The organism is Frankia sp. RB5 (assembly GCF_059816245.1).
Genome location: NZ_JCBATA010000015.1, coordinates 57,672 through 115,342, shown reverse-complemented (window position 1 = coordinate 115,342; position 57,671 = coordinate 57,672). Strand labels below are relative to the sequence as shown.

The 57,671-nt window shown below is 68.7% G+C and carries 44 protein-coding genes (1 of these 44 only partly in view); 15 read left to right on the top strand and 29 right to left on the bottom strand.

Going from position 1 to position 57,671, the window contains the following annotated elements:
• The 11 genes from AC6EXY_RS10365 to AC6EXY_RS10315 all read right to left on the bottom strand — a co-directional run.
• Nucleotides 1-431 carry the 5' end (the start) of an integrase core domain-containing protein gene (locus tag AC6EXY_RS10365; RefSeq protein WP_499817284.1) on the bottom strand. Its footprint begins 637 nt before the window's first position, so the window shows 431 of its 1,068 coding nt (coding positions 1-431); its start codon is at nucleotides 429-431; the stop codon falls past the left edge of the window.
• Between the two features lie 34 nt (nucleotides 432-465).
• Nucleotides 466-1,854 (bottom strand): cytochrome P450, encoded by a 1,389-nt coding sequence (locus tag AC6EXY_RS10360; protein WP_243407042.1) that lies wholly within the window; start codon nucleotides 1,852-1,854, stop codon nucleotides 466-468.
• Nucleotides 1,855-1,927: 73 nt separating this feature from the next.
• Nucleotides 1,928-2,404 carry a cupin domain-containing protein gene (locus AC6EXY_RS10355; RefSeq protein ID WP_101829536.1) on the bottom strand — a complete coding sequence of 159 codons (477 nt, stop codon included), beginning with the start codon at nucleotides 2,402-2,404 and terminating at the stop codon, nucleotides 1,928-1,930.
• A gap of 30 nt (nucleotides 2,405-2,434) precedes the next feature.
• Complete coding sequence (locus AC6EXY_RS10350) at nucleotides 2,435-3,628, bottom strand: cytochrome P450 (RefSeq protein ID WP_165818167.1); 1,194 nt, start codon at nucleotides 3,626-3,628, stop codon at nucleotides 2,435-2,437.
• 64 nt (nucleotides 3,629-3,692) lie between these two features.
• Complete coding sequence (locus AC6EXY_RS10345; RefSeq protein WP_133150521.1) at nucleotides 3,693-4,160, bottom strand: cupin domain-containing protein; 468 nt, start codon at nucleotides 4,158-4,160, stop codon at nucleotides 3,693-3,695.
• Between the two features lie 556 nt (nucleotides 4,161-4,716).
• A complete protein-coding gene (locus AC6EXY_RS10340) occupies nucleotides 4,717-4,911 on the bottom strand; it encodes a hypothetical protein (protein ID WP_133150520.1) in 195 nt (64 codons plus the stop codon).
• A complete protein-coding gene (locus tag AC6EXY_RS10335; RefSeq protein WP_165818166.1) occupies nucleotides 4,911-6,191 on the bottom strand; it encodes an amidohydrolase family protein in 1,281 nt (426 codons plus the stop codon). The genes AC6EXY_RS10340 and AC6EXY_RS10335 overlap by 1 nt, the downstream gene beginning before the upstream one ends.
• A 103-nt stretch (nucleotides 6,192-6,294) precedes the next feature.
• Nucleotides 6,295-6,621 (bottom strand): hypothetical protein, encoded by a 327-nt coding sequence (locus AC6EXY_RS10330; protein ID WP_165818165.1) that lies wholly within the window; start codon nucleotides 6,619-6,621, stop codon nucleotides 6,295-6,297.
• Nucleotides 6,622-6,929: 308 nt separating this feature from the next.
• Complete coding sequence (locus AC6EXY_RS10325; RefSeq protein WP_101829532.1) at nucleotides 6,930-8,042, bottom strand: aldo/keto reductase; 1,113 nt, start codon at nucleotides 8,040-8,042, stop codon at nucleotides 6,930-6,932.
• Between the two features lie 3 nt (nucleotides 8,043-8,045).
• Nucleotides 8,046-10,163 carry a hydantoinase/oxoprolinase family protein gene (locus AC6EXY_RS10320; protein ID WP_101829531.1) on the bottom strand — a complete coding sequence of 706 codons (2,118 nt, stop codon included), beginning with the start codon at nucleotides 10,161-10,163 and terminating at the stop codon, nucleotides 8,046-8,048.
• Nucleotides 10,160-12,433 (bottom strand): hydantoinase B/oxoprolinase family protein, encoded by a 2,274-nt coding sequence (locus AC6EXY_RS10315; protein WP_499817285.1) that lies wholly within the window; start codon nucleotides 12,431-12,433, stop codon nucleotides 10,160-10,162. Before AC6EXY_RS10315 ends, AC6EXY_RS10320 begins: the two co-directional genes overlap by 4 nt.
• A gap of 288 nt (nucleotides 12,434-12,721) precedes the next feature.
• Here AC6EXY_RS10315 and AC6EXY_RS10310 point away from each other — a divergent pair, with 288 nt between their 5' ends.
• On the top strand, nucleotides 12,722-13,942 hold the full coding sequence (locus AC6EXY_RS10310) for a cytochrome P450 (RefSeq protein ID WP_499817286.1): 1,221 nt from the start codon (nucleotides 12,722-12,724) through the stop codon (nucleotides 13,940-13,942).
• Nucleotides 13,943-13,999: 57 nt separating this feature from the next.
• Here the strand turns inward: AC6EXY_RS10310 and AC6EXY_RS10305 are convergent, their stop codons facing one another.
• The 5 genes from AC6EXY_RS10305 to AC6EXY_RS10285 form a co-directional block, all read right to left on the bottom strand.
• Nucleotides 14,000-14,743, bottom strand: coding sequence for an SDR family NAD(P)-dependent oxidoreductase (locus tag AC6EXY_RS10305; protein ID WP_101829528.1), 744 nt, complete (start codon nucleotides 14,741-14,743; stop codon nucleotides 14,000-14,002).
• Nucleotides 14,744-15,019: 276 nt separating this feature from the next.
• Entirely contained in the window at nucleotides 15,020-16,255 is a 1,236-nt protein-coding gene (locus AC6EXY_RS10300) for a cytochrome P450 (RefSeq protein WP_101829527.1), read from the bottom strand.
• A gap of 100 nt (nucleotides 16,256-16,355) precedes the next feature.
• Nucleotides 16,356-16,550: a ferredoxin gene (locus AC6EXY_RS10295; RefSeq protein ID WP_101829526.1), complete on the bottom strand. Its 195-nt coding sequence runs from the start codon at nucleotides 16,548-16,550 to the stop codon at nucleotides 16,356-16,358.
• Between the two features lie 116 nt (nucleotides 16,551-16,666).
• Nucleotides 16,667-18,133, bottom strand: a complete 1,467-nt coding sequence (locus AC6EXY_RS10290; RefSeq protein ID WP_101829525.1) for an aldehyde dehydrogenase — start codon at nucleotides 18,131-18,133, stop codon at nucleotides 16,667-16,669.
• The gene (locus AC6EXY_RS10285) at nucleotides 18,130-19,224 is read right to left on the bottom strand and encodes an NAD(P)-dependent alcohol dehydrogenase (RefSeq protein ID WP_101829524.1); all 1,095 of its coding nucleotides are present in this window, start codon (nucleotides 19,222-19,224) and stop codon (nucleotides 18,130-18,132) included. Before AC6EXY_RS10285 ends, AC6EXY_RS10290 begins: the two co-directional genes overlap by 4 nt.
• Before the next feature lie 111 nt (nucleotides 19,225-19,335).
• Here AC6EXY_RS10285 and AC6EXY_RS10280 point away from each other — a divergent pair, with 111 nt between their 5' ends.
• Entirely contained in the window at nucleotides 19,336-19,935 is a 600-nt protein-coding gene (locus tag AC6EXY_RS10280) for a TetR/AcrR family transcriptional regulator (RefSeq protein WP_133150518.1), read from the top strand.
• A 67-nt stretch (nucleotides 19,936-20,002) separates the two neighbouring features.
• Here the strand turns inward: AC6EXY_RS10280 and AC6EXY_RS10275 are convergent, their stop codons facing one another.
• Complete coding sequence (locus AC6EXY_RS10275) at nucleotides 20,003-20,929, bottom strand: TIGR03619 family F420-dependent LLM class oxidoreductase (protein WP_165818163.1); 927 nt, start codon at nucleotides 20,927-20,929, stop codon at nucleotides 20,003-20,005.
• Between the two features lie 836 nt (nucleotides 20,930-21,765).
• Between AC6EXY_RS10275 and AC6EXY_RS10270 the strand changes: the two genes are divergently transcribed.
• The 5 genes from AC6EXY_RS10270 (at nucleotide 21,766) to AC6EXY_RS10250 (ending at nucleotide 27,652) form a co-directional block, all read left to right on the top strand.
• A complete protein-coding gene (locus tag AC6EXY_RS10270) occupies nucleotides 21,766-22,974 on the top strand; it encodes a cytochrome P450 (RefSeq protein ID WP_165818162.1) in 1,209 nt (402 codons plus the stop codon).
• Between the two features lie 48 nt (nucleotides 22,975-23,022).
• On the top strand, nucleotides 23,023-24,510 hold the full coding sequence (locus AC6EXY_RS10265) for an aldehyde dehydrogenase family protein (RefSeq protein WP_165818161.1): 1,488 nt from the start codon (nucleotides 23,023-23,025) through the stop codon (nucleotides 24,508-24,510).
• A 1-nt stretch (nucleotide 24,511) separates the two neighbouring features.
• The gene (locus AC6EXY_RS10260) at nucleotides 24,512-26,212 is read left to right on the top strand and encodes a GMC family oxidoreductase (RefSeq protein ID WP_101829519.1); all 1,701 of its coding nucleotides are present in this window, start codon (nucleotides 24,512-24,514) and stop codon (nucleotides 26,210-26,212) included.
• 286 nt (nucleotides 26,213-26,498) lie between these two features.
• A complete protein-coding gene (locus AC6EXY_RS10255; protein ID WP_101829518.1) occupies nucleotides 26,499-27,275 on the top strand; it encodes an enoyl-CoA hydratase/isomerase family protein in 777 nt (258 codons plus the stop codon).
• A 23-nt stretch (nucleotides 27,276-27,298) separates the two neighbouring features.
• Nucleotides 27,299-27,652 (top strand): MarR family transcriptional regulator, encoded by a 354-nt coding sequence (locus AC6EXY_RS10250; RefSeq protein ID WP_101829608.1) that lies wholly within the window; start codon nucleotides 27,299-27,301, stop codon nucleotides 27,650-27,652.
• 42 nt (nucleotides 27,653-27,694) lie between these two features.
• Here the strand turns inward: AC6EXY_RS10250 and AC6EXY_RS10245 are convergent, their stop codons facing one another.
• From AC6EXY_RS10245 to AC6EXY_RS10205, 9 genes are all read right to left on the bottom strand, one after another.
• On the bottom strand, nucleotides 27,695-28,252 hold the full coding sequence (locus AC6EXY_RS10245) for a DoxX family protein (RefSeq protein ID WP_101829517.1): 558 nt from the start codon (nucleotides 28,250-28,252) through the stop codon (nucleotides 27,695-27,697).
• 243 nt (nucleotides 28,253-28,495) lie between these two features.
• Nucleotides 28,496-33,412 carry a diguanylate cyclase gene (locus AC6EXY_RS10240; RefSeq protein ID WP_499817287.1) on the bottom strand — a complete coding sequence of 1,639 codons (4,917 nt, stop codon included), beginning with the start codon at nucleotides 33,410-33,412 and terminating at the stop codon, nucleotides 28,496-28,498.
• Between the two features lie 348 nt (nucleotides 33,413-33,760).
• Complete coding sequence (locus AC6EXY_RS10235; RefSeq protein ID WP_499842330.1) at nucleotides 33,761-34,753, bottom strand: aldo/keto reductase; 993 nt, start codon at nucleotides 34,751-34,753, stop codon at nucleotides 33,761-33,763.
• Nucleotides 34,754-35,011: 258 nt separating this feature from the next.
• On the bottom strand, nucleotides 35,012-36,505 hold the full coding sequence (locus AC6EXY_RS10230; protein WP_165818160.1) for an FAD-dependent oxidoreductase: 1,494 nt from the start codon (nucleotides 36,503-36,505) through the stop codon (nucleotides 35,012-35,014).
• A 237-nt stretch (nucleotides 36,506-36,742) separates the two neighbouring features.
• A complete protein-coding gene (locus tag AC6EXY_RS10225) occupies nucleotides 36,743-37,783 on the bottom strand; it encodes an LLM class F420-dependent oxidoreductase (RefSeq protein ID WP_101829512.1) in 1,041 nt (346 codons plus the stop codon).
• Between the two features lie 119 nt (nucleotides 37,784-37,902).
• Nucleotides 37,903-38,727, bottom strand: a complete 825-nt coding sequence (locus AC6EXY_RS10220) for an SDR family oxidoreductase (protein ID WP_101829511.1) — start codon at nucleotides 38,725-38,727, stop codon at nucleotides 37,903-37,905.
• A 115-nt stretch (nucleotides 38,728-38,842) separates the two neighbouring features.
• Entirely contained in the window at nucleotides 38,843-39,994 is a 1,152-nt protein-coding gene (locus AC6EXY_RS10215; protein WP_101829510.1) for a thiolase family protein, read from the bottom strand.
• 150 nt (nucleotides 39,995-40,144) lie between these two features.
• Nucleotides 40,145-41,347: an amidohydrolase family protein gene (locus AC6EXY_RS10210; protein WP_101829509.1), complete on the bottom strand. Its 1,203-nt coding sequence runs from the start codon at nucleotides 41,345-41,347 to the stop codon at nucleotides 40,145-40,147.
• 20 nt (nucleotides 41,348-41,367) lie between these two features.
• On the bottom strand, nucleotides 41,368-42,873 hold the full coding sequence (locus AC6EXY_RS10205; RefSeq protein WP_243407031.1) for an aldehyde dehydrogenase family protein: 1,506 nt from the start codon (nucleotides 42,871-42,873) through the stop codon (nucleotides 41,368-41,370).
• 39 nt (nucleotides 42,874-42,912) lie between these two features.
• Between AC6EXY_RS10205 and AC6EXY_RS10200 the strand changes: the two genes are divergently transcribed.
• The 7 genes from AC6EXY_RS10200 to AC6EXY_RS10170 are packed head-to-tail and all read left to right on the top strand — an operon-like array spanning nucleotide 42,913 to nucleotide 51,592.
• Nucleotides 42,913-44,040 carry a thiolase C-terminal domain-containing protein gene (locus AC6EXY_RS10200; protein ID WP_101829507.1) on the top strand — a complete coding sequence of 376 codons (1,128 nt, stop codon included), beginning with the start codon at nucleotides 42,913-42,915 and terminating at the stop codon, nucleotides 44,038-44,040.
• Entirely contained in the window at nucleotides 44,040-44,471 is a 432-nt protein-coding gene (locus AC6EXY_RS10195; protein WP_165818159.1) for a Zn-ribbon domain-containing OB-fold protein, read from the top strand. Before AC6EXY_RS10200 ends, AC6EXY_RS10195 begins: the two co-directional genes overlap by 1 nt.
• 25 nt (nucleotides 44,472-44,496) lie before the next feature.
• Entirely contained in the window at nucleotides 44,497-47,079 is a 2,583-nt protein-coding gene (locus AC6EXY_RS10190) for a CaiB/BaiF CoA transferase family protein (protein WP_207770084.1), read from the top strand.
• Between the two features lie 52 nt (nucleotides 47,080-47,131).
• Nucleotides 47,132-48,436: an alpha/beta fold hydrolase gene (locus AC6EXY_RS10185; protein ID WP_207770083.1), complete on the top strand. Its 1,305-nt coding sequence runs from the start codon at nucleotides 47,132-47,134 to the stop codon at nucleotides 48,434-48,436.
• 42 nt (nucleotides 48,437-48,478) lie between these two features.
• Nucleotides 48,479-49,684 (top strand): cytochrome P450, encoded by a 1,206-nt coding sequence (locus tag AC6EXY_RS10180; RefSeq protein ID WP_101829504.1) that lies wholly within the window; start codon nucleotides 48,479-48,481, stop codon nucleotides 49,682-49,684.
• Nucleotides 49,685-49,731: 47 nt separating this feature from the next.
• Nucleotides 49,732-50,550, top strand: a complete 819-nt coding sequence (locus AC6EXY_RS10175; protein ID WP_165818158.1) for an SDR family NAD(P)-dependent oxidoreductase — start codon at nucleotides 49,732-49,734, stop codon at nucleotides 50,548-50,550.
• A gap of 16 nt (nucleotides 50,551-50,566) precedes the next feature.
• On the top strand, nucleotides 50,567-51,592 hold the full coding sequence (locus AC6EXY_RS10170) for an LLM class flavin-dependent oxidoreductase (RefSeq protein ID WP_101829502.1): 1,026 nt from the start codon (nucleotides 50,567-50,569) through the stop codon (nucleotides 51,590-51,592).
• Nucleotides 51,593-51,716: 124 nt separating this feature from the next.
• Here the strand turns inward: AC6EXY_RS10170 and AC6EXY_RS10165 are convergent, their stop codons facing one another.
• The 3 genes from AC6EXY_RS10165 to AC6EXY_RS10155 all read right to left on the bottom strand — a co-directional run bounded on the left by AC6EXY_RS10165 (nucleotide 51,717) and on the right by AC6EXY_RS10155 (nucleotide 55,646).
• Nucleotides 51,717-52,718, bottom strand: a complete 1,002-nt coding sequence (locus tag AC6EXY_RS10165; RefSeq protein WP_101829501.1) for an acyl-CoA dehydrogenase family protein — start codon at nucleotides 52,716-52,718, stop codon at nucleotides 51,717-51,719.
• Between the two features lie 10 nt (nucleotides 52,719-52,728).
• Entirely contained in the window at nucleotides 52,729-53,868 is a 1,140-nt protein-coding gene (locus AC6EXY_RS10160) for an acyl-CoA dehydrogenase family protein (RefSeq protein ID WP_101829500.1), read from the bottom strand.
• A gap of 104 nt (nucleotides 53,869-53,972) precedes the next feature.
• Entirely contained in the window at nucleotides 53,973-55,646 is a 1,674-nt protein-coding gene (locus AC6EXY_RS10155; protein WP_101829499.1) for a thiamine pyrophosphate-binding protein, read from the bottom strand.
• A 743-nt stretch (nucleotides 55,647-56,389) separates the two neighbouring features.
• On the opposite strand from AC6EXY_RS10155, the gene AC6EXY_RS10150 reads away from it, so the two are divergent.
• Nucleotides 56,390-57,610 carry an amidohydrolase family protein gene (locus AC6EXY_RS10150; RefSeq protein WP_101829498.1) on the top strand — a complete coding sequence of 407 codons (1,221 nt, stop codon included), beginning with the start codon at nucleotides 56,390-56,392 and terminating at the stop codon, nucleotides 57,608-57,610.
• The last annotated feature ends 61 nt before the right edge of the window (nucleotides 57,611-57,671 follow it).

Here is a 57,671-nt window from a genome sequence, read left to right as displayed (position 1 = left end):
CGGCGGATCGTGGAGGCGCTGACCCGGTGACCGAGCTTGAGGAGCTCGCCCCGGATCCGCGGGTAGCCCCACGTCGTGTTCTCGGTCGCGAGCCGCTCGATGAGGGTCACGATCTCCGTGCCGACCGGTGGCCGACCCATCCGCCGCGAGGAGGTCCATTTCCGTGTGATCAGACGGCGGTGCCACCGCAGGACGGTCCCCGGGGTGACCAGCCGGTGCGCTCGCAGCGCTCTGGGCAGGAGTCGGATCAGTGCGGCGAGCACCGCCCGGTCCGCCCAGTCCCACCGCGGCTTGGGCTGGGTACGGCGCAGCACCGCGACCTCATGCCGCAGCACCAGCAGCTCGATGTCCTTGGACGCCGACGAACGGCCGAGGAGAACCAACCAGCCACACACCCGCACGAAGATCAGATAGAGCAGGCGTACGAACATGACTGACCATCATGCCGGCTGCCGCACCGTCGCATCACCCCAGCTCACGGGCCCAAGCCGACTTCTGACACCCCACAGGTGTTGGCAACGGCGTTGCAGGAGGAGATGACCGAGCACCTCGGGCATGAGAAGGACCGGGCGGCGGCGGAGCGGAATTCGGCGAACGTACTGTCACTCGCAGCTCGCGCAGCTGCCGGTGGTTGGGCGAAGCGAGGTACTCGTGAACGCCGCCGAGTTCGACAAGCTCCAGCCCCGGCAACACCGTGACGAGCTCATGCAGGGCGCACCGCAGCTCCACCCGAGCCAGCGGCGCTCCAATACAGGTGTGCGGCCCGTTGCCGTAGACGAGATGCCGGCGCACGTTCTCTCGCGAGGGCCGGTACTCGTCCGGCTCCTGGAATTTCGCCGGATCGAGGTCGGCGGCACGAGAGACAGCGTGCACTTTTTCGCCCGGGCGCAACAGCACACCGCCGATCCGCACAGGTCTCGTGACGGTGCGGACTGCGGCGAAAGAGACGCCTTCGAGCCGCAGGCACTCCTCGATCGCCGGCTCGACTCCGGTCGGATCGGTCACCAGGTCGGCCCAGGCTCCCGATGTGGACAGTAGTCGCAGCGTAACCGCCGCCACGGCCGAGGCCGTCGTATGCAGGCCGCCCACGATCACGTTCGCGACGATGTCGACGATTTCCCGGTGGCTCAGCTCGTACTGCCCCTCCGTCACGCCACGGAGAACGTCCGAGATCAGGTTGTCGCCGGGTTCGCGTTCGTATCGCTGCACCAGCGCGGTGACATACGAGTCGTAGGCGCGCAGGTTTCGGGCGCAGGCGAGCTGCTCCTCGCGGGTCAACCGGTACCGGTAGAGGCTGAACCAGTCGCCCACCCACTGGGTGACCAGCTCGAGGTCGTCGCCCGGAAGCCCGATCAGCTCTCCCATCACCGGCCCGGCGAGCGGGCTGGCGAAGCTCGTCTTGAGGTCGACCCCGCGCGGCCCGGCGGCGCGTATCGACTCCCTCATTCGGAGTGCCAACGACCGCGCCGAGGCGGTGGCGACTCCTTCGAGTCGGGCGACGGCCCGCGGCGTGAGCCCCCGCGCGACCGCCGAGCGTAGCCGTGTGTGGCGGGGAGCATCCGTGTTCGCCAGGAAGTTTCGGAGGCCCGCTCGATCCTCACCCACCTCCGCGATGACATCGGGCTCCAGCTGCAGGCGCGAGGTCATGCTTCCCACGCTGGTGAAGTTCCGCCGGTCCCGAAGCACCTCGGTCACGTCGGCCGCGCGGCTGACGACCCAGGCACCGAGCGCGTCGCTGAAGTAGACCGGGCTCGCCGTCCTGAGGCTGTGCAGGGCCGGCGCCGGGTCCGCAAGGAAAGCCGGGCAACGGGACTCGAACTGCGTCTTGGCATCGCCAAGCGCTATGCGATCCATGTCCACTCCAGGTCAGCGCCACCAGAAGATCGTCATCCGCTTTCAGGACGCCGAACGCCACGGTCGCGGGACCTCAGTCACCCGGCTCGCCCTCGACGACCGTGGTCGTGGCGAATGCCCGGCGGAAGAGCAGGAACTCGACACCCTCCGGGCCCGCGGACTCCGCGCCGTAGATCGTCCGGGCGTCTGTCCACGCCATTCCACCGGGGCCGACCTTCTGGTCACCGATCGTCATCGATCCCTTGAGCACGACCACGAACTCGCCCTCGCTGTGCCAGTGACAGGGAAATCGATAGCCCGGCGGGAACTTTATGATCACCACCGGCGGCCGGTCCTCATCGGGCTCCGGGAAGATCAGCCACTTGTGCTCGACGCCGGCGGACTGCTTGCGGTGCTCCTCCTCGGTGCCCGTGCTGGTCGGCCGTCGACGGGCAGGTTCAAACGGCGTGTTCGCGACGTCGAACAGATGAAGCCCGCGCTCCGCCATCGACGAGCAGAGCTTGTCGTTGCTGCGTACCAGACCGTCGCCGGTCTCAGCCGCGTCGGCCATGAGCCTTCCTCTCCCTGTCAACCGGACACGTCACGCGGGCGGATCGAACAGCACGGGAAGGCTGTTCACCGCCGCGAGGGAGCCATCGCCGCCGGTGTCCGGACCGGAGGCGGGCCGGACGAACGGACGCGGGGCGGACGGGTCCAGCCGCAGATGGGGCAGCCGGTCGAGGGCGACGTTCAACGCGACCCGCATCTCGGCCCGGGCGAGATGCATGCCCAGGCAGATGTGCGGCCCGTAGCCGAACACCCCGGCCGGCGCCCGCTCTCGGGTCACGTCGTACCGGTCGGGCTCGGCGTAGACCGTCTCGTCCCGGTTATGCGCGGAGACATGGGCGCGGATCAACGTGTTCTCGGGCATCGCCACGCCCTCCACCTCGACCGGGCACAGGGACCGCCGCAGGAACGTCGTCGCCGCGGGGTTCTGCCAGCGCAGCGCCTCGTTCACGGCGCGGTTGACCAGCCCGCGGTCGCGCCGGACAAGCTCGAGCTGTTCCGGATGCAGGAGCAGGCCCGCGAACATGTTGCTCGACCCGGCCACCGTCGTGTCCGCCCCGGCGGGGATGAGCAGCAGCAGATACTCGAGGAAGTCCTCGTCGGTGAGCGGCCGGCCGTCGAGTTCAGAACGGGCGAGCAGGCCGAGCACATCGTCCTTCGGGTTGGCCCGCGCCGCGTGGATCCGTGGGAGGAGAAACTCCTTGATGTGATCTTCCCAGCCCCGGTTCAGCCCGTTCACGGGGAACGCGAGCCCGATGAACTCGTCGTGTTCGGACTCATCGATGCCGATGATCCTGCGGATCACATGAAACGGGTAGTGACTCGTAAAGTCGAGGACGAGGTCAGCCTCCCCGCGGCTGACGAACTTGTCGACCAGGTCGTGGATCAGCGGAACGATGAGCGTCTTCTCAAACCGGGCCACGCCCTGGACGGTGAACGGGTCCGCGACAAGCGCCCGATGGACCCGGTGCTCCTCGCCGTTCATCGACAGCAGGGTGCGTGTGGTCCGCCAGCTGGGCCCCGGCTTCGTGAAGCACCGGTCGTCGCCCATGACCTGCCGCACGCCGGCGTTGCTGTAGACGACATAGGTCTCCGGGCCTGAGCCCTCGGCGGGCGACGTCTTCGCAACGGGGCACCGCCGCCGTTCCTCGGCCCACCGCGCGTAGCGCGGCTCGATGTCCTCTCCCGGCTTCTGAAGATGCTCGACCAGTCGGTCCCGGTTGCTCACGTGTTCCAATCCATGACCTCTCATCGTCCCGATCGGACCGCCGACGCAGGCGCTCCGGTTGGTGTCAGGACCCGTCCCGGGTGGTGGTGTCATGTTCGGAGCCGTCGAGCCACAGTGTCTGGAACGTCAGCGGCGTCGCCCGGAACTCCAGCAGCCGGGCACCCTCCGGCCCGACAGTGATCTTGTACGGCACGTTCGGCGGCGTGTAGTAGCCGCTTCCGGGCCCGAACACCCGGCGCCCCTGCCTGATCTCGCCCTCGAGCACGAGGACGATCTGCGGCACGTCGTGCTTGTGCCGGGCGACCTCCGAGTTGGGCGCGTAGCGCACCCCCAGCAGGCTGAGCCCCTCGCCCCCAGGCGGGTTGACCAGCGCCTGGACGTAGGTGCCGCTGGGCGTGTCATCGAACCGGGACGGCACGTTCGTCTCGGCCGACCCGGCTATGTCGAAGAACGCCATCCGGTCGGGCCTGGTCACGGGTCCGGCGCTCAGCTTCAGGTTGGTGGACCGCTGCTGTTGGGAGGCCCCTTCCATGTCCGGTACCTCGATTCCGATCGTCGTAGCAGGCGTGGTCGGACCGGTCTGCAGGGCCGGGAAGACCCATCGCACCAGATGAGCAGAGGCACGAAATCATCGTTTTCGGCCGATTCGGGCGTACCATTCCGATGCCGCACCAGCGTCCCGGCGTCGTTGCGCCATCTCGGAAGGTGGCAGCATGTCGCGCCCCGTCGTACAAGCCACTCGGCGAGCATGCCCATCACCGATCTTCGGATCACCGGTCCCCAGGAACTCCCACTCCTGGATCATCGGTCACCGAGGACCAACCGGCCCCGTCCAGAATTGGCTCATTCAGAATCCTGGATTCTTGTCGCCGAGAATTCTAAGTCCCCCAGTTGTCGAGGTCAACCGGACCCCCCTGACGGGTCGAGTGCCCCGCGCGGGCGGGGGCCAGGGGGCGCAGCAAGGTCAGTCGAACACGAGGTTGAGCCGGCTCAGCCCGCGTACGGCCGAGTAGTGCGACACCGGTGGGTTCGCGCTGCGCGCGAGCCAGGCCCAGCTCAGGCCGCGTTGCGTGCCTGCGGCCGGTTGATCATGACCTCGAGCACATGCCCGTCACGACGGACGAGAACGTGTTCATAGTCCTCACGTAGCACCGCCGGCCGCCGCGGGACGAAACCGCGGCCGGGAAACAGCTGTACAGGTCGAACGTCGAGATCTGCTCCAGGGCCAGGCCGGCGACGTCGAGCGCGTGCTGGACGGCCGTCACCGCGGCCGGGTTGGCCATCAGCCGATGGGATTCAGCGCGACCGGCGCGTACGTCAGGGAGGACACCGGACGGAAGGCGTCGCGGCGCATCAGGTCGCCAGCTTCCTCCTCGGACGGCGGGGTCATGATGTCGTCGAGCTCGAGGCCGTGCCTCTGCACCACCGGGTCCAGCGCGACCGGGTCGAATCCGAAGATCCGAGAGGCGTTGCCGCCGAGGAACGCGGTCGCCTCCTGGACGGTCATGTCCGAGCGGCCGACACACGTCCTCAGATATCCGAGGGTCGAGCCGTAGGTGCCCTCGGGATGCGGGAAGTCGGCGCCGAACATCATGCGGTCGACACCGATCTGGTTCCGGTTGAACACCTCGCCGGCGGAGAGGATGGAGGAGCCAAGGAAGACCTGACGGTCGGTGTAGTAGCTCGGCGGGTGCGGGACGATGTCGCGGATCGAGCGCTCCATCGTTCCGTGCAGCCAGGAGTGGTCCATCTGCGCCACGGTCGCCACGAGCCAGTCGCTGTGCTGCTCGGTGAAGACCAGTCGCAGGCTGGGGTGCCGCTCCAGGACGCCGCTCCAGACCATGAACCAGAGTGGGCGGTGCGCGAACCAGGGAAACTCGAAGACCGAGACGCGCATGCGCACGCAGTCCGGGACGCCATCCAGCTTGGCGCCGCCGTATGTCGGCTGCCCGATGCCGCCGTGGAAGTTCAGCACCAGGCCGGTCTCGGCGCACGCGGCCCAGAAAGGCTCGTAGCGGTCCGCCCAGAACATGGGCAGGTCGTCGTCCATGCCCGGCATGACAATGCCTTTGAAACCCTGCTCAGCCGCCCAGTACACATCCTTGACGGCCTCACCGATGTCGACCAGCGAGATGATCGCCTGCGCGGCGAACCGCTTCTCGTAGCCGCTGATGTAGTCGACGAGCCAGCGGTTGTACGCCCGGCCGCCCTCAAGCTCCAGGTGGCGTGGGTAGCGCGTACGGGCCGAACCGAGCCCGCCGGCGCCGAACGGCGCGCCGTCCGGGAAGATGACCTCGCCGAGAATACCCTCGTTACTGAGCGACTCCAGCCGGTGCTCGACGTTCCACTTGCCCTCGATGACCCCACTGTCGTACATCATCTTGCGATATGGACCAGCCACCTCGGGGTCCAGAAAATCGAAGAAGTTCACGGTTACGCGCTGCGAAAAAGCCGCAATCAAATCGTCGAGATCGCCGCGGACGGCCGGCGAGAGATACGGACGGTACGCGGCTAGCTCCGGAGCGGCGTGACCGTCTGAACTGAGCACAAGGGCCTTGGGCACAGCTAGCTCCTCAAGGGGTCCGTTCGGCGTGAGGCCATTCAGGAATCCTGGACACAGGATGCAGAGGACGTTACACTCGCCACAGTGTGACGTCAAGCACTCGTCAAACGCTCTCGGTCGCCACAACCGAGGCGTCTGGGGCGAAGATGACCACCTCGTCGAACCAGCCGCGGAAGCGCCCCCGCAGCTCCACGAAAGCCGGCTCGGTGATCGCAGTCGCCCGCTCGCCAAGCGTCTCCGGCTCGTCGAGTTCGAGGTAGTTGAACAGGTAGGTCCGAGCGCCGTCCTCCACGAGGAAGCAATGCTCGACCCATAAGCGGAGCTCGCGATGCGCCGCGATGAGACCTGGGGTTCCGGCGGTCTTGAGCCATGCTCGGACGTCCTCCAGCGCCCCCGGCGCGATCCGCATTCGTTGCATCTGTACTGGCACAGCGTCATCCTTCGATCGAGCTGGAGCCGGCGGTGACCTGGCTGATCAATCGAGCCCATCGAGGCCAAGAAGTACCGCCGACCTGGATGTGACCAGGTCCCGCTCCCGCGATTCGTCTATTCCGCGCCGGACGGCATGAAGACCGTTTACGCGGTGCGTCCGACGCCGACGCCGCGGACCCGACGCGGGAGCCCGCGCTCATCGTCTACCTCCGCTTCATCGTCTAACGCCGCGTCAGGCAACGGCGGCCCGCCAGTCGCGACGCCACGATCCTGACGGCGGGCCGGTGAACGTCGCCGGGAACGGCACTAGGCGGTGACGTTCTTGACGCCCCAGTTGGGTTCCCTGCGCGGGGTGAAACCGACGTAGGCGGAGTCGCTTCCGGCGGCCAGGCCGCGACGGCGCCCGGCGGGCTGCAGCTCCGGCGGGACGAATCCCCGGCTGTCGTTCGGGTGGATGTCGAAACCCGGAGGCACGATGGCGTCGATGCGGTCGAGCGTGTCCTGGCTGAGCACGACGTCCGCGCCCGCCAGGAGGTCACGCAGTTCCGTGAGGTTCTTCGGGCCCATGATCGGGGCGGTCACCGCCGGGTGCTCGCGCACGAACGCCAGCCCCAGATGGACGATCGACAGGCCCGCCTCGTCGGCGAGTTCGATGAGCGCCTCGACGGCGTCCAGCTTCGCCTGGTTGAACCGCCCCTCCGCGGAATACCGGCTGAGCGCGCGGAAGTTGCCGAGGTCCTCGGACGTCGGCATCTGCCCGCCGCGACGGATCATGCCGGTGAGCCAGCCGCCGGCCAGCGGGCTCCAGCACATGATCCCCATGCCCTGCGCCGCGGCGAGCGGCAGCCGGTCCCGCTCCGCGCCACGGACCAGGATCGAGTAGCCAAGCTGCTCACAGCGGAAGCGCTCCCGGCCGCGGGCGTCGGCGGTGTGCCGCGCGTTCAGCATGTCGACCGCGGAGAAGTTCGAGGACCCGAAGGCACGGATCTTGCCGGCACGGACCAGGTCGGAGAGCGCGCCGAGCGTCTCGTCGATATCGGTGTCCCAGTCGGGGCGATGCTGGATGTACAGGTCGATGTAGTCGGTGTTCAAGCGGCGCAGGCTGTCTTCGCAGGCCTGCGTGATCCACCGACGCGACGCTCCCGACCGGTTCTCGCCCTCCCCCATCGGGTTGGCGTACTTGGTGCTGATGACCCACTCGGAGCGGTTGCCGGCGATCGCCTTCCCGATGATCTCTTCGCTCTCGCCGTAGGAGTAGACGTCCGAGGTGTCGATGAAGTTCACACCGGAGTCGCCCGCCTCCTGGATGATGGCGAGGCACTCGTCGTGGTCGGTGTTGCCCCACGAGCCGAACATCATGCCGCCGAGGCACGCGCGGGAGACGGTGATTCCGGTCCTTCCGAGCTTGGTGTACTGCATTTCCTACTCTCCGCGGTCCGGGAAGACATCGATGATAAAGTTGCCGGCGTCGTCGAACCAGCCGTTCTGTGCCGGACGGATCACGATCACCGTGTTCGGGAACTCGACCAGCGCCGGGCCGGCGATCGTCCCGTCCACCCGGGCGCCCGCGCGCTCCTGCATTCTCAGCACCGGGGTGTCGGCGAAGCCCCCGGTCTCCTCCCAGTAGACCGGGCGCGAGGACCAGGTGGGCTCGACCGTCTCGCATCCTCGGCTGCTCGGGCCGGCGTGCCGCGCCCAGACGCCCCGGGCCCGCAGTTGCAGACCGGTGATCTGAACGCCGCTCGCGCGCGACCCGGAGTTGTGCCCGAACCGCTCCTCGTACACCGCCGTGAAGTCCCGGTCGATCTGGTCGACGTCCGCCTCCGACCGGATCGCGCCCTGCACCGGGACCTCGACGTCGAAGATCTGCATGGTGTGCTTCATCCGGACGGCGCGGGCGACCGAGATCTGCTCGGGTGCGAAGCCGTACGCGGCGAGCCTGGCACGCGCCTTGCCCTCGAGCGCCGCGAAGCGCTTCTCCAGCTCGTTCGGCCCTGTGGGGAGCCGCAGCGACACCGGCTCGAAGTACATGTGCACGATGTCGAGGTTCGCCGCGCCACCGGCGGACCAGACCGGCGCGAGCTCCGGGGACGGCACGATCACGCGTCGGACACCCGAGCCACGCGCGTACGCGGCCGCGTGTACCGGGCCGCCGCCGCCGAACGCGAGCAGCGCGAAGGTCCGCGGGTCGTGGCCGCGGAACTCGGTGACGCGCCGGATGAGGTCCGCCATCTTTGCGTCGACGAGGCGGTTGATGCCGGCGGCGGTCGCATACACGTCCATGCAGAGCTTCGAGCCGACCCGCTCGATCGCGGCCTTGGACAGCTCCGGATCGATCGTCACCGTCCCGTGCAGGAACGAGCCTGGGTCGATGAGCCCGAGCGCGACGTCCGCGTCGGTGACGGTGGGCTCGGTCCCGCCCCGGCCGTAGCACGCGGGGCCCGGATCGGCGCCGGCGCTGCGCGGGCCGACGTTGAGACGCCCGGACTCGTCCAGCCAGGCGATCGACCCACCGCCGGCACCGATCGACTCGATGTCGAGCATAGGCATCGCCATCTCGAACCGGTCGAAGACGATGGAGTCACGCATCAGCGGCTCGCCGCGGCGGATGACGCTCACGTCGAGGGTGGTGCCGCCGACGTCGGTGGTGATGATGTTGGACTCGTCGTGGAGCAGACCGAAGCCCGCCGAGTTCATCACGCCGGAGACCGGCCCGGACTGCATCGTGAGCACCGGGGCCACCTTGGCCTCGTCCGCGTTGATCGCGCCGCCGGCCGACTGCGCGAACAGCACCTGCCCCTGGTAGCCGAGCTCCTGGGCGCGGCTGACGATCGCGTCGACATAGCGGACCATGAGCGGGCCGATGTACGCGTTGAAGACGGCGGTGACGGTCCGTTCGAACTCGCCGACCCGCGAGACCAGGTCCGACCCGCACGTCACGAAGACGTCCGGCGCCAGCTCACGCACGATGTCGGCCAGCCGGCGCTCGTGCTCGGGGTTCTTCACCGACCACAGCAGGCTGATGGCGACGGACTCCACGCCCTTGTCCAGCAGCGCCTGGATCTTCCACCGGGCCTTCTCCTCGTCGAGCGGGACGACGACATCACCGTCGCGGTCCATGCGCTGCTCGATCTCGGCCGTGAAGGCGCGCGTGACGAACGGCGCGGGCTTGCGCCGGGTCGCCACCTCGTCCATGACCATGTCGGCGATGACGCCGGTGGTGCGTCCCGCGCCCTTCATCATCAGCATGACGTCGCCGTGGCCGGCCGTCGTCACGAGGCCGACCTTCGCGCCTGTACGCGAGACGACGGCGTTCACGCCGGTCGTGGTGCCGTGCAGGATCCGCGAGGTGCGGCCAAGCAACTCGGACAACGACAGGCCGAGATTCCTGGCCGCGTCCTCGATCGCGCCGAAGAAGCCGATCGACCGGTCGTGCGGCGTGGTCGGCACCTTTCCGGTGACCACCCGCTCCTCGGACACCACGACGCAGTCGGTGAAGGTGCCGCCGATGTCGACGCCGATGGAGAACGTGGCGGTCATGCGGTCACCTCGGCGGGAGCGGACGGACGGATGGTCGGCATCTCGTTGAGCCAGGGGTCACCCTCGGCCGCCGGCTCGATACTGAGCAGCACGCCGCAGCTCGGACAGCACCACTGGCGCAGCACGAACCGGACCGACGGATCGAAGACCGCCTCGGGGTCCGGATACAGCTCGGGACGAACGGCATGCGGGCTGCTCTCGAGGAGGGCCGCGCCCCGGCGGTAGTTCTCGTCCGCCGGCGCGAGCTGCCGCCCGCAGTCCCCGCAGGCCCACAACGGCCCGTCGGCGGTGTCGGCGAGGTCGATCATCCCGGACACGCGGCGGCGCACCTCCCCCGGCTCGACGTGGCCGGGCCGGGGCGCCACCGGGGCGGCCGCGGCGGCGAGCCGTTCCCGCCGCCGGCGTGCCCGCAGGTCGGCGGTGGCCCGCTGATCGATCCGGCCGTCGACGAGGACGACGGCGTAGGAGGCCTCCGCCGCTTCGGCGGTCACGCTGCCCCGCTCGACATCGGTCTCGACGAAGGAGGGGTTGCGGGTCAGCGGGTCGCCGTAGCCGCCCGAGCTCGTCTGGCCGAGCACCAGAATCATGTCGTCGCCGCAGATGAAGTAGTCCTGGGAGGTCAGGCGCTCGAACGGGCCGACCAGCGACTCGAGCTCCCGCCGGCTCGCCGGCAGCCGCCCGTCGGCCAGGGCGGCGAGGATACCGCTGGCGGTCTTGGCTTCCCAGGCGCCCGGGAAACCCGGCAGGCCACCCGCGAGTCCTGGCACGGCGTTGATCGACGGGTCGTTACCGACGGGCTGCGCCATCCAGACCCGCGCCTTGTGGGCGATCTGCGCGACCTCGATACTGTTGCCCCCACGGAAACAGCCGGGCCCGCCGCTGTCGGCCCGCTCGCGGCGGTAGAGGTACAGCATCGGCGCGGAGGCCTCGATCTCCTCCACGTTGCCCCCACCGCTGCTCGGCGAGAACCACGCTCCCGCGACGTCCTCGCCATCGTCGAAGGGCGACGCCCCGGTGCTGCCCATCAGGACGTCCCAGAAGTTCGCGTACGAGGCGGAGCCGTCCAGCCCCTGGCCGGAGGGCACGATCGTCGAGCCCTGTCCCACCGACGCGGCCCGGACACGGGCGCGCAGGTCGTCGGAACCGGTCATCAGGAGCCGCGAGAGCACGTTGCGGCTCAGGTGCATGCCAGCGACGGTGAACAGCTGCGTCGACACGGCGCCCGGGTGCGTGGCCACCGAGAGCGTGCCCGCGTCTGGCTCGAACCGCATCTGGTTCAGCACGCCGGCCGGGCAGTACAGCTGGTCCCAAGCGAGCAGCATCGACGCGGCGACGACCGCGCCGGAACGGAAGGTCGCGTACGTGCCGTTCACGCCCTTCGGCAGCTGCGGGTCACTGCCCCGGGTGCCGAAGACCAGCAGGTCGCCTTCCTTGCGGATCGTCCGCGACAGCCGGTGCAGCCGGGCGAAGTCACCGGGGATGCCCATGCGCCAGGTCTCGGCGATTTCGCCGTCCGGCACCGTCTCCAGGCGCCGCGCCACCGCCGCGGCGGTGTCGGCGACCATGCGCCGCATCGCTCCCTTGACGACGCGCGGCCCGTACTCGTCGAGAAGCTCGCGGATCCGCCGTGTCGCCGCGTCGATGCCGGCGAGCTGACCGCGCAGCTGCAGCTCTACCTGGGCGCCCGCGCGGCTGTGCCGCACGAAGAGGCCGAGGATGTCCCCGCGTACCTCACCGCCGTCGACGAGCTTCACGACCGGCCACGGCTGGGCCTCCTGGTACATGTCCGTGGCGTTCGGGCACCACGACCCGGGCTCCGCCCCGCCCACGTCCGCCTGGTGGGCGCCCGAGTACACCCAGGCGAAGAGGCGTCCGTCATGGAAGACCGGCGCGAACACGGCGACGTCGTTCTGGTGTGTGACCCCGATGTACGGGTCGTTGTGCAGGAACACGTCACCGGCGTGGATCCCGGGATTCCCGGCGCGGTGCTGCAGCGTCCATTTGACGCCAAGGTCCGCGAGGCCGACGAAGTACACCATTGACGGCCCGCAGAGTATAGTGTCACCGTTCTCGGCGTGTATGGATGTCGAGAAATCGTCGAGATAGCAGACGTACGGCGCGCCCGACACCCGTTTTATGGCGTCGGAGTGCGCGAGGTTCACATTCCAGAGCCGATACCGGAGAACCTGGTAGGTGACCGGGTCGATATCGGTGTCGAACTCGGCGTCGAACAGCAGGTCCGACGGGGTCTGAATGGATACCGGCGGCACCCACGGTAAGCGCGAGCCATCCCAGGGCCCCTGCGCCCGGGTCGCCGCGCTGATCTCGTCTTCACGGAGCTGTCCATCAGGAGTCACATGACCTAACGGGCCTTCGGCAGCTGTCATCGGCTCCCCGTTCCTCAACGTCCGGCCGTACATCCGCATCGCGGACCTGCCGCCCCTGGATTTGCACCTCGAAGGACCTGCCCTCGGACGAACAGGTGCATCCTGGACACAGGATTCCCCCGGAGGCTAACATCGCACACCGGTGTAGTCAAGAACACACTCGGAGGGCGCATGTCCGATTTTCACGACCCCCGCGACGCCTGCAACGCCTGCAACGCAACGGATTTCGACCCGATGGACGAATCACTGGCGCGCGACTTCTGGCCGACCCTCGACGGGCTGCTGGGATCCTGCCCGGTGATCCACAGCGACGTACAGGGAGGATTCTGGGCGGTCCTCGGCTACGAAGAGGTCTGGAAGGCGGCACACAGTACACATTTCACTACTGAGTACGGAACGCGTCTGATGCCTTCGCCACCGGGGACTCCCGCGCTCTTACCCATGAACGCCTCGGGTGAGCTGCACCGGGACCTGCGCAGGCTCATCGACCCGTGCTTCTCCCCGCGCGCGGTCGCCGCGCTCGCGCCGCAGATCAGGGCGAAGGCGAGCACGCTGTTGGACCGCATCGAGCCGGGCGGCGGATGCGAATGGATGGAGGAGTTTGCCATCCCCTTTCCTGGCCGGATGTTCTTCGAAGTGGCACTCGGCGCAGACCCGGACGAGCGCGACCGCGTCGCGCGGTACGCGGAGGCGATCATCTTCCACCCCGAGAAGGTGCGCAACGCCCTCGCGGATTTCATCGCCTGGGCCGGCGAGTTCGCCGCGCACCGCAGAAGCTCCGGGGCACGGCGCGGAGACGTCGTGGACGCGCTGCTGGACGGCACTGTCCAGAGGCGCGCGCTCACCGACGACGAGATCGCTCGAACCTTGGTCACGGTCGTGCTCGGGAGCATGGAAACCACCACCGTCGCACTGGGCAACATGCTGGTCCGGCTCGCCCGTGAACCGGAGCTGGTCTCGCGGCTCCGTGACACACCCGAACTGGTCCCGACGGCCGTCGACGAGCTTCTCCGGCTCGAGGCGCCCGTGCCGGCGATCGCCCGGACGGCACTGTGCGACTCACCGGCGGGGCAGACGGAAATCCCGGAGGGTGACCGGCTGCTCGTCTATTACGGCGCCGCCAACCGCGATCCGCGGGTCTTCGCGGCGCCGACGGAGTTCGATCTCGACCGCGGCGCCGAGGTACGCAAGCACGTCGCATTCGGCATCGGCCCGCACCGGTGCCCGGGGGCGCACCTCGCGCGTCTCGACCTGCAGATCGTGATGACGGAGATCGTCACGCGGTGGGACGACATCCGTCTCGCGAACCCCGAGGTGACCTACCGGCACGGCGTCTCTCACGGGCCCGCGACTCTTCGGATCGAGTTCGCCAGTCGCGGCGTCCCCCGTTGAGATGGTGAGGGCGGGTGCGCCAAAGCGGCCGCGCCCGCCCCCAGCACCTCCCGACGGTCAGGCCTGGTGCGCCGCGTAGTCGACCGACAGGGTCACGCCGCTGACATACGACGACTCGTCCGAGACAAGCCACACGACGGCGTTCGCGAGCTCCCGCGGCTCACCGAGGCGGCCGGACGGCATCGCGTCGGACCAGTGCTTGATCAGCTCCGGCCCGCGGCTCTCCATCAGCGGCGTGAGGAACGCCCCGGGCGCCACGACGTTGATCCTGATGCCGTCGCGGACGTAGTCGAGCGCCGCCGCCCGGCTCAGGCCGATCACACCGTGCTTCGCCGCGCCGTACGCCGCCGTGCCCGCCACGCCCCGGACACCGGCGAGCGAGGCGATGTTCACGATCGAACCGCCGCCGTTCTCCCGCATGTGGATGACCGCGGCCCGCGTGCCGAGGTACGCCCCGCGCAGGTTCACGGCGACCTGGTCATCGAAGGTGGCGATGTCGGTCTCGTGCAGCTTCGTGACACCGTGCCCGTAGCCCGCGTTGTTGACGGCGTAGTTCAGCCCACCGAAGGTGTCGACGGTGGTCCGGATGAGCCGGTCGACGTCGTCGGCGACGCGCACGTCCGTCTCGACGAACGCCACCCGCGCGCCCTGTTCCTTGAGCTCGGCCGCGACCAGGTCGCCGCGTTCCTTGTTCACGTCGGCGATGACGACCGCCGCCCCGTCCGCCGCCAGGCGACGCACCGTCGCCTCCCCCAGACCGGACGCCCCACCGGTGACATAACCGATCTTGTTCTCGAGCATCCATCCACCTTTCCGCCACCATTGAACCAGGATGCAGGATACAGTTTTGCTGTGTTCTGTGTCACCCGTTTCGGTAGCTGACGGCAGGAGAGGTACTGGCCCACCGGCCCCAGGCTGTCGGCTGGTCGGACAGTGACCATGCGAGAACGGCGCCCCGGGCCAGCTCCTGGAACCAGATCACCGCCTCGCGGCGGCGATCGGTAGCCATGATCAGGCCCGCTGGTAGCGCCGACAGTCCGCTGCGCCCCCGGGCCGGAGCCAGGGGGCGCAGCAAGGTCAGTCGAACACGAGGTCGAGCCGGCTCAGCCCGCGTACGGCCGAGTAGTGCGACACCGGTGGGTTCGCGGGGTCGAGGTGGTACTCGGGAATCCGGGCGTGCCACACCTCGAAGGCGATCGACAGGATCCGGCGCGCCAGGTGCATACCGAGGCAGCGGTGCGGGCCGACGCCGAAGGCGAGCTGGTTGCCGGGGGCGCGAGCGAGGTCCACCTCGTCCGGAGATGCGAAGACGTCCGGGTCGAGCCCGCTCATTCCCCAGGAGAGCAGGACCATGTCGCCCTCGTGCAGCGTCACCCCATGGAGCTGCACGTCCCGGGTGACGACGCGGGCGGTCGACAGCACCGGCTCGTGCCGCAGCAGCTCCTCGATCAGAGCCGGCGTCTTCGACGGGTCGGCGAGGACGGCACGGCGCGTCTCCGGGTTGCGCGCGAGCCAGGCCCAGCTCAGGCCGAGGGCGGACGTCGTCGTGTCGAGGCTCGCCATCATCGTGACCAGGCTCGTGTTGGTCATCTCCGCCATGGTCAGCGGCCGCCCGTCGTACGTGGCACGCAGGAGGTGGCTGATGACGTCACGAGCGTCCGGATCGTCGTCGCGCCGGCGCTGTTCGATCACCTCCGCGAAGAAGTCCCGCAGCGGCTCCGCCGCGGCGATGACCTCCTCATCGGAACGGGCGTTCGGCAGCGCCTCGCGGACGAACCAGTCCTTGAACGCCAGCAGCTCCGGTAGGCGGTCCCGGCCGATCCCGTAGTCGATCAGGAAGGCCTCCCCCGGCAGGGCGACCGCGAAGTCCCTGATGAACTCGCAGCCGTCCCGGCCGGCCAGGTTGTCGGCCAGCTCGGTCGCCGCCTGGCGGATGGCGGGCGTGAAGTGGTTGACCGTGGCGGGCTTGAACGTGTCGACGATCGCCTGGCGCCACTTGCGGTGGACCTCGCCGTCCAGACCCAGCGGAATCTCGCGCTCGTCCGCCGCGAAGGTCGAGCGATAGGGGATGAGCATCTCCCGGCTGGCGAAGATCTCGGGGTTGCGTGCGGCCCAGGCGATGTCCTCGTGCCGGGTCAGGATCCAGAAGCCGCCGTGCTGCTCGGAGCGCAGCACGGGCCCCACCTCCTGGATTTCCTTCCAGTACGTGATCGGATCCTGCTGGAGCCATGGCGCGTACAGACTGAAGCCCTTGATGCGCTCCTCGGTGGTTGGCGGCGCCGTGAGCGCCATTCCGGCTGGCTGATCCGCCATGGTCCGTCTCTCCTTGCTGGCCAAACCGGCCATGTCTGCGTCTGGGTTTTGATATCGGGATGGCATGGGTTCCCGGCCGGCCGGCCGGGCGAGGACCGAGTCAGTCCTGGAGAAGAATCGCCCGCTCCGGGCATCCCTGCGCCGCGAGCCGGGCCAAGGGCTCCAGCGCCGCGGGGACGTCACCGTCGCGCGCGGCGGCGTAGCCGTCGTCCTCGTTCACGTCGAACAGTTCGGGCGCGTTCATCGCGCACAGCGTGTGTCCCTGGCAACGAGCCTTGTCAATCTGGGCCTGCATGGATCACCTCGCCTTCCTGGCGTCTTCCGGCCGCGGCGACGCCCGGCCATGGCCACGGCTGTCGGTCTGCCGGGGCCGGGCGACGCCGGCCCCGGCAGGCCGCATCGTTCTTTTGCTTACTTCCCCTGCTCGCCAACGGGTGGCCGCGGAAGCATGATGGTCTTGCTCTCGGTGTAGGCGTCCAACCCTTCGGCGCCCCATTCCCGGCCGATACCCGACTGCTTGAAGCCCCCAAACGGCGCCGTCGTGTCGTAAGAGAAACCATTGACGTTGAACGTGCCGGTGCGAACGCTCCGCGCTATGTCGACGCCCTTCTCGACGTCCGAGGTCCACACGGCGCCGCACAGGCCGTACGGCGAGTCGTTGGCGATCGCGACCGCCTCGGCCACGCCGTCATACGGAATGACGCACAGGACGGGGCCGAAGATCTCTTCGCGGGCTACGGTCATGCTGTTGTCGACGTCGGCGAGGACGGTCGGCTCGACGTACCAGCCCGTGGGCAGCGCCGCGGGCCGGCCACCGCCGGACACGACCCGAGCTCCCGCCGCGCGTCCCGCCGCGATATAGCCCTCGACCCGTGCCCGCGCGACCTCGGTGACGAGCGGGCCGATGACCGTCGACTCGTCGAAGGGGTCACCGACCGGCAGCATCGCGGCACCGGCCGCGAGCGCTTCGACGACCTCGTCATACCGGCTGCGCGGAGCGAGCACGCGGGTGAGCGCGATGCACGCCTCGCCGTTGTTCAGCATGCCGCCTTGCAGCGAGAGAGGAATCGCGGCCGCGAGGTCAGCGTCCTCGCAGATGATGTTCGCCGACTTTCCGCCCAGCTCGAGGGTCACCCGTTTGACCTGGTCACCGCACAGGCTCATGATCCGGCGGCCCGCCGCGGTGCTGCCCGTAAAGCTGATCTTGTCGACGCCGGGGTGGGTCACGACGCGTTCGCTCACTTCGCGGTCGGCGGCCACGATGTTGACGACGCCGGGCGGGAGGCCGGCCTCGTCGCAGGCCTCCGCCAGGAAGTAGGAGTCGAGCGGGGTCTGCGGCGCGGCCTTCACGACGGTGGTGCAGCCCACGAGCAGCGCCGGCGCGAGCTTGCCGAGCAGCAGCCCCAGCGGCGCGTTCCAGGGGATGATCAGGCCGGCGACGCCGACCGGCTCGCGCCGCACGACCAGGCCCCCGAAGGCCCCCTGCCGGCGCTGCTCCGGCGCGAACAGCCCGTCGGCCATCGCCGCGTACTGCTCCAGGAGTGCTGTGGACACCTGCGCGACCCGACTGAACGCGATCGGCGCGCCCATCTCGGCCGTGATGAGCTGGGCGATGGCCTCCCGGCGTTTGCCGATGCCCTGGGCGACGCGGAGCATGACCTCGGCCCGCTCGGCGACCGGCATCCGCGGCCACGGCCCGTCGTCGAACGCGGCCCGCGCGGCCGCGACCGCGGCGTCGACGTCCTCGACCGAGGCCGCGGGGGCGCGGCCGATCACCTGCTCGGTGGCCGGCGAGACCACCTCGAGCCAGCCCTTGCCGCGCGGCGCGACGTAGGCACCACCGATATATAAGGCGTCGTGGTCGGCGTTCCCGGTCACGGGATCACCACCGGCTTGACGACCGCGCCGCTGGCGGAGTCGGCCAGGGCCTTCTCGATGTCCGCGAGCGGGTAGGTCTGGACGATCTTCTCCATGGGGAGCTGGCCGCGCCGGTACATGTCGACCAGCCTCGGGATGAAGACCCGGGGGTTCGACAGCCCCATGATCGCGCCGACGAGGGTCCGACCGGACAGCACAGACCGGGAGTCCAGCGCGTACTCGGTACCGTGGGGCGCGGCGCCAACGAGGACCGTCCTGCCGCTGCCGTGTGTTGATTCGAACGCCGACCGCAGCGCGCGGGGAGATCCGCTCGCCTCCACGGCGGCGTCGACACCGGTGGGGAGCAGTGCGCGCACGAGTTCGGGCAGAGGTCCCGCCGAGGCGTCGATGACGTCGGTGGCGCCAAACGTCCGCGCGGCGTCGAACCGATCCGGGTTCATGTCGGCGGCGAGGACGCGCGAGCAGCCGGAGGCCGCGGCCGCCGCGACGGCCGCGAGGCCGACCGCGCCGAGCCCGACAATCAGCGCGGTGGATCCCGGTGCGGGCTTGAGCACGTTGAGGACGGCGCCGGCGCCCGTCTGGATGCCACAGCCGAACGAGCCGACGAGGTGCAGCGGGATGTCCTCGGGAACCTTGACGACGAAACGGTCCCTGGACAGCGCGTGGCTCGCGAACGAGGACTGCGCCACGAAGTTGCCATGGATGTCGCCGGCGTCGTCGTGCAGGGTGGAGCTGCCGTCCGGACGGCAGCCGCTGTTGTTCAGCCGTGAGGCGTTGGGGCACCAGGCGGGCATCCCCGACAGGCAGGACGGGCACGCGCCACAGGACGCGTTGCTCATCACCACATGGTCGCCGACCGCGAGTGAGGTGACGCCGGCCCCGACCGCGGCCACGCGGCCCGCGCCCTCGTGGCCCAGGACGGAGGGCACCGGGAACGGCCAGTGCCCCTGCTTGAACGAGATGTCGGTGTGACAGACGCCAGTGCCGGCGATCTCGACGAGAACCTCCCCTGGCCCAGGATCGTCGAGTGTGACCGACTCAATCGAGAACGGTTGCCCGACGGCACGGAGAACGGCCGCAGTGATCTTCATCGTCCACCTCTCGGCAGTGACCTCTGTCACGGTGATCCAGATGGTAATTCAGACGACAATCGTCCGCAAGTGGCCGACGGCGTTCATGAGCAGGGGTACGCTGGCCGGAACATGGTCACCTCGGAAGCGCGTCCCGGCCGGCCCCGCGACCCGGCCGTCGACGGGCGCATCTTCGACGCGGCGCTGACCGTCTACGCCGAGCGCGGCTGGTCCGGATTCAGCTTCGAGGTCGTCGCGCGGGTCGCCGGCGTCGGCAAGAACGCGCTCTACATCCGTTGGCGGACACGAGAGGATCTCCTGGTGTCCGCGCTCGAACGGTTCATCATCGCCGTCCAGGACATCGATCGAGGCTCGGTCCGAGAGGACCTGCGACACGTGTTCGCCTCGATGATCGAGACCTTCGCCGGCCCGGCGGACCTGGCACCGCTCCGCGTGCTCCTCGAGGCCCAGGCCGCGCCGGAGCTGTTCACCCGGTTCGCCACGGTCGCCGTCAGCAGGCTGGTCGCGGTGCGAGCGGCCATCGAGCGCGGCGTCGCCCGCGGCGAGCTACGGCCCGACACGGACGTCGTCCTGCTGGCCGACCTGATCGGCGGAGCCGTGATCAGCCGATCGCTGACCGCGCCGTTCGACCCAGCCGGATCGCCCGTGACGGACCCGGCGGCGTTCGTGGACCGGGTGCTCGACCACGTGCTGTCCTCGTCGCGGCGGTAACCCGGCCGGAACTCACCCGGCGCGCTGGTCGACGGCGCGCGTCCTCCCCCAGAGCCCGTCATCAGCGTCACAGCGCGGGCATGACCTCGGCCGCGAACCACTGGATCGTCTCGACATACCGAGCGGCGTTTTCCCATGGGAATGACAGCCCGAACTCCGTCACTCCGGCCTCCCGATACGTGGCCATCACCTCGATGGTCCGCTCGGCGTCCGAGCGCGACACCGAATGCTTCTGTGCCCTGACCAGGTCGGCCTTGTGAGAAGCCGCCGCCTTCGTGATCGTGGCGTTGCCGCCCAGGATGCTCACCCGGGTGAACACCCGGAGGTCGTCCGAACGTCCGACAGCGGCCAGGCCCTCCCGGATGCGGACCAGGCCAGCCCGGACCGACTCGGCGCTGGCCATCATCGGAGCCCAGCCGGCGCCGAACTCGACGACCCGGCGGAAGGCGTTCTCGTTGTGCCCGCCGATCAGCAGCGGCGCGTGCGGCTTCTGGACGCAGGTTGGCGCGAACAGCAGGTCACCGAACGACACGAACTCGCCGTCATAGGCCGGTTCCGGCTCCGTCCACAGCACGCGCATGGCCCGCAGGTAGTCGTCGGTCCGCCGGCCCCGCTCCCGGTAGGGCACCCGCAGCGCCTCGAACTCCTCGCGCATCCAGCCGACGCCCACGGTCACGTCCACCCGGCCGTTCGAGATCCAGTCCAGGGTCGCGACGCCCTGCGCGTGGTGCAGGGGGTGTCGATAGGGGATGACCAGCGCGCTGAGCATGATCCGCATACCGCGGGTCGCACGCGCCAGGACTGCGCCGAAGGCAAAGTTGTCCACCCAGAACGCCGACGGCCGGCTGGGCGCGCCAGGACCGGTCGGCACGATCAGGTGCTCGGGCAGGCCGACGCCGTAGAAGCCCAGCTTCTCCGCCTCGGCCACGGTGCCGACGATCTCGTCGAGCGAGGACCAGGCCTCCAGGGGATACAGCGACAACGAACATTTCATCGGCACGCGACCTCGTCGTGTACGGCGTGGTTGGCGAGCGGCACCGAGACCACCGGCACCGCGGGGATCATCGCCCATGTACCGAACTCCAGGAGCCTCCAGATAGGATCTCGGATCCAGGATCCTTGACGAAGTGACTGCCCCCACACTAGCCTCACCAAACTAGATCCCCCGCATGCCGCAGACGCCCCGCCTGGCCAGGCCGAGCTCCAGCGCGCGGCCCCGCACGCGATCCATGGACACGAGGTTCCAACTGTGGACGGTTCCGCCCGGCTCTTACCCGCCAGCCTCGGCCTGGGCGGCGGCTACACCCCTCCCTCGCCGAGCACCGTCCCGTCGGCCTCGCGCCGGTCACTGATGGACTATCGGATGACGCACGTCGGACGGCGCCGAAGCCACGGCACCGAACGAGGCCGAGGCCGGTCGAGAAGGTGACGCGGCCATCGTCGGCGGCAGCCTCGGCCACCGCGAGACAGGCATCGGCGGGCGCCCCGGACGAACGGATCTTGATGGACCGGTCAGACAAGGGCCGGGCGGGGCGAACCCATGACCACCAATGACTGTATCCTGCATTCAGGATATCGACGGTCGCGATGTCGAGGTGACGTGGCACAGCCACGAGGTACGTCGAGGTGCCGGCGAAAATATTCGATCATGACGGCCCAGCCGCTGTCGATTGACTCGAGATTTGAACTCCACTCGAGCCCGACCTCGAGGGCGATGGATTGCGCGCACGGCCTCGATGCGACGCGACCCGCCCAGACATTTCTCGCGCGTCAAGAGACTGACCCCTTTGCCAGGAGGCTCACATGACTCCAACCCGTCCGACGTGTCCGGTGGACCACCATTCGGCGGACTACATCGCGAATGCGCAAGAAACTCATGCCCGCCTCCGGGAGGAGTGCCCAGTCGGGTGGAGCGACGAGCACGGTGGCTTCTGGGTTCTGAGCCGCTACCGCGAGATCAAGGACGCCTTGAAGCGGCCTGAGCTTTTCTCCTCCGCGAGGATCCAGCGAGAGGACGGGACATGGGACGGTGGCGCGGCCGTTCCCGCCAACCAGTCGTCGACCCTGCTGTATCCGCTTGAGATCGATCCGCCGGAGTCCTCGCCGTACCGCGCAGCCATCGCGAAGTGGATGAGCCGCAGCGCACTCGAACAGCACCGTGAGCCGCTCACCGCATACATCAACGCGACGCTGGACCGGGTCGAACCGACGGGCCGCATGGACATCGTCACCGAGATCGGCATGATGCCCGGGTACATGGTGGCCCTGCTGCTCGGCATCGATCCCGAACTCGCCCCACGGATCGCCTGGCCGTTCAACGCCATGGACGTGCTCGAGCGCGACACACCGGAGTTCGCCGAGGCGCAGGAGCAGATGGGCTGGCTGGTCGGCTTCCTCGCCGAGCTCTGCCGCAGCCGCCGAGAGAACCCGGGCGACGACAACGTCAGCGCTCTCGTGATGACCGAGTTCGACGGCGAACCGCTGCCGCTGTCCGGCTGCCTCTCGACGATCATGACGGTCATCGGCGGCGGTGTGGCGACGACGACCGCCGCGCTGGAGCACTGCTTGGGCGTTATCGACAGTCACCCGGAGATCAGGGCCCGGCTGATAGCCGACCCGTCGCTGATCCCCCAGGCGGTCGAGGAGGCCATCCGCATCCATCCGCCGGTGTTGCAGGTGGCCCGGCGGCTTCTCGAGGACACGACCGTGGACGGCGTCCAGATGTTCGCGGGCGAGCGCGTGCTGGGGTCCGTCCTGTCGGCGAACCACGACTCATCGGTCTTCCCCAACCCCGAGGCCATCGATATCGACCGCCCCGTCAAGTCTCATTTGACGTTCGGGTTCGGGGTGCACCGCTGCGTGGGCATCGAGGTGGCCCGGATGGAGCTGAACCTGATGATCGGAAGCCTGCTCAAGCGGTTCCCCGACTTCCGCGTCGTGCGCGAGGAGTGCCGCAGATTCGTGGGCGAGTCCCACAACAACGGTTACAGCGTCTTCCCGATCGAGCTTGCGCCGAAGATGGCCGCCGCGGCCGTCTGAGTCCCGGCAGCAGAAATCGCTATGACCGAACCAACGGATGGATGCGCAGTGGGTACCAACACACTCATCACCCGATCGGACGTCTACGTAGCGGGACGCTGGGTCCGCGTCGACGACGACCAGTTGATCGACCTCGTGGACCCGAGCACGGAAGAAGTGTTCGCCCAGGCCCCTCTCGCCAGCGTCGCCCATGTCGACGAGGCCGTGGCCGCCGCGCGGACCGCCTTTGACTCCGGCCCGTGGCAGGCGCTGTCGCGCAAGGAGCGAATGGACCTCCTGCTGGCCCTCGGGGACTACCTGCGGTCCCGGGCCGACGAGTATGGCGACCAGTTCCTCGCCGAGACCGGAGTGCCGGTCGCCCTTGCCCGAGGCGGCGTGCACAGCGTCGCGGGCCTCGCCGCCTACGTGGCATCCATCTACGAGAACTACCCGTGGAAGGAGACACGGACGGGCGTCTCGGGCGTCCACACGGAGCTGGAACGGGTGCCGGTCGGTGTCGTCGCGGCGATCACGCCGTGGAACGCGCCGTTCAGCCTCGCCGCGAGCAAGATCGTGCCCGCGCTGCTCGCCGGCTGCACCGCGATCATCAAGGCGTCGCCGATGAACGCGCTCAGCCAGCTGGCATTCGGCGACGCGGCCGAGCACGTCGGCCTGCCGCCGGGCGTGCTGAGCGTGTTCGCCGCCGGGACGGAGGCCTCCGATCACCTCGTGCGCCACCCGTCGGTGGACAAGGTCGCCTTCACGGGCAGCGACACCACCGGCGCCGTCATCGCGGCGGCCGTCGCGCGGCAGTTCAAGCGGCTGACCCTCGAGCTCGGCGGCAAGTCGGCCGGCATCGTCCTCGCCGACGCGAGCGTCGACCGGATCCTGGCGACCGTTCCCCCGGGTTTCACCCGCAACAACGGGCAGGCCTGCGCGGCGATGACCCGGATGCTGGTGCCCCGCGACCGCCGCGAGGAGATCGTCCAGGCCCTGGCCGAGGCCGTGAGCAGCCTCGTCGTCGGCGACCCGCGCGACCCCGCGACCAACGTCGGGCCGCTGGCCGGCAAGGCACAGTACGACCGGGTGCTGGGTTTCATCGAGTCGGCCGTCGCCGCCGGCGGACGCGTCGTCTGCGGCGGCGGCCGGCCGGCCGGCCTCGACCGTGGCTACTACATCAGCCCGACGATCATCGACGGGGTGACGGCGGATGCGAAGGTGGCCCAGGAGGAGATCTTCGGCCCGGTGCTGACGGTGCTCGACTACGACGAGCTCGAGGACGCGATCGAGATCGCGAACGGCACCGCGTACGGGCTCTCGTCCGCCGTCTTCGGTGGCGACGAGAAGGAGATGCGCGCCGTCGCCGCCCGGATGCGCGCAGGCTCGGTGCATTTCAACAACAGCTACATGACGGACATCGGCATCCCGTTCGGCGGGTTCAAGGCGTCAGGCATCGGGCGCGAGTTCGGTCCCGAGGGCCTCGACCCGTACGTGGAGGTTCGGGCGACGTTCCTGGACGGCCAGCCGCGCGTCCCTCGTCCTGCGGTCAGGTCCTGACATGAGCACCGCGTTTGACTATGTGATCGTCGGGGGCGGCAGCGCCGGGTGCGTACTGGCTGACCGGCTCAGTGCCGATTCGGCCGCCTCGGTGCTGCTGCTCGAGGCCGGTGGTCATGACCGGTCGCCCAACATACGGATCCCGGCGGGTACGCAGCGGCTCAGCCGCAAGTACGACTGGCAGTACCGTGCCGAACCGGACGCCTCGCGCGGCGGCCACGTCGACACCTGGGCCGCGGGAAAGGTACTCGGCGGCGGCAGCTCCATCAACGCGATGGTCTGGGTGCGGGGCAACCCGGCGGATTTCGACGAGTGGGCCAAAGCCGGCTGTGACGGCTGGTCGTATACTGATGTGCTGCCCTACTTCAAGCGCGCCGAACACTTCCGCGGCGTCGGCGATCCAGCCTTCCGTGGGTCGGGGGGGCCGCAGTCGGTGAGCCCGATCCGGGTCGACCATCAGCTGACCACCTCGTTCATCGACGCCGCTGTCGAGGCCGGGCACACGTTGAACCCCGACTACAACGGCGAGAGTCAGCTCGGCGTCTCCCGGGGGCAGGTCAGCCAGCGCCGTGGCTGGCGGGCCAGCACCGCCCGGGCGTACCTGGCCCGAGCGGCGCGACGGCGCAATCTCACCGTCCGTACCGACGCCATGGTCTTCCGTGTGTTGTTCGAGGGTACGCGGGCGGTCGGCGTCGAATACCTCCATCAGGGCGAGGTCAAGCGCGCGCACGCCGGCACGGAGGTGATCGTCAGCGCGGGCAGCATCGGCTCGCCGAAGCTGCTGATGGTCTCGGGTGTCGGGCCGGCCGGCCGGCTGGCCGAACTCGGCATCCCCGTGGTGGCCGACTCTCCACTGATGGGCGAGAACCTGCAGGAACACCCGTATGCCCACATGCTGTACGGCGTCACGGTGCGCACCCTCAATCGGGAGATGACGCCGATCGGAGTCGTGAAGCACGGGCTGGACTTTGTCATCCGGGGCCGCGGAGCGGCGACGGCGTCCATGGCGCACGCGGTGGTCTTCGGGGGCAGCAAGAACCGTACCGAGACCGAGATCGTCTTCGGTCCGTTCGGTGTCAGCGCCGGCGCGGGCAAGAAGGCGAGCAAGCCGGCCGAAGAGGGGACCGGGACGGCCGACAGCGAGGAATTGAGCGAGTACGAGAAGTTCCAGGCCTCGCTCGCGTCCGCCGCGACCTACGACCACGACGTGCACGACATGCAGTTGCTGCGCACGTCCAGCGTGATCGTCATCCCGTCGGTCACGCATCCCAAGGGACGCGGCCGCGTCGGACTGCGCTCGGCCAACCCCGCCGACCCGCCGACGATCCACCACGAGCTGATCGGCCATCCCGACGACCTGCAGGGCCTCGTCGACGCCTGCCTGACCGCCCGGGAGATCTTCGCTCAGCCCAGCCTGAGCCGGTATGTCACCAGCGAGGAACTACCGGGGGCGATCGCCCAGTCCGAGGACGACCTGCGCCAGTGGCTGCGCAAGTTCGCGCACCGCGGCTCGCACGCGGCGGGGACCGTGCACATGGGCTCCGACCCGTCGGCGCCGCTGGACCCCACGCTGCGCGTACGAGGGGTGGAGAACCTGCGGGTCGTGGACGCCTCGGTCATGCCGACGCTGACGAGTGGGAACACGAACGCCCCAACCATCATGATCGCCGAGAAGGGTGCCGACCTGATCCTAGGCCGCTGAGAAAGCGAAGAGTTCAGGACGACCCTTGAAGTGAGGCATCAGAACCATCGCCGATGACGGCACATTCTGGACCGTTTCACCGGCGACAGTTCTGATACTGCGATCGCTTTCACCGGTCGTGGCCGCGCACGTCTCGTGGTTAGCTCCCGGGCACTCGTGCACCGGGCGGGTCACCACGGGAGGTGCCGCCGCCACGTACGGTCGGGTTCGGTCGAGGCCGGACAGATCGAGGCCGGGCCTGCGGCAGGTGCCCGGCTCAGGGATGGTGTAAGGAGGAGGTCGGCCGGTGGCGGTCGTACGACTAGAGGTTGCGGACGGGGTTGGGACGATTCGGCTGGACCGGCCGAAGGTGAATGCCTTCAACGCCGAGCTCACCGCGCAGCTGCGGGAGGTGGCGCTGGAGGCGTCGCGGCGCGCTGACATCCGCGCCGTCGTGATCTACGGCGGCGAGCGGGCGTTCGCGGCCGGCGCCGACATCAAGGAGATGGCGGCCAAGGACTACGCGGGCATCTCTGTCTGGGTCAGCGAGCTCAGCACCACCTTCGAGACGGTCGCTCGCCTTCCCATGCCAGTGTTCGCCGCCGTGACCGGCTACGCGCTCGGCGGCGGGCTGGAGCTGGCCCTGTGCGCCGACTTCCGGATCCTCGCGGACAACGCCAAGCTCGGCGTGCCGGAGATCCTGCTCGGCGTGATCCCGGGTGCCGGTGGCACCCAGCGGCTGCCGCGGCTGGTCGGGCCCGCCAGGGCCAAGGAACTTGTCTTCTCCGGCCGTCAGGTCGGCGCCGAGGAGGCGCTCGCGATCGGGCTCGCCGACGCCGTCGTCCCGGCGGCCGAGGTCTACGCCGAGGCGCTGCGCAGGGCCAGGCAGTACGTCGACGGCCCCGCGCTCGCGCTGGCCGCGGCCAAGCGCGCCATCGACGACGGTCTGGAGACAGGACTGTCGGAGGCGTTGCGACTGGAGACCGGCCTGTTCGTCGGCCTGTTCGGCACCGAGGACCAGAAGAACGGCATGGAGTCCTTCCAGCAGAACGGACCCGGCAAGGCCACCTTCACCGGCCACTAACCGTCGGCCGCCATCTTCGAAAGATCGCCGACGACGGAGAGCTGACCCCGTCGCAGATCTCCGTGCTGGCCCGGCTTGGCAAGGACCGCGCCTGGACTGCCAGTGCGTTGGCGATCGCAGAACGGGTTCGTCCGCAGTCGATGACCGCCATGCTGCAGGTGCTCGCCGGGCACGAGCTGATCCGCCGGGACCAGGACCCAACGGACGGCCGCCGGCAGCTCATCACTCTCACCAACGCCGGCCGCCGCCGCGCCGAGGGCGACCAGGCCGCCCGGGCCGAGTGGCTCGCCCGAGCCCTGCACCATAACTACACGGAGGCCGAGCGCCAGATCCTTCTCGACGCGCTGACGCTCCTTGATCGGCTCACCCACCTGTGAGCGGCGCGCCTGTACACCCCGGGAAAGGTTAGCAAAGGCCAGTTATTGCGCGTCCTGCTTGGCCTGCACGTCCTGGGTGGCCATCGTGGCCGGCCTGGGCGGCTCCGGACGCCAGAAGGTGACCAGCAGACCCGCCGAGCCGACCACGCTCAGCACCAGCGCGATCAGCCCGCCGAGCCAGCCGTCGAGGTTGTCGTCGATCGTGAGCGAGTGGTCCACTGAGGCGCGCCCAGGACCGAACGTCGCGATGGCCAGGCAGACGACCGCGATCATCAGGACGTACTCGTAGCCCTGGCCCGGCTTGAAGATGAAGAAACCGTTCTTCCGGTGCGCCGTCATCCCGGCGACGACCATGATCCCGATGATCGCCCCGGCGCTGAACGGCGTGAACAACCCGACCGCCAGCCCCATCCCAGCGACCAGCTCGATCAGACCGCTTGCCCAGGCATGCATGATCCCGGGCTTGAGCCCCATGCTCGCGAACCAGCCAGCGGTACCCTGGACGCCGCCCGGCCCGAAAATGTGGTTGTAGCCGTGTGCGACGATCGTCAGACCGACGACGACCCGCAGCACAAGATCCGCGGTGTCCGCAGCGGTCACGAGCGCCTCCCTTTCTAAGGTATGTGATCGTGGGCTGCGTCGACTGCTCGTCTTTGGCAACACGCCAACCCTACATCCGCGACCATCATCGTGCATCCAGGACTCAGGAGAGTACCTGGTGCGACGCGTGTGGTTCACGGCGGGACTGCCGTGCCGGTCGCTTCTCGGTCGACATCGTTGGATTCAACATCAGCGACGCCTCCCGCGCGACGCACCATGTGGTGTGCCAGATCCGGCCGCCGGTCACCTATCGCGCTCGGAGTTCGGGAGTGCTGCTTCCACCCGGTTACGCCCACGATCTTTGGCGCGGTACAGCGCCGCGTCGGCGAGTTTGACGAGAGCCTTCACGTCGTCCTTCGGTGTGGGAACCATCGACATGACACCGATGCTGACTGTGACGATCTGGTCGGCGACCCGCGGGTGCGATTCGGCCAGTTCAGCCACGGCAGACCGCAGCCGGCCCGCGATCCGGGTGGCGGCGTCCGCGTCGGCACCCGGCATCACAATCGCGAACTCCTCACCGCCGTAACGGGCGGCGAGGTCCTTGTCGCGGATGCTGGCCGCTACGCAGGCGGCGACGCGTTGCAGGCACCGGTCGCCGGCAGCGTGTCCGAAGTGGTCGTTGTAGGCCTTGAAATGGTCAATGTCGATCATCGCGAACCCGACGGGTGTCGCCTGGCGCCGAGCCTGCCGCCAGACGGCATCGAGTACTTCGTCGAGACGCCGCCGGTTGGCCAGCCCCGTCAGCGCATCGGTGACCGAAATCTGTTCGAGCCGTCGGTTCGAGGTCGCGAGCTCCTCGGTGCGCTCAGCAACCTTACGTTCGAGTGAGGCATAAACAAGGGAGTTGTCCAGGCAGACCGCGAGCTGTGCTGCGATGAGCATGATCCCTTCGAGGCGTTCGGTGGTGAACGCGCCGCGGATCATCCGGTTCTCCAGGAGCAGCATGGCCCGCAGCTCGCTCCGGATCAAGATCGGTACGGCCAGCAGTGAGCAGCGGTCCAGTCCCGCGAAATAACGATCCTGGCCGAACCGGTCGTCGCGGGCTGCATCGGCGATGACGACGGGACCGCGAGTGCGCTCGGCGTACCAGATGACCGAGGTTGGCAACAGGCGCCGCCGGCTGGCCTCCTCCAGGGAGACCGCCCCCCCTTCGTCTACAGGCACCCACCACGTGCGCTGCTCCTCGTCCCGCAGGAGCAGGTGGACGGCAGTCGCACCGGTCAGCTCTCCCAGGATTTGTCCGACCTTGACCCGCAGACCATCGATGCTGGTCGCGGAACTCAGCGCTCTCGAAGCGGCAACGATGCCGAGCAGGTCAAGGGTGCCGGCCATCACGGTAGATCGGCGGACGGGTGGCTGGACTGTTGATTTCATGGCCGAACTGGCGCTGGCGGGCTCGGCCGCCAGCGCGGGATGGACGTAGTCGAGCTGACTGACCTTGGCGGCCGCACCCCAGTCCAGGTACAGGCCGCGGGCAGCGACGAGCAGGCCGTGGCCAGCTCCCACAACGCCGTGGGCCAGGTAGAAGCGCGCTGCGTGTTCGAGGATGAGTGCCCTGTGCCACGGACGTGCACGCGCGGAACTCTCCAGTTGCGCCGCGTCGAACGCGAACACCGCCCCTTGGAAGTCGCCGACGGCCCACGCCCGCTCCGCCTCGATCAGGCGCAGCAGGTGTCGGAAGTTCGCCGGTGCGTCGGCTGCCCGCTCGCCCAGCCATGCGACCAAACCGTCTAGTTCGAGCAGCATGGCATCGCGCTGAGGTGCGTCCGTAGCGCGGATCTTGGCCGCCAGAGCCAGTGCGCGCAGCACACGTGCCGTCGTACTAATGTAGGTCGCTTCAAAGGTCGGCAGCAATGGTGTCACAGCGGCCGTGTGCCGATCGAGTTCATCCGGATGATCAAGAATCGCGGCAGCGAGCGCCCGGGTGACGTGCAGTATGACGAGGACGTCCGGCTCGACGGCCAGCAGGCTTGGCTCGGACGCCTCGTCAGCCGCCGATTCCACGGGCCTTCCTCGCAACGCTCGGACGAGCCGACGGTATGCCCGGAAGACTTCTTCTGTTCGCCCGTTGCCGGTGCGTGCGGTGAATGCGACCGCCTCGTCGACCTCCGCGGCAAGGATTTCGAGTGACGGCGCACAGTCGAGGAGATCGCAGATAATAACGAAGTGCGCATAGCAGGCGTTTAGTAGATCACCATCCCGGACAAGACACTCCAGCGCGCTACGCGCCGCAGGCAGACTATTCTCGATGGGCTCGAACCAGTGCGCGGAGTCGACGATATACAGGAGCTGCGCCCGCCATACGTCAGGCTCATAGGTACGTGCTCGGCTCACAGCGAGAATCCGCCGAAGGATGCGAAACGAGGTGCGGTAGTCATGCCTGCGGGAGACGATCACTGATCCGATGTAGCAGCCCGGGCCGACCAGGGCGGGATCCGGGCCATCCCGCGCCCACATCTGCATCGTCGTCACGGCCAGCCACGCCAGCATCGTCTGATCGCAGCAGTAGGCCGGAGGCATGAGTCGGTGGATGAGCTGAACGGCGCCGACGCGAGCTGGGTCGCTGACCGTCGACCGCCGAAGATCGTCAGACTCGCTGGTCTCGGTGATCCAGCGGGAGAGCACGTCGAGCCCGCGGTCGATCTCCGCGTCCAGGTGGTCCCGATCCGGGATGACAAGGCCGACGCGGCGCAACGCGTCCAGGCCGAGCCGCAGCGCCTCGCCGACGCGGCCACGGTTGAAGATGCTGCCAATCTGTATCGCAGTGGCTGGTGCACATTGCGCCGGGTCGGCACACAGACGGCTGATGGCCTCGTATTCGTCGTCTGCTTCCTCTAGGCGGCCCAGGCGGTACAGGGCGGCGTGCAGGTCCATGCGCACCGCCAGCAGCTGGCCTGTGTCGCTCGGGTCGATGAGCTTCGCCGCCGCGGACAGGAATCTCGCCACCAGCGGAGTGTCCGCCAGCGTTCCGATCTCGTCGGCGGCCCGCCGGAACAGCGTGACCATCAGCCGCCGTTCCTGTGGGTCGTGTACGGAGTCGGCCACGAGCAGGTATTGCTCTGCCGCTGACGCGAAGAACTCGCTTCGGCCGGCCAGGCGGCGGGCCAAGCCCAGCCGAGTGGCTTGTCGCACCTCGGGGAGGAGGTGGGCCAGGACGGACCGCTGACTCCGGTCGTGGTGGAACCGCACGCTGGGCCGCCCATCGGAATCGAGCACCAGCAGACCAGCGGCGCACGCGGGAGCGAGCCGCCGCTCAAGCTCGTCCCCCGCGAGCCCCGTCGCCACCTCCAGAAGGTCGAGCTCGGCTCGGCTCCCCAGGCAGGCCATCACCGCCAGCGTCTCCTGGGTCTTGGGCGGCATCGCGGCGACGCGGGTCGTCACCAGTTCCGCCACGTCGGCGTGCGTCAAGCGCCGGCGCAGCTCAGCCCGGTCCCAGCGCCAGCGGCCTTCACTGGGAGTGAGTATGCCGTCCTGTCGCAGCGAGTTGAGTAGCTCAACCGTGTTGTAGGGATTGCCACCGGTCAATGGAGCGATCATCTGTGCCAGCTGCGTGGCGGCCGGCGAGGGTAGTTTCAGCAGGCCGGCTACCATGGCCTCCTGGCCCTCCGGCGTCAGATTGCCCAGCTGCAGGATGCGCGGCCTGACTGCCTGACGACTCCACCGTGGAATCATGGACGCCAAGGGATGGGCGGCGTCTACCTCGCTGTCGCGGAAGGCACCCACCAGTAGTAGGCCGTCGACCTCCTCCTCACCGCCGAGAATCGAGTCGATGAAGCCCAGCGAGAAACGTCCGGCCCACTGCAGGTCGTCGATGAAGAACACAACCGGCCGTTCACGGGAAGCGACCGCGCGCAGTACGTCGATGCTGCTGCGCTGCGCGCGCGCCTGCGCTGTCATCGGATCCCCCGGCTCGGGGGCGACAGCCAGGAGGGTCACCAGCTCCGGCACCATCGACGCAGCGAGACCGGTGTTCGGTCCTAACGTCTGCTCGATCCTGGAGCGCACGGCGACCAGGCTCTCCTCGGGCTCAGCCAGCAACAACCGGCCCAGCGCCCTGAATGCCTGCATCAGGCCATTATTTTCCCGGCCATGGCGGTACTGGTCGAATTTGCCCGCCACAAACCAGCCATCGTGACTCGCCGCGACCGGACGTAGCTCGTTGGCCAGCGACGTCTTGCCTACGCCCGGGGCACCACTGAGGACGACCCCGGGGCAGCGGCCCGTCATCACCTCGGCGAAGGCCGCTCGCAGCTCGCCGATCTCCCGATCACGCCCGGCCAGCCGCGCCGTCATGAGCGGTCGCTTCGGAAGATCGTGCTCTCCAGGGCGCACGACCGCCGCGCCACGAGACAGCAGAGCGAGGTCGTATATCAACCCGTCGGCGCTCCGGTAACGATCGTCCGGCTCCTTCTCAAGAAGGTGCATGATAATGTCGGACAGCTCTTCGGGTACCACCGGATTGATCCTCGACGGCCATACCGGCACCCGCGCGAGATGGTTATGAATCATTTGGAGGGGAGGACCCGTCCCGAATGGCGGTGCGCCCGTCGCCAGCTCATACAGGGTGGCCCCGACCGCGTACAGATCGGCACGCTGGTCTACAGGTCGACCGGTCCGACCGGTCCGCTCCGGCGCCAGGTACGGTACTGTTCCCACAATCTCACTGCTATGTTGGAATTCCTGCCGGATTGCCGCAAAAGTCGTGGCAAGCGCGAAGTCAATAAGAGACGTGACTCGACGGTCAGGACTGACAACGATGTTCGCGGGGTTGATGTCCAGGTGCACCACGCCCTGGCGGTGCATCTGTGCCACGGCCCGCGCAAGCGCTTCGGCCAGATCGACCAAGGCGGCCGGTTTCCACGGAACGCCCCACTCCGACAGCGCCATGCCACCGACGTCGGCAAGCAGGAGCGACCCGGGGCACAGCGGCGCCGGATCGGCCAAGTGCACGACTCCTTCAACGTCGGACAGGTGCTTGAGGATCTCCACCTCATGCCCCAACCGTCGCTGTGCCCCTGGCCCCAGCGGCTCCTTCCGGATCACACTCCCCGCTGTCGTCGCGAGCCGCGACACCCGCGTTCGCTCCGACTCGTGGAGCAGTTCCGTCCGCAGCACCAGCGGAGGATCACGATTCAGCGGCATGCCATCGGAACACATCAGCGAACCTCGCGAAACGTCGTACGCCCCCAACCCACCTAGTATGCCCAAGTTACGGAGACCACAACAATGTTGTTCGCGCCGTCCCCGACGAACCACGTCATTGCTGCCGGCAAGGGGTATTACGAACCAGCAGACCATAGAGGATAACCAGCGCGACTGGTGAACACTCTTCTCATTTTTGGCAGACACGCCGCTACCGCCCGTGGATCCCAGGGTCGAGCACTGTCTCGTGTCGACCGGGATGCCGCTGGCTCCCCACACCGCTCCGGACGCATGTGATCGCAGAGACGCGCCGTTGACGTGGCCAGAGTGCCGTCAGCCCGCAAGCCCGCAAGCTTGGTGTGGTCAGACGCCGAGGTCGCCGCGGCGGTAGTCCACGGTCAGCTCGTCCAGACGCGACCGCAGCTCGTCGTCGAGATGCAGGTCCATGGCGGCGAGGGTGGCCTTCAACTGCTCCGGCCTGCTGGCGCCGATGATCGGAGCGGTCACCGCTGGCTGAGCCAGCGACCAGGCGACCGCCAACGTCGGCAGGGCCACGCCGAGCGCGGCCGCGACGGCGGTCAGCTCGTCGACGGTGTCGAACATTCGCTCCTGCCAGTACCGCCGCTGGTAGTGGCTCGCGGCGGTACCGAGAGCGAACCTGCTGCCGCCCGCCGGCGGACTCGCACGGTCGTGCCTGCCCGACAGCAACCCCCCGGCCAGCGGGTTGTACGGGATCACCCCGACGCCTTCTTCCAGGCACAGCGGAAACAGCTCGCGCTCGACCTCCCGGAAGAGCAGGCTGTACCGGGGCTGGGCCGAGTCGAACCGGACCAGGTTCAACGCCTCGCTACGTCCCAACGCCCGCGCGAGCTGGTAGGCGAGGAAGTTGGACACCCCGACGTAGCGGACCTTGCCCGAACGGACCACGTCGTCCAACGCCCTGAGCGTCTCGTCGATCGGCGTATCGCGGTCATAGAGGTGCAGCTGGTAGAGATCGATGAAGTCGGTGTTCAACCGACGCAGGGACGCATCGACGGCGTCGAGGATGTGCCGCCGCGACGCGCCTCGGTTCCACGGCCGAGGGCCCATCGGCCCGACGCACTTCGTCGCCACCACGAACTCGTCGCGACGACCAGCCAGCCACCGGCCGATGATCTCCTCCGTGCGGCCGACGGTCTCGACGGTCCCGCCCAGCGGATAGACATCGGCCGTATCCAGGAACGTGATCCCGCCCTCCGCGGCACGATCGAGAATCGATCGTGATTGCTCCTCGTCGCACTGCAGACCGAACGTCATGGTCCCCAGACACAGCCGTGACACTTGCAGGCCGGTCCGACCAAGCCGAACATGTTCCATCGTCATCATCCCTCGTCGGAGGCCGTGTCGTCGACGGATGGGGCGCCCACCAGCCGGATCCCGCAGCAGACCGTTCCTGGGCGCCGACACGCCTCATCGCCTCGGGACAGGGTGTGCCGGCCGCCGAGGAGGTTATGGCGAAGGACCGAGATGCCGACCGTGACCGCCGAGCCCTGGACGTGCTCGCGCCACGGCGCGGCTCGGCGGTCTCGATCAGCAGGCCCGTGGACAGCGTCCCGGATGCCGCCGGGCGGATTCTCAGACCATGGAGTGCGCCGCGGATCCGGACGGTGCTTCCACAGCTGCCGAACCGCCAGCAGGCGCGCCGGCCTCCGCGAGCTCCGCGGCGACCTCCCTGCCGGCGATTCGGCCGAAGGTGAGAGAACGGAGGACGGAGGTGCCCGCCGGGTACAGCTCGTGGAAAATTCCGGTGATCTCGCCGGCGGCCCACAGGCCTGAAATCGGCCGCCCGTCAGTGTTCAGGACACGCGACGTACCATCGACGCGAAGACCGCCGTAGGTGAAGCAGATGTTGGCCTCTACCGGAACACCTTCGTAGGGCGGCTTCGCCAGCGGCTGGGCCCAGTTCGACTTTCGGGGGCTGATCCCGGCGGTCGCCTTCCCATCCAGACGCGCCGGGTCGAACTCGCCGTCCTGGCAGGCCTCGTTGTACTCCTCGATGGTGCGGCGCAGCGCGTCACCCGGAACCCCGAGCAGCTCCGCGAGGCCCTCGACCGTGTCGGCCCGCAGCGGCGGGTTCTCCTGATCGTTGAGCGCCTCGAATCGAGGGACGCCCGCTCGGATGCCCGCGTCGACGATGGCGTAGGCGCGCCCGTTCTGGTTGCGGAAGATCCGGTTGCCGACCTGGTCGAAGTGAATGTCGTGCGGACGCTCTGCCTCGTCCATGAAGCGCTCGCCGCGCTGGTTGACGAGGATCCCGAACAGCCAGGACCCCACCTGGCCCTCGCGGTTGGACGAGCGCGGGTCGACGGGCTCAAGATGGGCGCCGTCGAACTGCCCGGCCGTGTCGGCGCCGATCTCCATCGCCATGCGGATGCCGGCGCCCGTGTTCACGTCCGTGCCCGGCGAGACGGTCTTCAGCCGGTGGGCGTTCGGGATGTACCGCGAGAGCATCTCGGGGTTCGCCTCGAACCCGCCGCTCGCCAGCACGACCGACCGCGCCCGCATCGTGTGCTCGGTACCGTCGCCGGAGCGCACCACGACGCCCTCGACGCGCGAGGAAGCACCGGTCACCAGCCGCAGCGCGGTCGTGCTGTAGAAGACGGACGCTCCGCGTCCCTCGATGGCCGCGCCGAGCGCCTCGACGATCGCCTTCCCGCCGCCGACGGGAAACCAGACCTGCCGGCCGAACGCCAGTTGGAAGGGCACCTGGTGCTTCCCGATCTCGACGCCGTGTGCGCGGATCCAGTTGAGCGTCTCGGTGGCGTTCTCGTAGAACGCCTCGATGTACTCGTCGTTGACGTGGTGCCCCGACGTGGCCCGGACGATCTCCGCCCATCCGGGGTCCAGCTGCGCGTCACCGTCGAGCCGGAAAGCCGATGTCGTCCACGCGGTGGAGCCGCCGCGGTGCTGTCGGTCAGCCCGGTCGAGAACCGCGACCCGTGCCAGCGGAGACTCCTCTAAGAAGGAAAGCGCCGCGGTCAGCCCAGCCGCCCCGTGACCGACGACGACGACGTCCCATGGCCCTTCCAGGTCACTGGGACCGTCGGCGGTCGTTTCAACCTGGGTCATCTCTGTCAACTCCTTCTCGGCTGCCACGAACAAGGACGGTCCTCGCCTGGCGCCCATGGCGTCACGAAGATCCGGCGACCTCCACTACGGCAGTCACGACGAGCACGACGACCCGGTCGGTCTATCGGTCCCTCCCGGTCACGGACGGGCTGCCGTTCGCGTAGATCCCCTTGATTCCACTGCGACAAACCGCCGCGACGGCACCCGGGCGACGGAGGACCGGCGCTCCGGAGGTCGTCACGCGTCGACGATGGCGCGCATCCGCTCGACGATCCGGACCGGATCTCCGCCGTGCGGGATGATCTCGAGATAGGTGACTCCGGCATCACGGTATGCGGCGACGCGATCGGCGACCGCCGCGGCGGGACCGGCCATGATCAACCCATCGAGGAGGTCGGTGGGCAGCGCCGCCTCCGCTTCCTTCTTCTTGCCGTCCAGATAGAGGTCCTGGACGACCTTCGCGGCGGCACCGAAGCCGTATCCGGTGGCGATGTCGTTGTAGAAGTTCTTTCCCCGCGCGCCCATCCCGCCGACGTACAGAGCGACCTGAGGCCGGACCGCGTCCCGGACCGCGTCGACATCGACGTCCGCACCGATCGCGACCCGGCCGCCGGCGAAGACATCCAGGGAGCCAAGCTCAGGCGCGCGCAGCGCCGTCCCTTCCGCGAGTGCCTCCCCCCACACCAGCTTCGCGCGCTCGGGGAAGAACAGGAAGGGAATCCAGCCGTCGGCCAGTCGCGCCGCCGCCCGCACCGCACCGGTCTTCAGCGCCGCCCACCAGACGGGCACCGCGGGGCGGTCGGGCCGGTTGACCAGCTTCAGCGGCCTGCCCAATCCGGTGCCCTGCCCTTGTGGCAGCGGAATCGTGACCGCCGGCCCGTCGTGGGCGACCACCTCACGGCGAACGGTCTTACGCACGACCTCGATGACATCCTGGGTCCGGGCGAGCGGCGCGACAAAGGGGACGGCGTGGAATCCCTCGACGACCTGCGGGCCCGAGGCGCCGAGGCCGAGGATGAACCGCCCGCCCGTGACGTGGTCGCAGCCGGCGGCGGTCATGCCCAGCAATGCCGGTGTGCGGGAGTACACGTTGACGATGCCGGTACCGATCTCCATTCGTTCGGTGATGGCGGCCAGGTAGCCGATCTGGCTGATCACGTCGAAGGAGTAGGCCTCGGGCAACAGCACTGCGTCGAGACCGGCTCGTTCCAGGTCCGGCAGCATCGCCGCGAAGGCGCGGAAGTCCCCTGAGTACGGGTGCGTCATCGCAAGCTTCATGGAATCACTCCGTGGAACGTCATCGGCGTTCGGGCAGGCGACGCCCAGAAAAGGGAGGAACTACCGGTGCGGCCCGTCGACGAAGCGCCCGGCGGCACCCTGGTCAAACCAGTCGACCGTCAGCCGCCCTGAGCCTGAATGGACACGTCCTCCCACTGGGCCCAGGTGTTCAGCCGCTGCTGGTACAGATATTTGACGAGCTGGGTCGGCGGCGCACCGAACAGAACCCGCAGCGGTGGGTTCTCCGCCTCGACGATCTTCATGAGCGCCGGGCCGGCGGCCGCGGGATCCCCAGCGGACGAGGAGCCGGCCTTCGAGCGTTCCGCCATCACCTGACGCATGGAGTCGTAGGCGGGGTTGGGAACCGTACGTACAGCGGAGGAACCGGCCCAGTCCGTGCTGAACCCACCCGGCTCCACCAGGGTGACCTTGATGCCGAACGCGGCGACCTCCTGGGCCAGGGCCTCGCTGAGGCCCTCCAGCGCCCACTTGGAGGCGTGGTATCCGCCGAGATTCGGGAAGGCCGCGATTCCTCCGATCGTCGAGATCTGGATGATGTGCCCTTCGCGCTGCTCACGCAGCTGTGGGAGCACAGCCTGAGTGACCCATAGCGCGCCGAAGAAGTTCGTCTCGAGCTGGTCACGAATCTGTGACTCGCTGAGTTCCTCCACGGCGCCGAACAGACCGTAGCCGGCGTTGTTCACCACCACGTCGAGCCGGCCGAAGCGGGCGACCGCGGCCTTGACCGCGCTATCGACGGCGGATTTGTCCGTCACGTCCAGCGGTAGCGCGAGGACGGCGTCCCCGTACGTGGCGGACAGATCAGCGAGCGTGTCCACGTTGCGGGCCGTGGCGGCGACCTGGTGACCCGCCTGGAGCGCGGACTCCACGAACACGCGACCGAACCCTCGAGAGGATCCGGTAACGAACCACACTTTGCTCATCTTCTCGCAGCTCCTGATCTCCGATTGCCCAGGTTTCTCACGTTACGCGCCACGGAGGGCGTGGCCTCCTCGCCGCGTTTGGGACGGTATGGAACACCCGTACGTCGGCGCCGCGTCACATCAGTTCTAGGAGGGTGGCGTTCGCCTGCCCCCCGGCCTCACACATCGTCTGCAGACCGTACCGGATGCCGTTGTGGCGCATGTGGTGGACGAGCGTCGTCATCAGCCGGGCCCCGCTCGCTCCGAGCGGGTGGCCGAGCGCGATCGAGCCGCCGTTGGAGTTCAGCGCCTTGGGATCAGCCCCGGTCTCGGCCAGCCAGGCCAACGGCACCGATGCGAATGCCTCGTTGACCTCGAAGGCACCGATTGCATGGATGGACACGCCGCTTCGGTCGAGCAGCTTCCTGGTCGCCGGAATGGGTGCCGTCAGCATCGGCATGGGCGCGTCACCTAGCACGACCGCGCTGTGGACGCGGGCGATCGGAGTCAGGCCGAGTTCGCCCGCCCGCTCCGAGGTCGTGACGAGCAAGGCGGCCGCACCGTCGCTGATCTGTGAGGCGTTGCCCGCGGTGATCATCCCGTCCGGCTTGAACGCCGGCTTCAGCCTGGCCATCGCCTCGGTCGACCCACCGCGACGGACTCCCTCGTCGGCGGCGATCACGACACCGTCGGCAGTCGTCACCGGCACGATCTCGTCGGCGAAGCGTCCCTCGTCCATCGCCTGTGCCGCCCGCTGATGGGAGTGCAGGCTGTACTCGTCGAGCTGGGACCGGGAGAGGTGCCACATCGTGGCGACGTCCTCGGCCCCCATCCCCTGATTCGGGAACTCCGAGCCAAAGCGCTCGGCGTAGAGCTCGCCCAGGGGGGACGTTCCCTCGGTGATCGCCGAGAACATCGGCACCCGTGACATCACCTCGACGCCACCGGCCACGGCGATGTCGTAGTGCCCGGCGATGACTCCGGCCGCCGCGAAGTGCACCGCCTGCTGCGACGAGCCGCACTGCCGGTCGACGGTCACGCCCGGCACCCGCTCGGGCCATCCGGCCGACAGGACCGCGGTGCGCGCGATGTCGAAGGTCTGCTCGCCGACCTGGCTGACGCATCCCCACACGACGTCGTCGACCAGCGCGGGATCCAGACCGGTACGTTCGGCCAGGCCGCGCAGCACGAGCGCCGAGAGATCGGCCGGATGCACGCCGGACAGACCGCCGTTCCGTTTGGCGAGCGGCGTACGGACCGCCGCCACGATCACAGCGTCGCGAGCCAATCTCGTCACCCTCTCCCTGACATGGACCGCACCAGGCCGGTCCCCCGACAGGTCGTGCGTCCACGGATCCGCGGCCGGATGTCCCTGCCGACGGCACGTCCACGTCGGGAGTGCCTGACCGGGCTCCGCCGCGGACCGGACACGAGCCTGCTACTTCGCGGTTTCCAACGGCAGGTTGTAAAGCTTCACCGCGTTGTCCTGCATGATCTTGCGGATCGACGCGGCGGGGACGTCCTTCAGGGCCTCCGCGCTGCGCTCGACCGGCGACGGGAAGAGGCAGGTCGGGTGCGGGAAGTCGGTCTCCCACATGACGTTGTCGTCGCCCAGGTAGTCGAGCAGCAGCACCGGGCCCGCGTGCTCGAACCAGAACGTCCCGTAGATGCCCTTGCGGAACATCTCCAGCGCCGGCGGCTTGGTCGGCCCGCTGCTGCCCAGGATCTCCTCGCGGTACTCGTAGTCGATCCGCTCGAGCACGTACGGGATCCATCCCATGCCGCTCTCGACGGAGACCCACTTGAGGTCCGGGTACTTCAGCAGGATGTCACTCACGACGAGGTTCGAGATGAACCGGGCGTTGTTGAGCTCCATCTGGACCGAGTTGACCGGCTTGACCGCGCGCTTCTCCAGCGACGGCCACGCGATGTCGTGCTCACGGCCCGCGGTCGAGCTGGTCGACCCGACGTGGATGTTGATCGGCATCTTGTAGTGCGACAGCACCTCGTAGAGTGGCTCCCACTCGGGCTGCCCGAGGTCGGGAAGCCCACCCAGGTGCGGGTTACCGGCCATCGTGATACCCCGCAGGCCCATCGCCTGGATCCGCTCGACCTCGGCGACCGACGCCTCGATGTCCCAGAACGGCAGGACAGCCATCGGGAACAGCCGGTCCTCACCCTCGGCCTGCCACTCCGCAACCGCGTCGTTGTAGATCGACACGATCGCGGCGCCGGTCTCCCGGTCAAGCTGGTTGATCAGGGCGTACGCCGCGAAGCCCATCGCGTTGGGGTAGACGACCTGCGCCCAGATCCCCATCTTGTCCATGATCTGCAGTCGGGCCTTGGCGTCGTAGGATGCCTCGTGGATCTCGTCCCACTGCATGCCGGCCGTGATGTCGATCGTTTCCATGTTCGTCTTCTGGCCGGCCTTGTTGACATAGCTGGCTCCGCCGGCCATGAACATGGGCGTGTCGCCGAGCCACCAGCGCATGACGCCAGCGCTGTCCGGGCGCACCTTCGGTACCACGTCCTTGTACTTCTCGGGCGCGCGGGACGACCACAGATCCCAGGGTTCGGAGTAGTGGGAGTCGACATCGACCAGCTTCAGACCAGCGAATAGTCCGTCGACGGGCAGCGACATTTGACTTGGCTCCTTACAGCTCACGAGATCGCACTGATCCCTATCGTCTTGACCTGGGTGTAGGTCCTGAGCGCCTCAACCCCCTTGACTCGGCCCACACCGCTCTCCTTGAAGCCGCCGAAAGGCGCCTCCACACCGAGCTGCGCGCCGTTGACCGTCACCTGGCCGGCCTTCAGGCGGCCGGCGACACGAAGCGCCCGCCCGACATCACCGGTCCAGATGCTCCCGGCCAGTCCGTACGGCGTCCCGTTCGCGATCTGAATCGCCTCGGCCTCGGTGTCGAAGGAGAGCACGCTCAGCACCGGCCCGAAGATCTCCTCCTGAGCGATGCGCATGTCCGGACGCACGTCCGAGTAGATCGTCGGGAGGACGTACCTGCCACGCGCGAAAGGCGCCTCGGTGACGGCCTTCCCGCCCACGCGGAGTGACGCCTTCTCGTCGCGCGCGATCTGGAAGTAATCACGCACCTTGTTGAACTGCTCCTGCGTGATCAGCGGGCCGATCTGCCTGCCGATCTCCATCGCGGACACCAGCGCGGCCACCCGGTCGACGAGTTCGTCGTGGATGGACTGCTCGGCGAGCAGGCGGGTCGCCGCCGAACAGACCTGGCCGGCGTTCGACGTGAAGGCCCGCGCGACGTGCTCGGCGGCACGGTCGAGATTGGCGTCGGCGAAAACGATGTTCGCCGACTTCCCGCCGAGCTCCAGAGTGGCGGGGATGGTTCGCGACGCGGCGGCCGCTCCTACGAGCCTTCCTGTGCGCACCGACCCCGTGAAGGCCACCTTCCCTACGCCGGGATGCGCCACGAGCGCGGCACCCGCCTCGGGTCCCAGGCCCGTCACGACGTTCAGGAGGCCGGGAGCAAGCCCTGCCTCGTGCGCCACCTTCCCCAGCAGGAGCGTCGTCGCGGAGGTGAACTCCGAGGGCTTGACGACCAGGGCGTTGCCGGCCGCGAGCGCGGGAGCGACATCGCGGGTGGCCTGGCTGAGTGGACCGTTCCACGGCGTGATGACGCCGACAACACCGAACGGCTCCGGCCGGGTGAAGGCCGCGGCGCCCGCACCGAGGTCGATCGTCTCCCCGTGGAACGACCGCACGATGCTGCCGTAGTACGCGAAGTACTCGGCGGCGCCGTCGATCTCGCGGCGTGGATCCGGTTTTCCTGTCTCTTCCTTCTCAAGACGCACGAACTCGTCCGCGGCGTCTCGAATGGCGTCGGCGACAGCGCTCAGGACCCGTCCCCGCTCGGCCGCCGACCGTTCGCTCCAGGCGGGCTGAGCCCGCTTCGCCGCGCCCACGGCGACGTCGACGTCGGGGGCCGTGCCACGAGCGATGACCGATACGACCTCCCCGGTCACGGGGCTGGTCACGTCCTCGACATACGCGCCCTCGCGCGGCGGGTGGGGCTGCCCGTCGATCCAGTGCTCATAGCGTTCGCCCACGAGCTGGCCTCCTCGGGTGTCGTGCCTCGACGGAACCCTATCGCACATCCAGGATCTCGGATACAGTCCGCCAAGTCGGTCCACAGGACCCCGGGAACCCTAGAGATCTGGTTCGGAGGACAGGTGTCAGTTCGCGGCAGAGCCGCCATCGTCGGCGTCGGTACCACCGAGCAGGGCGAGCTCCCTGGACGTAGTGCCGACGAGGTCGCGGTGGAGGCGATCAGCCTGGCGCTGGCCGACGCGGGGCTGGGCAAGGACGACCTGGACGGCCTGATCACCTGCCGGGCCGGCCTCGGCGTCGGCGGCGTCGACACCGGCGTCGGCGAACTGCTCGGGATCCATCCCCGATACAGCGCGACACTCCAGTACGGCACCTGCAACTTCTCGCTGCACCTGGCGGTCATGGCCATCCTGGCCGGACTGGCCGACACCATCGCCATCGCATACGGCGCGACCCAGCGCAGCGAGAAAATCAACTTCGGCGTGCCCCACAGCGTGGATCTCGCGTCCACGGCGGGATTCGTCCACATCGCCGGGCCGGCGGGGCTGGCCCTGCAGCGCCACAAGTACCTCTACGGCACGACCGACGAGCAGTTCGGGAACATCGCGGTCGCGCAGCGCCAGTGGGCACAGCTGAACCCACTCGCGATCTTCCAGAAGCCGCTGTCGATGGCGGAGTACCTGGAGCAGCCCTATCTCGTCGAGCCACTGCGCCGCGCGGACGTCACGATGATCTCCGACGGCGGCGCCGCGCTCATCGTGACCTCGGCGGACCGCGCCGCCGAGTTCCCCAAGCCCGCGGCGCACGTCCGAGGCATCGCGGAGACCACAGCGCTGGACGGAGGGCGTACCCCGGAGAACCTGATGCGGCCCTGGATCGCGAACGTCGCACGCGACCTGTACGCCAGCTCGGGAATGGGGCCGCAGGACGTCGACGCGCTGTACATTCAGGACCCGACCGCCGTCTGGGTCCTCCAAATGCTGGAGTACTACGGCTTCTGCCCCGTTGGCGAGGGTGGCCGTTTCCTCGCCGAGGGCCACACCTATCCGGGCGGCCGGCTTCCGCTCAACACGAACGGCGGCCAGCTGTCCGAGAGCTACATGTGGGGCTGGCTGCACCTGTGCGAGGCGGTCCGCCAACTGCGTGGCGAATGCGGACCGCGCCAGATCCCAGACGTCGAGGTGGCCATGTACTGCTCCACGATGACGTTCGCGAAAGGAGCGGCGTCGATTATCTCGACGTCACGGTGATGACTCAGCCAAGATTGCTGCCGGATGTAAAAAACCCTCTCGCCGCGCCTTTCTGGGCCGGCCTGCGCGAGCACCGGCTCGTCGTCCAGCGCTGTCCGGCGTGCGGCACCAAGCGGTACCCGGCCGCCCCCCTGTGCACGGCCTGCCTCACACCGGGTGGCGAGTGGGTCGACGTGGCCCCCGAGGGCGAGCTGTGGAGCTACGTGGTCTACCGCCGCGCGCTGTCACCGGCGTTCGCCGACGACGTCCCCTACCCGATAGGGCTCGTCGAGGTCGACGACGCACGCCTGCAGATCCTGTCCCGCATCGACGCGCCGCCCGACTCGATCAGCATCGGGGCGCGCATGCGGGCGCGTTTCACCCCGGTCACCGAGACAGTCACGCTGCTGTCATGGGCCCCGGCGGAAGAATCGGCGGCCGCGCATGACTAAGGCGCCTCACGGCAGTGCGCCGCGTGTGGAACCGAGCGATGAGAACGCCACGGCCCTGCCCGGCAGCCTGACGGGTATCCGCGTCGTCGAGATCGGCGACCAGCAGGGTGAGTACACCGGCCTCTCCTTGGCCGGGCTGGGCGCCCAGGTGGTCCGCGTCGAGCCCCCGGGCGGCGCGCCGACCCGGCGGCTCGCGCCCTTCGCGGGCGACGTACCCGACCCGGAGCGATCCCTGCATTTCTGGGCCTACAACCGCGGCAAGAAGTCCGTGGTCCTCGACCTGGACACCGACGACGGCTTAGCCGCCTTCACCCGGCTGCTCGCCACCGCGGACGTGCTCATCGACTCGACCCCGCATCGCCACCTCGCCGAGCGCGGCCTGACCGACCTCGAGGAGCGCTTCCCCCGGCTCATCACGGCCCGCATCACCCCCTTCGGCGAGGACGGGCCCTGGGCGGGCTACCGCGGCTCCGACCTCGTCCACCTCGCCCTCGGCGGGCCGCTGCTCAACTGCGGCTACGACCCACTGCCGGACGGCCAGTACGACCTGCCGCCGATGGCTCCACAGCTCTACCACGCGTTCCACATCGCCGGGGAGCACGTCACCTTCGGCGTCCTCGCGGCGCTCGTACGCCGGCAGAGCAGCGGGCGAGGGCAACGTTTGACCTGCGCCGTCCACGAGGCGGTCTCGAAGAACACCGAGACCGACCTGATGGCCTGGGTCGTCCAGCGGCAGCCCTATTACCGCCAGACCGCCCGGCACGCGGGGGCGAAGGTCGGCCAGGACCTGACCATCGCGCATACGAAGGACGGCCGCTGGCTCAACGTCATCAGCATCGGCGCCCGCGACCGCAACCTGATGAAGCCGTTCCTGGACAAGTACGGCATGGGCGACGCCATCACGGAGGAGAAGGTCGAGGCCGAGGTCGGCGCGCGCCACATCCCGGGCACGACGCAGTCCGCCTCGGCGAACGTGGAGATCATCCAGCGTCTCGTACGGCGGTTCACCTTCGCCGAGCTGCCCTGGCAGGAGATGCAGGCGGCCGGGCTGCTGTGCGCTCCCGTCCGCCGGCCGGAGGAGAACGCGACCGACCCCCACTGGCTCACCCGCGGGACCTTCGTCGCGGTCGAGCATCCAGAGGACGGACGGTCCTACGTGTACCCGGCGAGCAAGTGGATTGCGACCGGGTCGCGCTGGGACGCCGGCCGCCGCGCGCCACGAGTCGGTGAGGACACCGCCGACGTACTGGCGTCCTGGCCCGGCACCTCGGCGGCCTCCGGTAGCGCCACGGCCACGGCGCGCATCGGCGACATCGACGAGCGCCTGTCAGTGCACAAGAAGCCATTCGCATTGCCAGGAACGAAGATCTTCGACTTCACCTGGTTCCTCGCGTCAGCGGGCGGCACCCGCTTCCTGGCCGCACTCGGCGCAGACGTGATCAAGGTCGAGTGGAAGGCGCACCCCGACACCCGAGGCGGTGGCTTCCCCGCCGGCGGCCGGGAGGCCCGGCGGGCCGCCACCACGCCGCTGGTCGCCCCGCCCACCGGGCCGATGGGTGGCCAGTTCAACAACAAGAACCCTGGCAAGCGCGGCATCTCGCTCAACGTGCGCCACCCGAAGGGGCGCGAGATCGCCCTTGAGTTCCTGCGTCGCAGCGACGTCGTCGCCGAGGGGTTCTCGCCGGGGGTCTTCGAGCGCTGGGGCCTCGGCTGGGACGCGCTCCGGGAGATCAACCCGTCGATCATCTACGCGCAGCAGTCCGGGATGGGCGCGAAGGGGACCTACGGCCGGTTCCGCGCCGTCGGGCCGATCGCCGGGTCGCTGTCCGGGCTCACGCACCTCGGCGGCCTGCCCGAGCCCGCGCTGCCCACCGGATGGGGCTACTCCTACCTCGACTGGCTGGGCGCGTACAGCTTCGCCGCGGCCATCCTCGCCGCCCTCTACCAGCGCGGCGAGACCGGGCAGGCGCAGTGGGTCGACGCCTCCCAGGCCGAGGTCGGCATCTTCACCACGGCGGTGCCTGTCCTCGACTGGTCGGTCAACGGACGCTCGACCGCGCGGTTCGGCAACCGCGCGCCGTACGGCAACTTCGCCCCGCAGGGGGTGTACCGCTGCGCCGGCGAGGACCGCTGGCTCGCCATCACCTGCCTGGACGACCGTGACTGGCGCGTGCTGGCCGGCATCGTCGGGCCCGCCGGCTGGGCCGACGACCCGCGGTTGTCCACCGTGGCCGGGCGCGTCGCGCACCACGACGAGATAGACCGGCGGATCAGCGTCTGGGCGGCGACGCGTGACCGCTACGCCGCGATGGAGGAGCTGCAGCGCGCCGGGATCGCGGCGGGCGCCGCCCAGACCGCCGAGGACCGGTGCGACATCGACCCCCAGCTGTCGCACCTGAAGTGGCTCACCGAGGTCCCGAACCCGAGCGTGGGTACCTGGCCCGTGGCGGAGGTTCCGTTCGACCTGTCGGAGACGCCCCCGCACGCCGGCGGGTGGATCGACAAGGGCGCGCCGGTCTACGGCGAACACAACTACGAGGTGTACGGGGAGGTGCTCGGCCTCAGCTGTGCCGAGGTCGACGCCCTCGCCGAAGAGGGTGTCGTGTGACCAGCCGGCGCGACCGGGCGGCCACGGACGTCGAGCGAAGGAGGGTCGCCGGATGACCATATCGGAAGCGACAGAGACGATCTTCACCTCCGATGGTCGTCTCACCGCCCTCGTGGCGCTGGCGAACTCCGACGGCGAGACCCAGCTGCACAGCCGTGGGTGGACCGGCTCCCTGACCCTGGGCGTGGACGGGGCGGCATATCGCATCGAGGTCAGCGCGGGCCTGTTCAGGCTCTCCGAGCCCAGCGAGCCGGAGACGTCCGGTGACTGTACGCACGTGGTCGCGGTCGGCACCGGCGAGCAGTGGTCGACGATGTTACAGACCGTTCCCCCGCCCGGGCTGACCGACGTTTTCGGCGGACAGTTCCTCGGCATGACGCTGACGCCCCGGAATCTTTCCGGCGAGCTGCGCCTGGCGGTTCGCCGAGTCGTCGAGCTGCTGCGCCACATCGTGAACGGCACGGACCCCACGCCCCAGGTCGTCCAGGACAGCCGTCCGCACGGGACGTTCGACGCGGCGCGGGGCCGGTACGTCCATCTGCACATCGACGGGCACGACCACCGTATCTACTTCGAGGAGGCCGGCTCGGGCATCGGCCTGCTCTGCCAGCACACGGCCGGTACGGACGGACGCCAGTGGCGCCATCTGCTGGAGGACGAACGCGTCACCAGCCGGTTCCGCGTCATCGCCTATGACCTGCCCCATCACGGCAAATCGCTGCCGCCGAGCGGGGTGGCCTGGTGGGCACAGGAATACCGCCTCACCCGCGGCTACCTTATGCAGATCCCGATCGCCCTGGCCAACGCGCTGGGACTCGACCGCCCGGCTTTCATCGGCTCCAGCGTGGGCGGGATGCTGGCCCTCGACCTCGCCCGCTTCCACCCGGACGACTTCCGCGCGGTCGTGTCCTGCGAGGGCGCGCTGTACGCCGTGCCAGATCACGCGGCGCCACGGCCCAACGACGGGACGCTCACGGTCGGCTCCGATCCGGCACAGCACGCCGCCTCAATGATGTCCTTCATGGGCGCCACCGCGCCGGAGTCATACCGTCACGAGACCAGGCTGCACTACGCGCAGGGAGCGCCCGGAGTGTTCCCTGGCGACATCGCGTATTTCAGGGGCGACCACGACCTCCGCGGGCAGGCGCACCTGATCGACACCGCCAGATGCCCCGTCCACATGCTGACCGGAAACTACGACTTCCTCACCATGCCGCTCTCCGAACGGGCGGCGGAGGAAATTCCGAACGTGAGCTTCATGGCGATGCCGGGCCTCGGGCACTTCCCGATGTCGGAGGATCCCGAGCGATTCATCGGATACCTGCTCCCCATCCTGGATGCGATCGCGGCGCGGTAGACCCGCGGCTGCCGTTCCCGCTGGTTTCGAACAGAAGGTGCCATGAACATCAATCTCGCCGATCCACAGTCGTTTTCCGCGGCGGTCCCGCACGAGGAGTTCGAACGCCTCCGGCGGGAAGCTCCCGTGCACTGGACGCCGACCCCGTCCGGTGCCGCCCGAGGCGGCTTCTGGTCGCTGACGCGCTACGCTGACATCGTCAACGCGTCTCGCGCGCCCGAAACCTTCTCGAACTCCAAGGGAATCTGCTACCCCGTTCGGTCCGGAGGCGCCGAGGGCGCCCACCCGATGGCCGACAACGTCATCTACAACGACCCGCCTCGGCACACCGAGATCAGGTCGCTGGTCGCCGCGGCGTTCACGAAGCGCATGGTCTCCCGCTTCGCGGGCTGGATCACCGAGGTGGTCGACACCATCGTGGACGACCTCCACGGCCGAGGCTCGTGCGACCTCGTGCCACTGGTGGCGGTCGAACTGCCGGCCCGGGTGATCTGCTCCGTCATCGGCGTGCCACTCGAGCAGCGTTCCCAGGTCGTCGCGTGGACCAACGACCTCTTCTCCCGCGAGGACCCCAACGGCGGGGCGGAGCGCGCCGACGCCGCGCTTCGGGCCACCATGGCGTACGCGGTCGAGATGCGGTACGCGCAGTCCGACTCCGCGGATACCAGCATGATCAAGGAGCTCGCCGTCGCGGAGCGGGACGGCGCGAAGATCAGCGACTCGATGTACCAGCAGCTCGTCATGTCGCTGCTCACCGCGGGGTTCGAGACCACGCACACGCTCATCGGGCAGAGCATGCGGCTGATCCTGGAGAACCCGGACATCGAGGCACAGGCGTACGCCGCGGCCCGCGCCGGGGACACCGTCGGGCTGGTCGAGGAGTTCCTGCGCTACGTCACGCCGGCGATGCACATGGCGCGCCACGCGACGCACGACGTCGTCCTGCACGACACCGAGATCAAGGCCGGTGACACCGTCCTGCTGTGGCACGTCTCGGCCAACCGCGACGCGGAGGTCGTCGACCGGCCGCACACGTTCGACAGCGCACGCTCACGGCACCCGCACCAGAGTTTCGGCGCCGGCGGGCCGCACTTCTGCATCGGCAACCAGCTGGCCCGGCTGGAGGTGCAGATCCTGCTCCGTGAGCTGCTCACCCGAGGCCCGAAGATCACGCTCGACGGCACGCCGGAGCGCGGGTGGTCCGTGTTCATCAACCAGCTTCGATCGCTTCCGGTGGTGTGCCAGTGACGACCGCATCTGAGACCACGCCCGCCCCGGACTGGAGCGGGCTGGGCGTGCTGGTCACCGGCGGCGCGGCGGGCATCGGGCTCGCCCTGGGCCGGGCGGCGGCCGTTCGAGGCGCGTCGGTGGTGCTCGCGGATATCGAGCCGGACGTCGCCGAGCAGGCAGCGGTGAAACTGCGCGCCGACGGGTTCGACGTCACGAGCCTGGCGTGCGACGTGACGGACTACGACGCGGTCACGGCCGCGGTCGCCGAGGCCACCGCCCGCATGGGGGGCCTCAACCTGCTCTGCGCGAACGCCGGGGTGGGCGGCAGCACGGGGATCGCCGACCTCACGGTCGAGGAGTTCACCTGGATCATGCAGGTCAACCTCTTCGGCGTCTTCCACGCGGTCCGCGCCAGCGTGGCCGCGCTCCAGGCCTCGGCCGCGGCCGGCGCGCTGGCCCATATCCTCATCACCGGCTCGGAGAACTCGCTCGGCATCCCGGAATACGTGCCGCCGATGACTTCCTATCAGACGTCGAAGCACGCGCTCCTCGGCTTCACGGACGCGGTGCGGCGGGATCTCGCCGCATCCGGCGTCGGCGCCACTCTTCTGTGCCCGAGCTACGTGGTCACCGAAGGATGGAACGCGAAGCGCAACCGGCCGGCGCGGTTCGGCGGCCCGGAGTACAACGACCCTTCGAGGCGCGAGGCATTGCGAAAGCTCGGCCAGGACCCCGACGAGGTCGCGCGCATGGCGTTGGCCGGTGTTGACGAGCGGGCCGAGATCGTCGTCACCCGGGAGACCAGCAAGGCCTGTGCCGACGCGCGTCATCGGGTTGTCGAGGCCGCCTTCGCCCGCCTGGCCGCGACCACGTCACCCGAATAGCGAAAGGTGGTCTTCCATGGCATTGGAAGTCGCGGTCCGCGTTCCACCCTGTGCACCCCTCCCGACGCTCGTCGAGCTCGTCAAGCACATGGAGGACCTGGGGATCGACCGTGTGTCCTTCCCGGACTCGCAGCTGCTCTGGCGTGACGTGTGGTCGACCGCGACCGCCGCGGCGCTCTCGACGTCCCGGATCGGCATCTCGGTCTCGGTCACCAACCCGGTGACGAGACATCCCACCGTCACCGCATCGGCGGCACGGTCGGTCGCGGAGATCGCTCCTGGCCGACTGGTCGTCGCGGTCGGCGCCGGCGACAGCGCGCTCACCCACATCGGCGTCCCGCATGCGCGTACGCGGGACATCGGCGACGCCGTGTCAGCGATCAGGGGCCTGCTCCGCGGCGAAACGGTGGAGCATCCCGTCCATCCGTGGAGACTGCACGATCCAGTGCAGGTGCCCGTCCTCATCGCCGCTTCCGGCCCGCGTAATCTCGCGCTCGCGGGACAGGTGGCCGACGGCATCGTGGCTCCCGGGATGGCGTGGGAACGCGACGTCGACATCGTGCGTACGGCAGCGGTGGCGGCCGGCCGCGATCCCGACGACCTGATCTACATGACGTCCCGGTCGTGTGTGATCACCGATGATCCTGAACGTGACGCCGCGATCTTCAAGCCCATGTGTCTTCGGTTGGCGCAGATGAGCGGCACGTCCCAGTTCGAGGCGGCCGGATTCCCCATCGAGGTACCCCCGCACGATCTCCGCTTCGGCGATCTCGGCCACCCGGAGGACTGGGACGAGGCAGTGCGCGTCTGCTCCCAGTGGATCACGGACGAGGCGGCGCTGTGGTTCGCACGCAGCCGGTCGCTCTTCGGAACCCCGGCGGAGGTGGCCAGTCAGCTCGCCAATCTCGAAAGCTCCGGAATCAACCGGATCCTGGTCGCGCATCCCGGCGCCTTCACCCTGCCACGGGAACTGATCAACTCCCTGGCGACCGGGGTCCTGCCGGTCCTCCGACGCCTCACCAGCGTCAGCTCACCGCAGTGACCGCGAGCACCACCGGGGTGACGCGCCCCATCCGAACGGTGTGATCGCCGCGGGTGGTCGGGGCGAGCCGCGCACGGCCTCCGTGCGCGCGGCTCGCCCCGACCACCTGGGGCGGTGCCGCTCGCTACGAAACGTCGCCGGTGAACGCGTCGGCGACCCGCTGACGATGGTGACCGGGCGCTCCGACCAGGACCGCGTCGAGTTGGGCGCGCCTGAGCCACCAGTGGAGCCCCGACTCCCACGTGAATCCAATGCCCCCATGGGCCTGCACCGCGGACGAGGTCACGCGCCGTGCCGCGTCGCCGACGTAGGCCATGGCGAGTGCGGCGGAACGCGCTAGCGTGCCTGGAGCCACATCGGCGGCCCACGCGGCGCCGTACACGAGGGAACGCGCGGCCTCCACGTCTACGAGCATGTCCGCACAGCGATGCGCGACAGCCTGGAAAGCGCCGACCGGCCGCTCGAACTGCCGGCGATCCTTCACATAGGCCACGGTCATGTCAAGCGTGCGCTGACACAGACCTACCATCTCGGCGGCGACCAGTACCGAAACGCGCGCCGCCGGCAACGCGGCATCATCCGGCAGCGACTCGCCCTCGCCTGTTACCTTCGCGTACCTTCGCGTCCGGTCAATGGTGTCCACGGGCTCCACCTTTGCCGTGGCAGGCGTGAGCAGCTTCGCCCGCCCCTTCTCCACCAGCACGATGAGGTCGGCTCGCGTTCCCTCCGGGACGAGCTCCCCCTGACCATCCCGCGCCATCCCGAAGGTGCCGAGCACCTCGCCGTTGGCCAGCCTTGGCAGCCAGGCCCTCTTCTGGTCGGCAGATCCGGCCCCGCGAATCAGCAGCGCGGCGGCGGCCGTTCCCAGGTACGGCACACTGGCCAACGCTCCGCCCAGCTCGTCCGCCAGGCACATGGCCTCGACGACACCAAGCCCGAGCCCGCCGTGCTCCTCGGGAACGCCCAGCGCCGGCCAGCCGAGCCCGACGAGCTCGTCCCAGAGCTGGGAATCATGACCGCGACCGTCCGCGTGCTCCGCGACGCGGGCGGCCGAGCACCGCTCGGCCAGCAGCGCGCGAGCGGTCTGTTTGATCTCGCGCTGGTCGTCCGTCAGTGCGAAGTGCATCCGCGTGTCCTCACCGTGACCGCGGCAGCGACAGCACGCGCTCCGCGACAGTGCTCTTGAGGATCTCGGTGGTGCCGCCCTCGATGCTGTTGCCCTTGGACCGCAGCAGCTCGTAGCCCCATCCTGGGCCTTCCTGCAGTGCGTCCGGGCCCAGGACGTCGACCGCGAGCTGGGTGAGTTGCTGGTTCGTCGCCGACCACATCAGCTTCGTCACCGCGCTCTCCGGGCCGGGCTGGCCGTGCCGCTCGATGGTCGCCAGCCCTCGATACGCCGTCAGCCGCAATGCCTCGACCCGCGTGTAGAGCTCGCCGAGCGCGTCTTTCACGCGAAGATCCGCGAACGACCCGCGGGCGACCGCCACGGCGGCGAGGCGATCGAGGAGCTGGCGCATCTGCACCTGATGGAAGAACGCGAGACCGGAACGCTCGTTGCTGAGTGTCGTCAGGGCCGTCCGCCAGCCGTTGCCCACCCCGCCGAGGACGAGATCACGCGGAACGAGCGCGTTGTCGAGAAAAACCTCGTTAAAATGAGCCGCGCCGGTGATGTCCCGGAGCGGGCGCACCCGCACACCCTCCTGCTTCATGTCCAGGAGGAAATATGTGAGGCCCTTGTGCTTCGGAGCGTCGGTGTCGCTGCGCGCGAGACACATGCACCATCGCGCGTACCGTGCATAGCTCGTCCAGAGCTTCTGGCCGTTGAGGACCCAGGTGTCGCCGTCCAGAACTGCCCGGGTTCGCAGCGACGCCAGGTCAGAACCAGCCTCGGGCTCGCTGAAACCCTGGCACCAGATCTCGTCACCGGTGACGATCGGCTGCAGAAAGCGGTCCCGCTGTTCCGGCGTGCCGCACTGCATGAGCGTGGGTCCCGCGAGAAGCAGTCCGAGCACGTTCGCCGGAAGAGGTGCGCCGGCCCGCGCGATCTCTTCAAAGAAGATCGCGGACTCGGTCAGGGAGGCGGCCCGGCCGCCGTGTTCGACCGGCCAGTGGACCGCCGACCAGCCGCCCGAGGCCAGCCGCCGCTGCCAGGCTCGCCGGTGTTCGAACTGCTCGTCCTGGCCGGGACCGGACGGCTGTCCGCTGGGATTGGCGGCGAGCCAGTCGAGCAGCTCGTTCCGGAACGCCGTCTCTTTTTCCGATAACGACAGGTCCATGATATTTGCCCCGCATATGGTGTGCCGCCTTGGTGGTATGGCGGGAGAGTGATCCGCTGGCGTGGCCGGCGGTCCGAGCAGGTGGTGGGACTCGCGCGAGTCGGTCAGCCCTGACGTCGGACCGAGGCCGACACCTCCACGTCGACGCGTAGGTCGATGAGCAGCGGTCGGTCCCGCTTCGCGACCGCCTCGGACACGAGCTCCAGGTCCGCCAGGGAATGGACCGTCATCCCCCTGCCGCCCAGTGCGTCGGCGACGGCGGCGAAGTCGGGCCAGGACATCCAGGCCAGCGCCGGATCCATCCCCAGTTCCGTCAGGTTGTAGTACTCCGCCCCATAAGCACCGTCGTTCACCACGATCACGATCAGATCGAGCCCGTGGCGGACCGCGGTGTTGAACTCCAGGATTCCGCCCATCATGAATCCGCCGTCCCCCATGACGGCGACGGACGGTCGGCCCGGTGCGGCGACAGCCGCGCCGACTGCCTCGGCGAGGCACAGCCCCACCGACCCGAAGTTGTTGGCCCAGACGAACGCGGCCGGTTCCGGGACGTGCAGGTACCGCCATACCGCGGTGCAGAACATGCCGGCGTCGGAGGCGACCCCGCGGTCCGCCGGTAACAGTTTGTCGAGTCGGATCAGCGCGGTCCGCAGATCGACGGTTGTCTCCGTGCTCCGGTCGCGGAACTCGCGCTCGGCCTGGAAGCCCGCGAGAGCCTCGGCGAGTGCCGGGGAACAGAACGACGACGGCTGGGCGTCCATCTCCTGGAGGTACTCGCACATCGCGGCCGCGGTGGCGGTGGCGTCGGCGAAGATCCCCACGTCCACGGACCGCCACCGGGCGATCGCCGTGGGGTCCGTGTCGACCTGGACCACCCGCCTGTCCTTGAGGAAGGACCCGTCGGCGGCGGTGAACCTGTTCAGGCTCGCCCCGAACGCCACGACACAGTCGGCCTTGAGGATCTCGGTGGTCGCCACGCTCGTCGACAGCGTCCCGAACAGGCCCAGGTTGAACGGGCTGTCGGCGAAGTAGTCCTTGGCGCCGAGCGTCGTCGCCACCGGCGCCCCGAGAATGGACGCTAGGCGGAGCAGCGTGTCCCGGGCACCGGACTGCACCGCTCCGCGGCCGGCGAGGATCACAGGGCGGCGCGCCGAGGCGACGAGCCCGACCGCGCGGTCCAGCGCCTCGGGGTCGGGAACGATGGCCTGCCGGCCCGGCTGCTCCGCCGCGACTGGCACGTACTCGGCCTCGGCGTCGGCCAGCTGCACGTGCGTCGGCGCGTTGAGCACGATCGGGCGTCGTTCCTCCCAGGCCCGGCGCACCGCGACGGCGACGTCCCCCGCCGCCGTGCGCGCCGAGCGCACCTGCACGAAACCGGCGCCCGAACCGAGCACGATCTCACGCTGCTCGATGTCCTGAAGGTGCTCGTCGACGTCGGGAGGCGTGTCCCCACAGACCACCACCACCGGCGTCCGGGCACGGGCGGCCTCGACGAGCGCGGTGACCGTGTTCGTCAGCCCAGGCCCCTGGGTGACGGTGGCGACGCCGAGCCGTCCGCTGACACGCGCATAGCCGTCGGCCATCAGCACCGCGCCGTCCTCACGAGAGGTACTGACGTACCGCACTCCGTGGACGCGGGCGAGGTCGTCCGCGATCATCATGTTCGCGTCGCCCAGCATGCCGAAGATGACTTCCGTACCGTGCTCGACAAGCGCACGGGCGATCACAGAATAGACCTTCTTCGGATTACCCGGCCCCGCCTCGTCCGACCCACTCATCGCGCTCCTCACTGTGTCCGCACCTCATCCGCGCCCAGCCCGTCAAGGCATCCGCTACCAAAACACGCCGTCGCCGCGCCTTACGGCGCGGAGCGCCTCGTGAGGGTTTTCTGCATCCTCCCAGCGAAACGGGTGGAAGTCGCTGGATGACACCAGCTCAGGATCGACAGACATTAAGCCTCCTGGCGTTGCAAAGCGTGCGCGCAAGCCCGCGTGATGTCAAAAGGATCCCGGATCACGGATCCTGGATACAGTTCAAGTTGACGGTACCGCCCACGACGTCGCATGGCAAGGGCCTTGACGGCACGGCCATCGCTGCGCCGAACGTGCTCGCCCTCACCAAACCCACTGACGCACGGCGACAGACCGGGCGGCCGACCGGGGAGATCTGATGATCAAAGGGTCTAAGCGTATATCCAGAGGGGTCTGCGCGTAATACTCCAGCCCGACTTTTGTGATTAGTTGAGTTGTAGAGCTGTCTCCTGGCGGCGGCAGTGGCTGGCTTGGGCGCGCGCCTGGGGGCGGCGTCGCCAGACGACCAGTCAGCGCGAAGCCGGCGGGTGGTTGCGGGCGTCGCATGGATGGCGTAGGTGGGCTGAGTGGAGGGCGGACCGCGTTGATGGTCAGCGGCATCGACCCGCCGACGGGCTCCGGGCGATCATGGGAGTACGTCTGGCACCAGTCAGCAATGCTGATCGTCTGCTACGCTGTCGATCACTCGGCGGAAGGTGCGAGGAGTACCCATGCTCGACGTTCCCAAAATCATTTCTGTGGACGACCACGTCGTCGAGCCTCCGGGAGTCTGGCAGGACAGGCTTCCCGCCCGCTACCGCGAGGTCGGTCCGCGGCTCGTCCGGACATTCGGCCGGCCAGAGCCCGGCAAGCACGGCTACCGGGTCGTCGACGATCCCGACGCCCCCGACGCGGTCTGGGTCGACCAGTGGGAGTACGAGGATGTGCGCAAGGTCATCCCGGTAGGCGAGGCGCAGGTCGGGCCGCTACGCGACCGCTACTACCGGGACCTGGCCACCTACGATGAAATGGCCCCTGGCGTCCACACCCAGTCCGCCCGCCTCGCCGACATGGACCTCAACCACACCGAGGCGGCGATCTGCTTCCCATCGGTCTCCCGTTTTTGCGGACAGACCTTCCTTGAAGCTCACGACAAGGAACTGGCGCTGCTGTGCGTCCAGGCCTACAATGACTGGATGATCGACGAGTGGTCCGCGGGTGACGGCTACGGACGCCTCATCCCCCTGACACTCATCCCGCTGTGGGACATCAAGCTTTCGGTCGACGAGGTCCACCGCTGCGCGGCGAAGGGTGCACATGCCGTCGCCTTCTCCGAATGCCCGCCATACCTCGGCCTACCCAGCATCCACTCCGGCTACTGGAACCCGCTCTGGCAGGCCTGCGAGGAAACCGACACGGTCGTCAACATGCACATCGGGTCCTCCTCGACCTGGCCACGCACGGGCCCCGACTCCCCCGGCCTCGTGCCGAAGTCACTGAGTTTCCAGAACTGCCAGGTCGCCTTCACGGACTGGCTGGCCTCGGGCCTGTTCGAAATTTTCCCCACCCTCAAGATCGCTCTCACGGAGGGGCAGGTCGGCTGGATTCCCTTCATCGCCGGCCGCCTCGACAACGAGTGGGAACTCGGCGACCTGTTCGAAGAGAACATCCGTACCCGCCTACCCAAAGCGCCGAGCCACTACATCGAAGGCCACGTGTACGGCTGCGTCTTCGACGACGTCGCAGGCCTGCGGATGCGCGACCAGATCGGCATGGGGCAGATCATGTTCGAAACCGACTACCCCCACGGCGACACCAGCTTTCCGCATTCCAAGAAGATGGCGGAAAAACTCGTGACCGGGGCGGGACTCTCGCAGGACGAGATCTACCAGCTGATTCGCGGCAATGCCATCGAGGTCTACGGCCTTCACCGCTGGGGAATCACCCGCTGACCGGCCACGATCAACGCGGCGCCACCGGTTGGCGCCATCGAGCCGGATAACCTCGCCGTCA

What these genes read in the sequence shown, in the direction of transcription:
- AC6EXY_RS10320 (WP_101829531.1), bottom strand. Translation starts at nt 10,163, where the DNA reads ATGACCGCCACGTTCTCCATCGGCGTCGACATCGGCGGCACCTTCACC.
- AC6EXY_RS10275 (WP_165818163.1), bottom strand. Translation starts at nt 20,929, where the DNA reads ATGAAATGTTCGTTGTCGCTGTATCCCCTGGAGGCCTGGTCCTCGCTC.
- AC6EXY_RS10260 (WP_101829519.1), top strand. Translation starts at nt 24,512, where the DNA reads ATGAGCACCGCGTTTGACTATGTGATCGTCGGGGGCGGCAGCGCCGGG.
- AC6EXY_RS10340 (WP_133150520.1), bottom strand. Translation starts at nt 4,911, where the DNA reads ATGGCCAACCCGGCCGCGGTGACGGCCGTCCAGCACGCGCTCGACGTC.
- AC6EXY_RS10155 (WP_101829499.1), bottom strand. Translation starts at nt 55,646, where the DNA reads ATGAGTGGGTCGGACGAGGCGGGGCCGGGTAATCCGAAGAAGGTCTAT.
- AC6EXY_RS10210 (WP_101829509.1), bottom strand. Translation starts at nt 41,347, where the DNA reads ATGTCGCTGCCCGTCGACGGACTATTCGCTGGTCTGAAGCTGGTCGAT.
- AC6EXY_RS10195 (WP_165818159.1), top strand. Translation starts at nt 44,040, where the DNA reads ATGACTCAGCCAAGATTGCTGCCGGATGTAAAAAACCCTCTCGCCGCG.
- AC6EXY_RS10240 (WP_499817287.1), bottom strand. Translation starts at nt 33,412, where the DNA reads ATGTGTTCCGATGGCATGCCGCTGAATCGTGATCCTCCGCTGGTGCTG.
- AC6EXY_RS10360 (WP_243407042.1), bottom strand. Translation starts at nt 1,854, where the DNA reads ATGGATCGCATAGCGCTTGGCGATGCCAAGACGCAGTTCGAGTCCCGT.
- AC6EXY_RS10325 (WP_101829532.1), bottom strand. Translation starts at nt 8,042, where the DNA reads ATGCAGTACACCAAGCTCGGAAGGACCGGAATCACCGTCTCCCGCGCG.
- AC6EXY_RS10165 (WP_101829501.1), bottom strand. Translation starts at nt 52,718, where the DNA reads ATGCACTTCGCACTGACGGACGACCAGCGCGAGATCAAACAGACCGCT.
- AC6EXY_RS10355 (WP_101829536.1), bottom strand. Translation starts at nt 2,404, where the DNA reads ATGGCCGACGCGGCTGAGACCGGCGACGGTCTGGTACGCAGCAACGAC.
- AC6EXY_RS10150 (WP_101829498.1), top strand. Translation starts at nt 56,390, where the DNA reads ATGCTCGACGTTCCCAAAATCATTTCTGTGGACGACCACGTCGTCGAG.
- AC6EXY_RS10305 (WP_101829528.1), bottom strand. Translation starts at nt 14,743, where the DNA reads ATGCTCGAGAACAAGATCGGTTATGTCACCGGTGGGGCGTCCGGTCTG.
- AC6EXY_RS10295 (WP_101829526.1), bottom strand. Translation starts at nt 16,550, where the DNA reads ATGCAGGCCCAGATTGACAAGGCTCGTTGCCAGGGACACACGCTGTGC.
- AC6EXY_RS10285 (WP_101829524.1), bottom strand. Translation starts at nt 19,224, where the DNA reads ATGAAGATCACTGCGGCCGTTCTCCGTGCCGTCGGGCAACCGTTCTCG.
- AC6EXY_RS10220 (WP_101829511.1), bottom strand. Translation starts at nt 38,727, where the DNA reads ATGAGCAAAGTGTGGTTCGTTACCGGATCCTCTCGAGGGTTCGGTCGC.
- AC6EXY_RS10230 (WP_165818160.1), bottom strand. Translation starts at nt 36,505, where the DNA reads ATGACCCAGGTTGAAACGACCGCCGACGGTCCCAGTGACCTGGAAGGG.
- AC6EXY_RS10225 (WP_101829512.1), bottom strand. Translation starts at nt 37,783, where the DNA reads ATGAAGCTTGCGATGACGCACCCGTACTCAGGGGACTTCCGCGCCTTC.
- AC6EXY_RS10185 (WP_207770083.1), top strand. Translation starts at nt 47,132, where the DNA reads ATGACCATATCGGAAGCGACAGAGACGATCTTCACCTCCGATGGTCGT.
- AC6EXY_RS10235 (WP_499842330.1), bottom strand. Translation starts at nt 34,753, where the DNA reads ATGGAACATGTTCGGCTTGGTCGGACCGGCCTGCAAGTGTCACGGCTG.
- AC6EXY_RS10180 (WP_101829504.1), top strand. Translation starts at nt 48,479, where the DNA reads ATGAACATCAATCTCGCCGATCCACAGTCGTTTTCCGCGGCGGTCCCG.
- AC6EXY_RS10170 (WP_101829502.1), top strand. Translation starts at nt 50,567, where the DNA reads ATGGCATTGGAAGTCGCGGTCCGCGTTCCACCCTGTGCACCCCTCCCG.
- AC6EXY_RS10160 (WP_101829500.1), bottom strand. Translation starts at nt 53,868, where the DNA reads ATGGACCTGTCGTTATCGGAAAAAGAGACGGCGTTCCGGAACGAGCTG.
- AC6EXY_RS10345 (WP_133150521.1), bottom strand. Translation starts at nt 4,160, where the DNA reads ATGGAAGGGGCCTCCCAACAGCAGCGGTCCACCAACCTGAAGCTGAGC.
- AC6EXY_RS10310 (WP_499817286.1), top strand. Translation starts at nt 12,722, where the DNA reads ATGTCCGATTTTCACGACCCCCGCGACGCCTGCAACGCCTGCAACGCA.
- AC6EXY_RS10280 (WP_133150518.1), top strand. Translation starts at nt 19,336, where the DNA reads ATGGTCACCTCGGAAGCGCGTCCCGGCCGGCCCCGCGACCCGGCCGTC.
- AC6EXY_RS10300 (WP_101829527.1), bottom strand. Translation starts at nt 16,255, where the DNA reads ATGGCGGATCAGCCAGCCGGAATGGCGCTCACGGCGCCGCCAACCACC.